This window comes from Amycolatopsis sp. NPDC058986, from assembly GCF_042741125.1.
Taxonomy (GTDB): Bacteria; Actinomycetota; Actinomycetes; order Mycobacteriales; family Pseudonocardiaceae; genus Amycolatopsis.
In genome coordinates this window covers 168,145-225,815 of sequence record NZ_JBHYJW010000006.1, presented here as the reverse complement: position 1 = coordinate 225,815, position 57,671 = coordinate 168,145, and the positions used below count along the sequence as shown (strand labels likewise).

Sequence of the window (57,671 nt, the reverse complement as noted above, 5' to 3'; positions counted from 1 at the left end):
CGGCGATCTTGCGCCCGGCCACGACGTCGCCGAGCCGCTCGGAGAGATCGGCGTAGTGGTCGAAGCCCAGTACGGCGTCGGCCTCGGGCAGGCTCTCGGCGAGTTCGTGGCCGTAACGCTCGGCCATGCAGCCGACGGCGACGACCTTCTTGCCGGTGTCGGACGCGGCGAGCAGTGTGTCGACCGAGTCCTTTTTGGCCGATTCGACGAACCCGCAGGTGTTGACCACCACGACGTCGGAGTCCTCGGGATCCGCGGTCAGCTCCCAGCCACCGGCGGCGAGACGGCCGGCGAGCTCCTCGGAGTCGACCTCGTTGCGGGCGCAGCCCAGGGTCAGCAAGGAGACGCGTCGGCCGCTGTCGGGCTCTGTGGTGGGAGAAGGCACGACGTTCAGGGTAGCTGGCGTGGCAGATCGCCCATCGTCAGCAGGGTCAGGTCGTCGTCGGCCAGTTGTTCGAGATCCACTTCGGGCCCGGCGAGCCGCATCGCCTGCGCGCTGATCGCCTGTTCGAGCAGCCCGCGCGCGGACCGGCCGTTCGCGAACCCGGCGCCCCGGTCGATCCCGGCCATCACCTGCGGCAACGCCGTCGCGAGGTCGGACGCGAGCCGGTAGCCCTGCTTGGCCGCCATCGCGGTGAAGATCCCCGCGAGCTCGTCGTCGGTGTAGTCGGCGAACTCGACGGTGCCCCCGAACCGCGAGCGCAGCCCGGCGTTGCTGTCGAGGAAGCGGTCCATGTCGGCCGGGTAGCCCGCCGCGATGACGATCAGGTCGTCGCGATGGTTCTCCATCTGCACCAGCAGCTCGGCGACGGCTTCCTTGCCGAAGTCGTTCCCGTAGTCCTGGACGAGGTTGTAGGCCTCGTCGATGAACAGCAGGCCGCCGACCGCGCGCTCGCACACCTCGCGGGTCTTCGGCGCGGTCCGTCCGATGTACTCGCCGATCATGTCCGGGCTGGTCACCTCGACCAGATGCCCGGACGGCAGCACGCCCAGCTCCCGGTAGATCTGCCCCATCAGCCGGGCCACTGTGGTCTTCGCGGTGCCGGGATTGCCGGTGAACACGAGGTGCCTGCTGCGTGGCGACACCGGCAGGCCCGCGGTGCGGCGCCGCGCGTCCAGCCGGGTTTCGGCGACCAGCGAACGCACCCGCTGCTTGACGCCGTCGAGGCCGATCATGCCGTCGAGCTCGGCCATCAGCTCCTGGAGGCCGCGCCGGGGCCCGGCGTCGTCGGCGACCGCGACCCCGGCCTCGCCCGAGCCCGGCAGGTCCGCGGCGACGAGCTGGTCCAGCTCCGCGCCGTCGGCGCCGCTGACCCGGCTCGACTGCTTGGCGATGGCGGCCTCCAGCAGCCCGCGGGCGGACCGGCCGTTCGCGAAGCCTCTCCCCCGCGGAATGCGGCGGACCGCTTCCGGCAACGCTGTGGTCATGTCCTCGGCGAGGCGGTAGCCCTGCTTGGCCGCCATGAGGCGGAAGATTCCTTCGAGTTCCTCGTTCGCATAGTCCGGGAATTCGACCCGCCCGGCGAACCGCGACCGCAGGCCCGGGTTGGTCTCCAGAAAGTTGTCCATCTCCTTCGGATACCCGGCCGTGATCACCACCAGGTCGTCACGGTGGTTTTCCATCTGCACCAGCAACTCCGCGACGGCCTCACCGCCGAAGTCGGAGTCAGTCCCCTTCGCGCCCGCGAGGTTGTACGCCTCGTCGATGAACAGGACACCACCGACCGCGCGCTCACACACCTCACGCGTCTTCGGAGACGTTTCGCCCACATACCGCCCGATCATGTCCGGGCTGGTGACCTCGACCAGGTGCCCGGACGGCAGCACGCCGAGTTCCCGGTAGATCTGGCCGATCAACCGCGCCACCGTCGTCTTCGCCGTGCCAGGGTTCCCGGTGAACACCAGGTGCCGGGTCCTGGTGGTGACGGCCATCCCGGCCTCGCGACGGCGTTTGTCCACCGCCATCTCGTCGACCAGCGAACGGACCCGGTGCTTCACCGGCGCCAGCCCGATCATTCCGTCCAATTCGGACAGCAGCTCGTCCAGACTCCGCCGCGGACCACCATCGTCCGCGACCCCGACGCCGGATTCGCCCGCCTCCGGCAGATCCGCGGCCACCAGGACGTCCAGTTCGGCGTCCGGCTGCGTCGCGAGACGGCCGGACTGCCGGGCGATCGCCGCCTCCAGCAGCACCCGCGCGGAGCGGCCGTTGGCGAAACCCTTCCCCCGAGGGATGCGCCGGACCGCCTCGGGCAACGCGTTCGCCATGTCCTCGGCGAGCCGGTACTTCTGGTTCCCCGCCATCAGACGGAAGATGGCGGCCAGTTCCTCGTTGGAGTAGTCCGGGAACTCCACCCGGCCCGCGAACCGCGACCGCAGGCCAGGGTTCGTCTCCAGGAAAGTATCCATCTCCTTCGGGTAACCGGCCGTGATCACCACCAGGTCGTCACGGTGATTTTCCATCTGTACCAACAACTCCGCGACGACGTCGTTGCCCGCGGCCTTTTCGGCGAGGTTGTACGCCTCGTCGATGAACAGCAGGCCGCCGACCGCACGCTCACACACGTCACGCGTCGTCTGCGCGGCGTCGTCGTAGTACTGGCCCAGCAGGTCCGGGCTGGTGACCTCCACCAGATGCCCGGACGGCAGCACGCCGAGTTCCCGGTAGATCTGCCCGATCAACCGCGCCACCGTCGTCTTCGCCGTCCCCGGGTTACCCGTGAACACCAAGTGGCGGCTGCGGGCCGATACCGGCAAACCCGCCTCGCGACGGCGTTTGTCGATCGCCATCTCGTCCACCAGCGAACGAACCCTGTGCTTCACCGGCGCCAGCCCGATCATTCCGTCCAATTCGGACAACAGCTCGTCCAGATTCCGCCGCGGGCCACCGTCGTCCGCCATACCGACACCGGACTCCCCCGCACCCGGAAGATCCGCGGCGACCAAGACGTCCAGCTCCGCGTCGGGTTGCCCCACCAAGCGGCTCGACTGCCGCGCGGTCGCCGCCTCCAGCAGGCCCCGCGCCGAGCGGCCGTTCGCGAAGCCCCGGCCCCGCGGAATCCGGCGGACCGCCTCGGAGAGCGCGCCTTCGAGGTCCTCACCCAGTCGATAGCCCTGTTTCTCCGCCATGACACGGAAAATGCCTTCGAGTTCCTCGTTGGAGTAATCCGGGAACTCCACGCGGTTCGCGAACCGGGACCGCAGGCCGGGGTTCGTCTCGAGGAAGTTGTCCATCTCCTTCGGGTAACCGGCCGCGATCACCACCAGATCGTCGCGGTGGTTTTCCATCTGCACCAGCAACTCCGCGACGGCCTCACCGCCGAAATCCGAGTCAGTCCCCTTCGCGCCCGCGAGGTTGTACGCCTCGTCGATGAACAACACCCCACCGACCGCGCGCTCACACACCTCACGCGTCTTCGGGGAGGTGGTGCCGACATACTGCCCGATCAAGTCCGGGCTGGTGACCTCGACCAGGTGACCCGAGGAGAGGACACCGAGTTCGCGGTAGATCTGCCCGATCAGCCGGGCCACCGTGGTCTTCGCGGTCCCCGGGTTTCCGGTGAACACGAGATGCCTGGTGCGGGCACCGACCCGCATCCCGGCCTCACGGCGGCGTTTGTCGATGGCCATCTCGTCGACCAGCGAACGGATCCGCTGCTTCACCGACGCGAGCCCGATCATTCCGTCCAATTCGGACAGCAGGTCGTCGAGGCTTCGCCGCGGGCCACCACCGTCGGTCATCGCGACGCCGGACTCGCCCGCCCCCGGCAGGTCGGCCGCGACCAGGACTTCCAGTTCGGCGGCATCGGTGTCCGGCGCGGCGGCCAGGCGCGAGGACTGCTTGGCGATCGCCGCCTCCAGCAGCACCCGTGCCGACCGGCCGTTCGCGAAACCCCGGCCGCGCGGGATCGTCCGGACGGCGTCCGGCAGCGCCGCCGCCGCGTCGTCGGCCAGCCGGTAGCCCTGGCTCTCGGCGATCACCCGGAAGATGCCGGCGAGTTCCTCGTTCGAGTAATCCGGGAACTCCACCCTGCCCGCGAACCGCGAGCGCAGGCCCGGGTTGCTCTCCAGGAAATCGTCCATCTCCTTCGGGTAACCCGCCGCGAACACGACGAAGCCGTCCCGGTTGTTCTCCATCTGCAGCAACAGCTCGGTGACCGCCTCGCGGCCGAACTCGTCGTCCTTGTCGCTGACGAGGTTGTACGCCTCGTCGAGGAACAGCACGCCGCCCATCGCCCGCTCGCACACCTCGCGGGTCTTCGGCGCGGTGTGGCCGAGGAACTCGCCGACGAGGTCGGTGCGAGCCACCTCGACGACGTGTCCCTTCGACAGCACGCCGAGCGCCTGGTAGATCTGGCCGACGAGCCGCGCCACCGTCGTCTTCGCGGTGCCCGGGTTACCGGTGAAGAGCAGATGACGGCTGCGAGTGGCCACCCGCAGTCCCGCCTCGCGACGCCGGGCGTCGATCGCCATCTCGTCGACCAAGGACCGCACCCGCTGCTTCACCGAAGCGAGCCCGATCATCCCGTCCAGCTCGGCGAGCAGCTCCTCGATCGTCTTGCCGCCCTTGGCCCGCACCGACTGCGCGAGCTGCTCGACGTCGGCCGGTTCGATGTGCACGGGGCCGCCCGGTGTCGCGCCCCGGCCGATGGCGTGCTGGCTGGCCGCCGCGAGCAACGCCTCGACGTCCCTCGCGTTCTCCGTCGTGCGGCCCGCCTGCGCGAGCCCGGCGAGCCGCTCCCGCACCGGGGGCGCCATGACGATCGACCGCTCCGCGGTGAAGATGTCGAGCAGCGCGGACACCGTCGCGGGCTGGGACAGGTCCGGCATCGGATGGACGAGCAGCCTCGGGATCAGCTCCGGCGCCTCGGCCTTGAGCAGCGACAGCATGGCCTCGGTCCCGGCGAACGCGACGACCCGGCAGCTGTTCTGGTCGTGCGCGAGATCGCGGAGGTAGCGGATGACACCACCGGGCGCGCCGTCGAAGAGCACGTCGGCTTCTTCCACCAGTACCGACGGGGGCACCTCGGCGTCGTCGTAGCGCTCGATCGTGCGCCGCAACTCCGCTTCCGCGGACGGATTCTCCTTGCCACCGAGCAGTTCCGGCCCGGTGACGTTGGCGGGCGCGCTGACGCTCACACCCGCGGCGTACAGCGCTTCGGACACAGCACGGAACAGCCGTCGCTGCCCGGTGTGTGGTTTGCCGACGAACAGGATCAGCGGGTTCGGCTGTTCCTGTCCCGCCGTGCGCAGCTCCGCCTCACGCTGCCGCCGCTCCCACTCCTGGTAGTCGAGCTGCCACTGCTGATACGCGCGCTCGTAGTCCTCCTGCTGCTTCCGCTGCTGACTCGACCGCCGGAAACGGTTTCCGGCGGCGAGCAGGTCGAGGGTCACGGATCGGCTGTGCGCGGCCATGTTGTCGAGCAGGCCGTACTGGCTGCCACCCTCCGGCGGCTCCGGTTCGGGCGGCGGCGGATCGGCCGGGCCCGACTGCTCCGCGTGCCGGGTCCCGTCCGCCCAGCCGATGATGCGGACGGCGCGGTCGATGAACGCGAGCGCCGACTCCGGCCCGGCCACGAAACGGGTCCCGCCGCGGAGGTTCTCCACCACGACGGCCGGGCGGGCGGGTGGCGCGGGTGGGGCGGCGGCCACGGGCGCGGGCAGCGGCGGCGGTGTGTTCGGCAGGGGCGGCGGGCCCACGGGCGCCGGGCCGGTGGGCAGCGGGGGCGGGACGGCCCTGGCCTGTGGTCCGGACGGCGGCCCCGGCGGCGCGACCGGCACCTGACCGGACGACGGCCCGTACGCGGGCGGAGGCACCGGCGGCGGAGCCGACGGCGCGGGTCCTGGCGGTGGCACCAGCCGGGTGGCGCCCCGGTATCCCGGATCGGCGGGCGGCTGCCCGAACTGCCACGCGCCCCCACGGGCGCTCCACTGCCACGGCCGTCCCGGGACGAGCAGCCACGACACCCCGTCCGGCGCGGCCAGCATCGTCGTCCTCCCGGCCGACGCCTGGGCCTCCGCGGCCTGGAACGGGTCCCATCCGGCGCGCGTCAAAGCTCCCCCTCTTTGTCGAATCCTCTGCGTGAGCAGCTGATCACCTGCGCCGAAGCAGCATACGGGGAACCGTCGAACACACGGAACCCACCGCAGCGGAGACCTCGCGCGCCGGATACGGTCGATCCGTGCCCCCAGATTCGCCCGGTGAGGCGGCGATCCGCCGCGCCCGCATCGCCGACGTCCGCAAGATCAAGACACTGGTCGATTCGGACGCCGGCCGCGTGCTGCTGGAAAAGGACCTGGTCACGCTGTACGAAGCCGTCCAGGAGTTCTGGGTCGCCGACGCGGCGGACGAGGTGCTCGGCTGCGCGGCGCTGCACGTGCTGTGGGAGGACATCGCCGAGCTGCGCACCGTGGCGGTCGACAAGGCCGCGCGTGGACGTGGGATCGGCCACGCGCTGGTCGACCGGCTCGTCGGGGAAGCACGGGAACTGGGCCTGAGACGGCTGTTCGTCCTGACCTTCGAGACCCATTTCTTCGCCGGGCACGGCTTCGTCGAGATCGACGGCGCGCCGGTGACGCAGGAGGTCTACGACGAGATGCGGCGGTCGCTCGACCCCGGTGTCGCGGAGTTCCTCGATCTGCCCTACGTCAAGCCGAACACCCTGGGCAACAGCAGGATGCTGCTGGAGCTGGAGTCCTGATCGGACGGTCGGCCCGAGGGGCTAGTGTCGGCTGTGGACGATCATGGAACACCGGGGAGGCCGGGGATGGACACCTCGATCACCGATCATTTGCTGAGCACGACCCGCTCGGTGCGGCGGAAACTCGACCTCGACCGGCCGGTCGAAGCCGACGTGCTCCGCGAGTGCCTGCAACTGGCACTTCAGGCGCCGACACCGGGCAACGCGCAAGCGTGGCGCTGGCTCGTCATTCGCGACCAGAACGTCAAGGACCGCCTGGCCACGTTGTTCCGGCGCGTCGGCACGGCGTACCTGGAAGCGGCGATCGAGTCCGCCGGTGACACGGTGAAGCAGCTGCCAGTGGCCCGCGCGATCGCTTCGGGCAAGCACCTGATCGACGTCATCGACCGCGTCCCGGTGTACGTGATCCCCTGTCTGCGAGGCCGTCCGCACGGGGACAACGCCCTGGATTCGGCGTTCTACGGCGGGATTTTCCCCGCGGTCTGGAACTTCCAGCTCGCGCTGCGTTCGCGAGGTCTCGGCTCGACGCTGACGACATACCACCTGCAGCACGAGGCCGAAGCCGCCGAGATCCTCGGCATTCCCGAGGGTTACACGCAGGTCGGGCTGCTGCCGGTGGCCTACACGACCGTGTCGGATTTCGCGCCCGCACGGCGGATCCCGCTGGACGAGGTCGCCTACCTCGACGGCTGGGGCCACGCGCTCGGAGACTGAGTGCCGGCCCGGTGGGCACACGGCCGGGTCGCCCTGTGCCCACCGAGTCCGCTGTCAGCACCCCTTGCCGGTTGCCTCCAGTGCGAAGTCCTGGACCTGGTTGAAGTTCACGACGAAGCTGTAGTTCGCCGCCGGGTTTCCGGGCGCGGACGCCCGGTAGATCCAGTCCATCTGGCTGTCCTGCGTGAGGTCCGGGTACGCCTCACGCAGGTCGTCAAGCGTCGAGCCGCGCCAGATCTCCTGCGGCGTGCGCATCTTCGACGTGCCGCCGATAACGGTGACTCCATCGGTCTTCGAGATGAACACACCACTGCTGCGCGGCATGCTGCCCTCGCTGGGCACGAAGTAGTAGGCGGCGCATTTCCCCGGCTCCCCCGCGGTGAGCAGCCCCGTGGCCACAGCGTCCGCCTCGGACATGCCCAGCTTCAGCTGCCCGTAGCCGAACGAGTCGAGTATCCGGGCCTGGGTCTGGCCTGCCGCCTGGGCCGGGCCCGCCATGAGCCCCGCCCCCACGACCGCCGCCACCAGCGCGAGCAGCAGTCTCGACACGACCTTGTGCATAGGTGTTCCCCCTCGAATTGAGATCCCCAACGCGACCGCCCTCCGCGGTCGCCACCCGGTAGACGTGCCGGGTGCGAGGGAGGTTGCCACGATGATCCACGAGATCTGCTGAGCGGGACTTTCCTTTTATGCCTTGGAGATTCGCAAGGTCACCGCGTCCCCGGCCTGGTTCACCGCGATCAGGTCGATCCGGCAGGCGGCGAACTCCGTCCGGCTCGCCCCGCCCTGCCCGGTGTGCAGCTCGGCCGTGGTGCGCTCACCCCGGCCCGGTTCGGCGATGCTGACCGCGACGACCGCCTCGCCCGCCCAGAAACACTGCATGCCGGGACGGCAGCGCGAATCGTCGACCAGGTCCGTGAACCGCACGACGAGGTCCTTGTCGTCCAGTGCCGCCGCCTGCCCGGTCCTGAGCGTGAACTGCTGATCGAGCTTGACCCCGACCGGTTCAGTCGAGGGTTGCTCCGTTCTCGGCTGGCCGGGCCCCGGCTGGCCGGCAGGCGCGACCGGCCGCGAGTGCTGCCCGGCCGCGAGCGAGCTGCCCGCCCCGAGGGCGACCCCGGCGAGCACGATGACTCCGATGACCAGCTGCTTCCCATCCACGCCCTTACGACGGAACGGGCGCCGTCCGGGGTTGCACGGCTTCACCGGATCTTCTCGACCAAAGCCCAGACCCCACTGGACGGGTTGTGGTTGTGCTCCTCGCCATGAGTAGCTCCGCGTGACTTGCCGCGTTCGACGGCATCCGCGACGCCGTCGGCGTAGTCCGTGAACTTGAGAGCTGTCTTGTCATAGCCGAGCACGTACTTGCGTAGCCGCTTATCGACCTCCGCGTAGCAGGTCAGCGGTGCGGAACAATCCTGGAAGTGCAGCAGCAGCCAGTACTCGAAACAGGGGTTCGAGATCGCCAGGTTGATGCGTGACCGCCGTGCAAGAGCCGCCGTTTTCGCCAGGTCGAACTCGTCGACGTCGACGACACACCAAACTTCGTCGTACACCCCGTCAGCCTGCCGACGCGCGGCCGCCGCGTACCTCACGACAGCCTCCGGGTCGGCTGCCTTCTTCTTGATGGTGACAGTGATCGCCGGATTGCGACGAGCACGCTTGAGGCCATCGAAATATGCGGGCTCGGTCACCTTTGCGCCACAGACAATCAGCGTGGACACACGAGGTTCTCTAAGCGGTGAGCGACGACGTCCGTTGTTCTCCCGCCGGATCATTTGCCCAGCACCGCGTCTGCGAACGAGGAGTCGGCCAGTACCGGCACCGCACCGTAGCTGCCCGCGAGGTAGCGACGCTCGGTGTTTTGCTCCTTACGTGGTTTGAAGTCGGTCAGCGGATAAAGCTGACTCGCTCCCTCGGCGCCCTTCTCGACAAACCAGACCTGATCCCGATCCAGTACCTGGTCACCCAGCATCGTGCCGAGCAAGCTGGTGTCGTGGGTGGTGAAGATCAACTGCGCCGCGTGGGGGTTCGTTTCCGGAGTCCGGAAAAGCCCGACCAATTTAGCAGTCAGCATCGGGTGCAAGCTGGTGTCGATCTCGTCGACGACGAAGGCCTGTCCACGGTCCAGCACTTCGAGAACCGTCGGCAGCAACTCGAGCCAGTTCAGGGTTCCGGCGGATTCAGCATAGAGGTCGAATGGTTCCGCACCAGGTCCGTGCCGGAGTTTGAGAACCCAGTGCGTTTGCCTCGGCGCGCCGCCTTGCGGCGAGGGTGGCCGAGACCAGCGACGAACCGGCAAGGGGCCTTCGACCTGTTCCACCAAGACATCGGTGATACCGACGTCGGCGGCAGCCAGCAACGACGACAGCTTCCGCGCATTGTCCGGGCTTCGCCGTATAAAGGCACCGACACGATCACCCACCTCCCGAACGGACCGAGAGGCGGTCCGGGTCCGTATCCGCAATCCGTGCTCGAACCAGCGATAAACGGGCATCAGGGGGCCGAGTTCCAGCCGGTCGCACACTCCGAGAAACAAGGTGTCCCGCCGGATCAACTCCTCCAAAGCAGCGAACTTACCCTTCAGGTCCGCGACGGTGCTTCCGAACCTGACTTCGCCATCCTGTCGTTCGAAAATCACCCGCTTGCGCTTCTCCGGGTAGGCGTACAGCCATTCCTCCAGCACCTGCTCGTCATCGACGCTGAAGCCGTATGTATAGCGGATTCCCTCGGCGATGATCTCCACGACATAGACCGACGGACGTGTCGCCCCGGCATCGTCCAACAGAAAAAAGTCGCGGTCCCCCGCACCCAGCACAAGGGGTCCGACGACCGCCCCGCGCATTTGCCACAAACCATCGAGCAGATTGGACTTACCGGAGGCATTGGCACCGTAGATCGCCGCCGCGGGTACGACGGCGCGGTCATCGCCGGGGAGTGCGGGCATCAGCAGAAGCTCGTGCTCGTCACGGAACGAGCTGTGGTTCGCCAGCCGAAAGCTTCGCAGCACCATGAACACCTCTCTGACGAAGTTTCGGGTCGTTCTGTACCAGTAAACCGCACAGAACGCCCCGAAGCATCGTCCGAGGCTACTCCTCGTCGTCCGCGGGCGGTGCGTCGCCGCCGCGGATCATGAACAGCACCGACTCCAGTTCTTCCGGCTTGATCAGCACGTCGCGGGCCTTCGAGCCCTCCGACGGGCCCACCACGCCCCGGCTCTCCAGCAGGTCCATCAGCCGGCCGGCCTTCGCGAACCCGACCCGCAGCTTCCGCTGCAGCATCGACGTCGAGCCGAACTGCGAGGTCACGATCAGCTCCGCGGCCTGCAGCAGGACGTCGAGGTCGTCGCCGATGTCCGGGTCGATCTCCTTCTTCTCTCCCGCCTTCGCCGAGGTCACGCCGTCGTTGTAGTCGGGCTGCGCCTGCTCCTTCGAGAAGTTCACGACGGCGGAGATCTCGTCGTCGCCGACGAACGCGCCCTGGATGCGGACCGGTTTGCCCGCGCCCATCGGCAGGTACAGCGCGTCGCCCATACCGATGAGCTTCTCGGCACCGGGCTGGTCGAGGATGACCCGCGAGTCGGTGAGCGACGAGGTCGCGAACGCCAGCCGCGAGGGTACGTTGGTCTTGATCAGGCCGGTCACGACGTCGACCGAGGGCCGCTGGGTGGCCAGCACCAGGTGGATCCCGGCGGCACGGGCCTTCTGCGTGATCCGGACGATCGCGTCCTCGACGTCGCGCGGCGCGGTCATCATCAGGTCGGCCAGCTCGTCGACGATCGCCATGATGTACGGATAGGGCCGGTACTCGCGCTCGCTGCCCGGCGGCGCGGTGATCTCCCCCGACTTCACCTTCTTGTTGAAGTCGTCGATGTGCCGGACCCGGTTGGCCTGCATGTCCTGGTAACGCTGCTCCATCTCCTCCACCAGCCAGGCCAGCGCCGCGGCGGCCTTCTTCGGCTGGGTGATGATGGGCGTGATCAGGTGCGGGATGCCCTCGTACGGCGTCAGCTCGACCATCTTCGGGTCGATGAGGATCATCCGGCACTCGTCCGGGGTCGCCCGCGCCAGCAGCGACACCAGCATCGAGTTGACGAAGCTCGACTTACCGGAACCGGTGGACCCCGCCACCAGCAGGTGCGGCATCTTCGTCAGGTTCGCGGTGACGAAGTGGCCCTCGATGTCCTTGCCCAGCCCGATCACCATCGGGTGGTTGTCCTTGACGGTCCCCGGGGCGCGCAGGACGTCGCCGAGGCGCACCATCTCGCGGTCGGAGTTCGGCACCTCGATGCCCACGGCGGACTTGCCGGGGATGGGCGCGAGCAGCCGGACATTGTCGGTGGCGACGGCGTAGGCGATGTTCTTGGTCAGCGCGGTGATCTTCTCGACCTTCACGCCGGGGCCCAGCTCGACCTCGTACCGGGTGACCGTCGGGCCACGGGTGAAGCCGGTGACCTGGGCGTCCACGTTGAACTGCTCCAGGACGCCGGTGATGGCCTCGATCATCGCGTCGTTGGCCTTGCTGCGGGACTTCGGCGCGTCGCCGAGCTGCAGCAGGTCCGGCGGCGGGAGCTCGTAGTCGCCTTCGACGGTCCGCGTGACGGCCATCGGCGGTTCGGCGGCCTTCTTCGGCTTCTTCTCCGGGACTTCCGCGGCGACGGCCTTCGCGGGCTTCGGCGGGCGCAACGGTGTCGGCGGCTCCGCCAGCGCGGCCTCGATGTCGAGCTGCTCGCCCTCGGCGCCGCTGGACTGCCTGCGCCGCGACGGCTTGCGCAGGCGCACCGACTTCGGGTCCGCCTCGGTGACGGCCTCGCGTTCGGCCGCGATCGCCTGGCGCTCGGCCTCGGCGTCGGCGAGTTCCTCCTCGTCCATGCCCCAGGTGCGCAGCCGGTGCGGGATCTCGCGGACCGGCGTGCCGGTGAACACGAGGATCCCGAACACCAGCACCAGGACGAGCAGCGGGACCGCGACCCAGGTCGTCACGCCCTTGGTGAGCAGCCCACCGGAGAACACGCCGATGATGCCGCCGGCGTACATCCGCCCGTCGTTCGTCTCCGGCAGCCCGGTGAAGATGTGCAGCATCCCCAGCACGGCCAGGATGACCAGCAGGGTGCCGATGACCATGCGCGGCCGGGTCTCCGGTCTGGGCTCGGAGCGCATGAGCGCGACGGCGATCACGACCAGCGCGAGCGGCAGCGTCACCGCGCCGGCGCCGAGGATCGCGCGGGTGCCGAACTCGACGCCCTCGCCGATCGGCCCCGCCGCACGCCACCAGACGCCGACCGCCGCGACCAGCGCGACGGCGATGAGGCCCAGCGCGAGCCCGTCCCGGCGGTGTTCCGGCTCCAGCTCCCTGGTCCGGCCGACCGTCCTCGCCACCGTCCCGAGGCCCTTGGCCAGCAGGTTCCAGGTGCCGCGGACGCCACGGGCGAACGAGCCCGAGGACCGGCTGGAGCGGCGAGGGGCGGGTTTGCGGGCAGGGGTCCTGCGTGCGGACGAGCCCCGCGCGGACGAACTACGCGTACCGGACGAACGCGGCTTCGCCTGGGTACGTGGCTTCCGCGCCGACCCCTTGCCGCCGCTTCCCGTGCTCCGCTTCCTCGTCGCCGACCCGCTAGCCATGCCCTCTACGGTAACCGGCGAGCACCGTTCGCCCCATGTGCCACTCGCGGCACGTCCACAACATTTTCCCCGTGACCTCGGACATGAGCGGCCGTTCGGGTGAAATCGGCGTCATGACATGCTCTCGGCATGTTCACCCTGCGCCAGGACGACGAATCGCCCCGCCGTGCCCCCGCCCTCTGGCGGACGATGCTGAACATCGACCGCGGCCTGGTCAACCTGGTCGGACGGCTCACGGTGTCCGGCAGCGTGCCCGCGCACCTGCGGCACCGGCCGCTGCTGATGGCCGCCAACCACATCGGGGTGTTCGACGCGTTCGTGCTGATGGCCGCGTGCAAGCGGATCGGCATCAACCCGCGGTTCATGCTGGCCGGGGGCATCCTGGACGCGCCGGTGATCGGGCCCGCGCTGCGGGTCAGCGGGCACCTGCGGGTCGACCGCAAGCAGGCCGCGACCGCGGTCGGGCAGTTCACCGAGGCCGTCGAGGCGCTGAAGACCACGCGCGAGCCGATCATCGTCTACCCCGAGGGCCGGATCAGCCACGACCCCGGGCTCTGGCCCGAACGCGGCAAGACGGGCGCGGCGCGGCTGGCGCTCGCCGCGGACGTCCCGGTGATCCCGATCAGCCAGTGGGGCGCGCACGAGGCCGTCTACTGGGGCACCGAGACCGTCAACGGCCCGGCCGACCTGGTCCCGCTGGCCCGCTCGGGCCTTTCCGCGCCGCTGCGGCGTCCGCGGTTCCGCGTCCATTTCGGCGCGCCGGTGGATCTCTCCGGTGTCGAGCCGGAGCGGCCCGGTGCCGGGGTGCGGGCGCACGCCAGGATCATGCAGGCCATCACCGACGGACTCGTCCCGCTGCGCCGCGGCGAACCGGACGTGCCACGCTTCCACGACCCGACGCGGCCCACCGACACGCGCAGCCCGTGGCGGCCGAATTCCGGATCATGAGACGGCGTCCGCGGTTCGCCTTACCAATCCGACCGAAAGCAGGCGGATACGGTCCGCGGCCGACCTGCTCGTAGGTACCTGTTTCCGCCGTGACTGCCGTCGGATTGGTAACAAACGGCACAGTAGAGTCGCGGGACGTGAGCACACGCATTCTCGTCGCCTACTACAGCGCCACCGGCAACACCGCGAAGCTGGCCACCGCGCTCGCCGACGGCGCGGCCGAGACCGGCGCCGACGTCCGGCTGCGGACCGTTCCCGAGACGGTGCCGCCGGACGCCATCGCGCGCAACCCCCGCTGGCAGGCGTGGGTCGATTCCGGCCCGCACCACGACCTCGCCACGCTGGACGACCTGGAGTGGGCGGACGGCCTCGCGGTCGGCAGCCCGACCCGCTTCGGCGGGCCCGCCGCGCAGCTCAAGTCCTATTTGGACAGCACGGGTGGCTTGTGGGCACAGGGAAAGCTCGCCGACAAGGTCGCGACGTCGTTCACCACCGCGTCCACTTCGCACGGTGGCCTGGAGTCGACCGTGCTGGCGATCAACAACGTCTTCTACCACTGGGGCGCGATCGTCCTGCCGCTCGGCTACACCGATCCGCACCTGCACGAGTCCGGGAACCCGTACGGCGGCTCGTTCGTCTCGCGGAAGTCCGCCGAGCCCGACGACCTGGCGCTCGGCGCTCTCCGGGTGCAGGGCCGCCGCCTCGCCACGGTCACCGGCAAGCTGAAGGGGACTTTCCTCTCGTAACACGCGCTGAAGGGGACTTTCCTCGCATCGCATGCGGGGAAAGTCCCCTTCAGCTCACGGCGCGAAAATGAGTTGATCGGTCCGTTTAGCCTCGCGACGTGACCACTGAACTCCCCGTCCTCGCCCCGCCCGGTGTCGCGCATCGCGGCCGGGGCACCGTCCTGATCCTGCTCGCCGCGTTGTGCTTCGGGATGTCGGGAGCGCTGGCCAAATCGGCCATGCACGCCGGGATGTCCCCCGAGCAGGTCGCCACCGCGCGCATCGGCCTCGCCGCGCTGGTGCTCCTCGCCGGGACCGCGCTCGTCCAGCCGAAACGTCTTCGGGTGCGCCGCGGGGACTGGCCGGTGCTCGTCGCATACGGCCTCCTCGGCGTCGCCGGTGTCCAGCTCATGTACTTCGTCTCCGCGGGACGTCTCCCGGTGGGCATCGCGATCCTGATGGAGTTCATCTCGCCGGTGCTGATCGCGCTGTGGGTGCGCTGCGTCCGCAAGGTCCGGCTGCCGCGGGCGATCTGGGGCGGGATCGCGCTCGCCATGCTCGGCCTCGCGCTGGTCGCGCAGGTGTGGCAGGGACTGCGCCTCGACGGGATCGGCCTGCTCGCCGGGTTCGGCGCCGCGCTCTGTTCGGCGAGCTACTTCCTGCTGGGCGAACGCGCGGTCGCCCAGCAGGACCCGCTCGGGCTGACCACCTGGGGCATGGTGATCGGCGCGATCGCGGTTTCGGTGGTCGCCCCGCCCTGGACGCTCCCGTGGCAGGTCATCACCGCCGAGGCACGGCTCGGCCCGTGGCAGCCGCCGGTGTGGCTGCTGCTGCTCGCGCTCGTGCTGATCTCGACGGTGTTCGCCTACCTCGCGGGGATCTCCGCACTGCGCTATCTGCCCGCGTCGGTCGCCAGCGTGCTGGGCCTGGCGGAACCGGTGTACACGACGGCCATCGCCTGGGCGCTGCTGGGCGAGACGCTGTCCTGGGTGCAGGGACTGGGCGCGGCCGTCCTGCTCGGCGGCGCGCTCGTCGTCCAGCTCAACTCCCGCACCATCACTCCCGGAACATCCACAAAGGACCCGCGAAGGAATGAACGGAAGCTTCAGGACACCCTGAAGCCCCCTTGCCATACATCCTAGGGGCGGGCCCCGACAGCCCGGGTTCCCCTCGGCGGACAAGCGCCGTCAAGGCCACCTTACGGGCACCGGACGCCCGCAAGGTGGCCTTGACGGCATCTCGCCGGGGCATCTCGGCCGTGTATGCGCAAAGTCTTGGCGGGATCTGCGCGCGGTGCGACAATCCCCCATCCTGAGGGGGTTCTGGGAGGTGGCATCGTGACGAGCACGAAGACCGAGGCCGAAGGACTGCGCCCGAACCTGCGGCAGCGGCACGTCCGGATGATCGCGCTCGGCGGGATCATCGGGGCCAGCCTGTTCATCGGCAGCGGCGCGGTGATCCACACGGTGGGACCGGCGGCCGTGCTGTCCTACGCGTTCGGCGGCCTGCTCGTCGTACTGGTCATGCGCATGCTCGGCGAGATGGCGACGGCGGCGCCGACGCTGGGCTCGTTCATGGAGTACGCCCGCGAATCGCTCGGCGGCTGGGCCGGGTTCACGATCGGCTGGCTGTACTGGTACTTCTGGGTCGGCGTGGTCGCGTTCGAGGCCGTCGCCGGCGCGAAGATCCTCGCGAGCTGGGTGCCCTCGGTCCCGCAGTGGGTGTTCTCGCTCGCGCTCATGCTGCTGCTCACCGCGACGAACCTGGCATCGGCGCGTTCGTTCGGCGAGACGGAGTTCTGGCTGGCCTCGATCAAGATCGCGACGATCGTGGTGTTCCTGGTGATCGGCGTACTGTTCGTCCTCGGGCTCTGGCCGCACGCGACGTTCTCGATCGGCAATATCGGCCGCGACGGGTTCGTCGCCAACGGCTGGTTCGCCGTGCTCCACGGCGTCGTGATCGTGATCTTCTCCTACTTCGGCACGGAAATCGTCACCATCGCCGCCGCCGAGTCCAGCGAACCCGCGACGGCGGTGCGCAAGGCGACCTCGACGATCGTCTGGCGGGTCATCATCTTCTTCGTCGGCTCGGTCGCGCTCCTGGTGATGATCACGCCGTGGCGCGACATCCCGAGCGAAACCAGCCCGTTCGCCGCGGCGTTCGGCCGCTTCGGGATACCGGCCGCGGAGACCATCGTGAGCGTCGTGGTGCTCACCGCGGCGCTGTCCGTGCTGAACTCCGGCCTCTACACCGCGTCCCGGATGCTCTTCGCGCTGCGCCGCCACGGCTGGGCACCCCGCTGGATCGCGGACACGAATTCCCGTGGTGTGCCGTGGAAAGCCATCCTGGTGTCCACTGTGGTCGGTTACGTCGCCGTCGCGATGAACTACGTCTCCCCGGACAAGATCTTCTACTTCATCATCAACTCCGCGGGCGCCGTGGCGATGTTCGTCTACGCCATCATCGCCGGTTCCCAGCTGCGGATGCGGCGACGGCTCGAAGCCGAAGCACCGGAGAAGCTCGGACTCCGGATGTGGGGCTACCCGTGGCTCAGCTGGTTCACCCTGGCCTGCACGCTCGCGGTCGTCGCCTCGATGCTCTTCGTCGACGCCGACGCCCGCGCACAGCTGTACCTGAGCCTGATCAGCCTCGCGGTGATCCTCGGCGTCTACTTCCTGCAGCGCCGCCGCGCCCCTGCCCCCTAGGGACAGGTTCATACCCGGGTGGGACCCACCTGGCACCTCGGCGGGATGTGCCACCCCCGGCAGATCGCCGACGATGGGGCGACACACCAAGGGGGTAACCGTGAACCGTCCCAGCCGAGCCGACCAGCGCCGTGCCCGGCGCGCACTCGCCCGTCAGCTGCTCACCGTGGCGTTCGCCCTGTCCGTGGCGGCCGCCCGGCGCTGAAACCCGCGTTCCCGAAATGCCGTGAAGGCCTCCTTCACAGCGTTGAACGCTGTGAAGGAGGCCTTCACGGCCTTGGAGTCTACAAAGGACAGACGACTCAGACCGGGATGACGGTCGGGACGATCATCGGGCGGCGCCGGTAGGTGTCGGCCACCCAGCGGCCGACGACCCGGCGCACCGCCTGCGCGATCCGGTGCGTGTCGGTGATGCCCTCGGCCTCCGTGCGCGCCAGTTCCATCTCCACCAGCGGGACGACGGCGTCGAGTGCCTTGGGATCGTCGGAGAACCCGCGACCGGACACCTTCGGGCTGCTCATCGCGCGGCCGGTGCTGGAGTCCACGGCGACGGTGATCGCGATGAACCCGCCCTCACCGAGCACGAGCCGGTCCGAAAGCGTCGACTCGCCGACGTCGCCGACCGAAAGCCCGTCGACGTAGACGTGCCCGACCTCGACGCGGCCGGTGCGCGAAGCCTTGCCGTCCACCAGGTCGACGACGACACCGTCCTCGGCGATGACGACGTTGTCGGGCGCCACGCCGGTGCGCACGGCCAGTTCCCCGTTGGCCCGCAGGTGTTTCCACTCGCCGTGCACCGGCATCACGTTGCTCGGCCGCACCGCGTTGTAGAGGTACAGCAGTTCCCCCGCCGACGCGTGTCCCGAGACGTGCACCTTCGCGTTGCCCTGGTGCACCACGTTCGCACCGAGCCGGGTGAGGCCGTTGACGACACCGAACACGGCGGTCTCGTTGCCCGGGATCATCGAGCTCGCCAGCACGACGGTGTCCCCGGCACGGATGGAGATCTGGCGGTGCTCGCCACGGGCCATCCGCGACAGCGCCGAGAGCGGCTCGCCCTGCGAACCGGTCGACACGAACAGCACCTTGCTCTCCGGCAGGGTGCTGGCCTGGTCCAGGTCGACGAGCAGGCCCTCGGGGACGTCGAGCAGGCCGAGCTCGGCCGCGATCCCCATGTTGCGGACCATCGACCGGCCGACGAACGCGATCTTGCGGCCGTGCCGCTGCGCGACCTCCAGCACCTGCTGCACGCGGTGCACGTGACTGGCGAAGCACGCCACGATCACCCGCTGCTGGGCCCGCCGGATGACGTCGTCGATGACCGGGCCGATGTCCCGCTCGGGCATGACGAACCCGGGCACCTCGGCGTTGGTGGAGTCGACGCAGAACAGGTCGACACCCTCGTCGCCGAGCCGGGAGAACCCGGCGAGGTCGGTCAGCCGCCCGTCCAGCGGCAGCTGGTCGAGCTTGATGTCCCCGGTGTGCAGCACGACCCCGGCCGGGGTGCGGATGGCGACCGCGAGCGCGTCCGGGATGGAGTGGTTGACCGCGAAGAACTCGAGGTTGAAGACGCCGACGTCGCGCCGCTCGCCCTCGCGGACCTCGATCAGGTTGGGCCGCTGGCGATGCTCCTTGGCCTTCGCCGCGAGCAGCGCGTTGGTGAACTTCGAGCCGTAGATCGGCAGATCGGGCCGCAGCCGGAGGAGGAACGGCACCGCGCCGATGTGGTCCTCGTGCCCGTGCGTGAGCACCAGGCCGTCGATGTCGTCGAGCCGGTCCTCGATCGCCCGGAAGTCGGGCAGGATGAGATCGACGCCGGGCTGGTCGTCCTCGGGGAAGAGCACCCCGCAGTCGACGATGAGCAGCCGCCCGCCGAACTCGAAAACGGTCATATTGCGGCCGACCTCGCCGATCCCGCCCAGCGCGACCACGCGCAAGGCGCCTTCGGGGAGAGCGGGCGGGGCGTTGGTCGGGCCGGGTCCGGTCGCGAGAGAAGTCACCGGGGCATGGTCCCAACGCTGGTGTGTGAAGTGGGCGCGACGTAGGCCGCCCGCGAGTCTGCTTGTGCCACCTGTGCACCATGCCAGTCCTGGGCCGCGCCCTCGTCGAGGGGCACGCCCGCCTGGGCGAGATCGGCGGCGATGAGCCTGTTCTGCTCCTCCGACACGCCCACGATCGGCAGCCGGGGGTCGCCGATGCCGAACCCGCGCAGGCGCAGCGCGGCCTTGACGAACATGACGCCGCCGACCCGCGACATCGCGCGCAGCACCGGGAGCATGCCGCGGTGGTTCGTGCGCGCGGTGGAGGTGTCGCCGTTCTCGTAGGCGTCGATCATCGCGCGGATCCGGCCCGCCACGACGTGCCCGATGACGCTGACCACGCCGACGCCGCCGACCGAGATCCACGGCAGGTTCAGGCCGTCGTCGCCGGAGTAGTAGGCGAGGTGGGTGTTCGCGATGACCTCGCTGCCCGCGATCAGATCGCCCTTGGCGTCCTTGACCGCGAGGATGCGCGGGTGCTCGGCGAGCCGCTGCAGCGTGTCGACCTCGATCGGCACGATGGACCGGGGCGGGATGTCGTAGAGCAGCACCGGCAGCCCGGTCGCGTCGGCGACCGTGGTGAAGTGCGCGTAGATCCCGGCCTGGCTGGGCCGCGAGTAGTACGGGGTGACGACGAGAAGCCCGTGCGCGCCCGCCTTTTCGGCCTCGCGCGCCTGCTCGATGCTGTGCGCGGTGTTGTTCGTGCCCGCCCCGGCGACGACGGTCGCCCGGTCGCCGACGGCCTCGACCACCGCGCGGATCAGCTCGGCCTTCTCCTTGTCCGTCGTGGTGGGGCTCTCGCCGGTGGTGCCGTTGACGACGAGGCCGTCGTTGCCCAGCTCCACGAGGTGCTCGGCGAGTTCCTGCGCCCGCTTCAGATCCAGCGCCCCATCGGCGTCGAACGGCGTGGCCATCGCGGTGAGCACGCGCCCGAACGGACGTCCTGGCGCTGCGGTCGGTGGGTTGGACATGACCATGACGGTACCCCCTCGGACCGGCCAACCCGGTCCCGACCTGGCCGGAGTGAAGATTTTGCGCGCCAGGCGGTCCGGCCGCGGAACTTCTACTTCACCTTGGTGTGAATCTGCGCGGACATCTGCCCGCCGTCGGTCCTGGCGAGCAGGCAGTAGAACCCGCGCGAGTACCGCTTCGTCTCGTCGGGCACCCGGTTCCACTCCGCCTCGCTCGGCACGAGCGCGCGATAGGTCAGGCCGTTCCGCTGTGCCTCGGGGACCACAGTGGAGTGGAACGCCAGCCCGCACCGGGCCTCGGCGACGCGGTTGACCGCCTCCGCTCCCGGATACTGCACGGCGACGGCGTCCTTGTCGGTGTAGTTGCTGCCGACCTCGATGAGCTCGCCGAGTTCGTAGACCTCCAGCGTGTGGCTGCGATCGCAGCTCACCTCGTTGTCGTTGCCGATGACCGAGCCCTGCTGCACGGTGACGTTGTAGCAGTCCCTCGACGACGAGCCGATCGCCTGCTTGACCGTGCCGTTGATGCCGTACGTCGCGGTCGGCTGCAGCGCCGGGTCGGCCTCGGGTGCCGTCACGGCGCGGCCGAGGAAGAATCCGCCCACCAGCGCGGCGACGACCAGCACCGCGGCGGCCGAAAGCCACCACGCGCGCCGGTTCGGCTTCGCGTCCGGTGTGGACTGTCCAGGTGCGACGCGGGTCGGCCCGCCGGGCGGCAGCATCGCGGTCCCGCCGTGCGGCGGGGTGTACGCGCCGCCCTGCGCGGCCGCGGTCGCGAACAGGTGACGGGCCTGCGCCGCGTTGAGCCGGGCCTCCGGCTTCGCGACCAGCAGCCCGTGGATGGCGGCGGCGAGCGGGCCGTGCCCCCTGGTCAGATAGGGCACCTCGGTCATGATCGCGTGCAGGGTCGCCGCGGTGGTCGGCCGTTCGAACGGGACGATCCCCTCGACCGCGAAGAACAGCGTGGCGCCGAGCGACCACAGATCGGACTCGGGAAGCGCTTCCCTGCCCTCGACGCGTTCCGGCGCCATGAACGCGGGCGAGCCGACGATCATGCCGCTGGTGGTGATGCGCGGATCGTCCACCGCGTGCGCGATGCCGAAGTCGGTGAGCTTCACCCGCCCGTCCGGGGCGACCATGATGTTCGCCGGTTTGACGTCGCGGTGCACGATCCCGGCGGCGTGCGCGGCCTGCAGCGCGGAGAGCACGCGCTCGCCGATCTGGGCGATCTGGACCTCGGGCAGCGGTCCGCGCCGGCGCACGAGATCGGCCAGCGTCGGCGCCTCGACCAGCTCCATCACGATGAACGTCGCGCCGCTGTCGGTGATCACGTCGAACACGGTGACCACGGCCGGATCGTTGAGCCGCCCGCCCGCGCGGACCTCGCGCAGCACGCGTTCGGAGAACACGGCGTGGCCCTCCGAATCCGGCAGCCGCACCTCCTTGATCGCGACCTGGCGGCCGATGACCTGGTCCTGCGCCCGCCAGACGACGCCCATGCCGCCCCGGCCGAGTTCGCCGAGCAGCGCGTAGCGGCCACCGAGAACTCTCCCGCCGGACGCGGCGTGGGCGGACTCGTGCGGGCGCGTGGGTTCTTCGATCACCGGGCAGTACTCCTTCTACGGTCGCGCCGATGCTAGTCGGACCGCTTTGCCCGGTGTGTGGTTCCGGTCAACCCGCGAAGGTGAGATAGATCAGCGCGATGTTGAGCGTGATGATCACCGCGGCGATCACCCAGCCGAGCACCGTGGTGATCCGGTGGTTCGCGTCCTCCCCCATCAGCGCGCGGTCGCCGGTCAGCCGGATCAGCGGCACCAGCGCGAACGGGATCCCGAACGACAGCACCACCTGCGAGACGACCAGCGCGGCGCTCGGATCGGCCCCCAGCGCGAGCACGACCACCGCCGGGACGAGCGTGATCAGCCGGCGCAGCACGATCGGGATTCGCTTGCGCAGCAAGCCTTGCATGATCATCGCGCCCGCGTACGCGCCCACCGACGTCGACGCCAGGCCGGAGGCGAGCAGCCCGATCGCCATCATCAGCGCGATCCCGGGGCCGAGCGCCTGCGCGACAGCGTGGTGCGCGCCCTCGATGCTGTCGACGCCGTCCCGGCCCTGGAGATTGGTGGCGGCGAGCAGCAGCATCCCGAGGTTGACCGCGCCCGCCAGCAGCATCGCGAGCCCGACGTCGGCGCGCGTGGCGCGCAGCAGACCACGCTTGCGCTCGCCCTCGGCCTTGCCGTGCCGGTCGCGGGCGAGGCCGGAGTGGAGGTAGACCGCGTGCGGCATGACCGTCGCGCCGAGCATCGCGGCGGCGATGAGGACGCTTTCCGTGCCGCTGAAGCGCGGCAGGAGCCCGCCGAGCGTCCCCGCGGCCGACGGCGGTTCGACGAAGAGGCTGGCCAGGAAGCCGATCGCGATGATCAGCAACAGACCGGTGATGACCCGCTCGAACGTCCGCTGGCCGCCGCGGTCCTGGACCATCAGCAACGTCAGCGACACGAGCCCGGTGATGAGGCCGCCCGCCAGCAGCGGAAGGTCGAAGAGCAGGTTGAGCGCGATGGCACCGCCGACGACCTCGGCGAGGTCGGTGGCGATCGCGACCACCTCGGCCTGCGCCCAGTACGCCAGCCGCGCGGACCGCGGGAGCCGTTCGCGCAGCGCCTCCGGCAGGGACAGGCCGGTGACGAGCCCCAGCTTGGCGGACAGGTACTGCACCAGCACGGCCATCAGGTTGGCCGCGACGATCACCCAGACCAGCAGGTAGCCGAACTTCGCGCCGGCACTGATGTTGGAGGCGACGTTGCCGGGGTCGACATAGGCGATGGCCGCCACGAACGCCGGGCCGAGCAGCGCCGAACCCGCCCGCAGCCGGGCGAGTCTCGGCCGGACGGCTTCCGCCTCCGCCACTGCCATGCGCCACCCCACCACGAGTTGTCGGACGTCCTAAATCGAAGTTTAGGCATGCCGAACTTTCCCTCGCAAGGGTGACGGTGCCCACGGACCCCGATGGCCCAGAGGTCACCTTCGCCCCCAGGCCAACACGGGCTCAGGAGGCGTAGGCGACCTCGTGGCCCGAATCGCGCAGTGCGGCGACCGCGCGGTCGAGTTCGGCGGCCCGCACCAGGATGTGGTCGGTGTCGAAAGTGGACAGTGAGAACAGCGCGACGCCGGCGGCGGCCAGTTCGCTCGCCAGCGCGGCGATGATGCCGGTGAGGGTGAACTCGAGCGGGCCGCGGACGGTCAGCAGCCGCCACCCGGCTTCCACCGTGCCGCCCTCGGGCGCCAGCCCGGCCGGGCAGATCACCGAAAGCTCGTCCGGCGTCCGGGTCACCGACACCAGCACCGGCTCACCCGGGTCCAGCAGGGACTCCGGCGCGGGCGCGTCGGCGGGCAGGCGTACGACGGCGTATTCGCCGGGGCGTACGTCGATAGCGAGTCGTTTCATCAGCCTTCCAGGACCTTCGGGCTCGACGCGACCTCGGTGCCGTCCGGCAGCGTCGAAATGGTGAAGTCGGCGAACACGTTCCCGGCCGCCTTTTGCAACTGCCGTAAGCATTCCACGGCCAGCTCGCGGAGCTCGACGTCGGCGTGTTCGGTGGCGCGCATCGCGACGAAGTGCCGCCAGGCGCGGTAGTTCCCGGTCACCACGATGCGGGTCTCGGTGGCGTTGGGCAGCACGGCGCGGGCGGCCTGACGGGCCTGCTTGCGGCGCAGCGTCGCGCTCGGCGCGTCGGCGAACTTCTCCTCGAGACCGGCCAGCAGCTCGGCGTAGGCGTCGACGCTCGCGCTCGTCGCGGCGAGGAACTTTTCGTGCAGCACCGGGTCGTTCGCGATGACGTCCGGCTCGACGAAGGCGGCGTCGCGCTCGGGACTGTAGCGCCGCGAAAGCTGGGAGTAGGAGAAGTGCCGGTGGCGGATCAGCTCGTGCGTGAGCGAGCGCGAGATCCCGCTGATGTAGAAGCTCACCGAACCGTGCTCCAGCACCGCAAGGTGCCCGACGTCGATGATGTGCTCCAGGTAGCCCGCGTTGGTCGCGGTCTTCGGGTTCGGCTTCTGCCAGGACTGGTAGCAGGCCCGGCCCGCGAACTCGGCGAGCGCCTCTCCCCCGTCGGCGTCGGTGGACCACGGGACGTCCTCCGGCGGGAAGAACTCCGTCTTCGCGATCAGCTGCACCCGGGGTGCCACGATCTCGGCCACGTCCGCGCTCCTTCTTCCGGCCCCGCCCACGACTCCACCGAAGACTAGCCGCCACCCCGGCGACATCAGTGTGACGCCGCATGATGTCACCACTTCCTTGACTGACATCACGAATGACATCATAGTGGTGTCATGGACCTGACGCCGTATATCGACAACCTCCGCGAGGACCTCGCGAGCACGGCCTCCGCCGGGGACGAGCAGACCCGGCGAACGGCCGCATTGCTGTCCTCGGCACTCGAACCGTCCGTCCGGCTGACCCTGATGAACGCGCTGGCCGACCTCGCCGCCGAAGTGACCGCCGCCCTGCCGGGCCAGGTCGTGGACGTCCGCCTCGACGGCCGGGACGTCCGGGTCGTCGTGACCGGGGCCGGGGACCCGGAATCCCGGGACGAGCCCCGGGCGAGCACGCCACCGCCGCCCCCGCCGCCGGTCGACGGCGGCGACATCGCCCGTATCACGCTGCGGCTGGTCGAGCAGATCAAGGGCCAGGCCGAGCAGGCGGCCGCGGCGCAGGGCGTCTCGCTCAACACGTTCGTGTCCCAAGCCGTCCAGGGCGCGCTGGGCCAGGGGCACCACTGGCAGGGGAAATCGCAGCACCACACAGGACACCGCTCCGACAGCCGGTTGCACGGCTGGGTACAGGGCTGAGGGGAACCGACATGAGCGAAGCTTGCGAGCGAATCGAGGACACCATGCGCCAAAAAGAATTGAACACAGTCTCGCGGAGCGAGGCGATCGCATGAGCGAAGAGAACGTCAACGAGCCGGCCGAGCAGCCCACCGAAACGAACACCGTGCCAACGGCGGACGAGCTGGTCCGGCGCCAGGAGTTCGACGCCGAAGGCCCGCTCGAACTCGACATCGGCGTGACGATCGGCCGCGTCGAACTCGTGCTGGAGGGCGAATCCGGGGCGAGCGTGGAGCTGCGGCACGATGCGGGCGACCAGCCGTTCTGGGTCGACGGCGTGTCGAGCCTGCTTTCGTGGGTCGGCGAACGCTTCGGCGACCAGCTCGGCGTCGACCCCGGCGCCTCGCCGGCGGAGGCCGTGCGCCAGGCCAGGATCGAGTCGGTCGGCAACCGCCTGACCGTGCAGGCGGCCAAGGCGTGGCAGCTGCGCAACGTCCCGCTCGCGGTGAAGGTGCACGCGCCGGCGGGCTCGCACGTCGAGGTCCGCGCGGGCGCGGCCGACGTCACGGTGACCGGTTCGGCGGGACGGACCGACGTGCTGACCGGCTCCGGCAAGGTGTCGCTGGACCGCGCCGACGGCTCGGTCACCGTGCGCACCGGGACCGGCGCCATCAAGCTCGGCCCGACGCTGGCCGGACTCCAGCTGCGCTCCGGCAGCGGCAGCGTCGAGGCGTCCTCGGTCGCGGGGTCGGCGACGCTGACCACCGGCACCGGCGACGTCTGGCTCGGCGCCGTCGCGGGCGATGTCATGGCCCGCACCGGCAGCGGCGATCTGTCCGTGGCCGAGGCCGCGTCCGGCTCGCTCGAACTCATCACCGGCTCGGGCGAGGTACGGGTCGGCATCCGCGGCGGTACCGCCGCCGAGGTCGACCTCACCTCCAGCGCCGGGAAGGTGTCGAGCGAACTCGACGTCGCCGACAGCGCGCCCGAAGGCGGCGTGCAGCTGCGGGTGCGTGCCCGCACGGGCTCCGGCAACGCGGTGGTGACCCGCGCGGCCCACTAAGGGGGAACAAGGGGAAGAAGGAGGGGACGGGCGGGCCTTCGATCCGGGGGTGGCATCGAAGGCCCGCCCGCGCACGCCAGGATCCCTCAGCGGACGAGGCGCTTGAGTGCGGGCGCGAGATCACCCCGCTTCCCCACCACGACGCCGTCGAGACCAAGCCATTCGGCCATGTGCGCGAGTTCCGCCGCCAGTTCGACGGTCACCCTGCCATGGTCCACAGTGGACTCCGCGAACGCGCCCTGCACCCGCAGGACCCCGGCGGCGCGGTCGGCCTTGAGATCGACGCGGCCGACGAGTTCGCCGTCGAGCAGGAACGGGAACACGTAGTAGCCGTGGACCCGTTTCGCCTCGGGGACGTAGATCTCGATGCGGTAGTGGAAGCCGAAAAGCCGTTCGGTGCGGGCCCGTTCCCAGATCAGCGGGTCGAACGGGCACAGCAGCGCCCGCCCGGCGACCGCCCGCGGGGTACGGGCTTCGACGTGCCGGTACGCGACGGCCTTCCAGCCGCGCACCTGCACCGGCTCCAGCCGCCCCGCTTCGACCAGTTCGGACACCGCCTGCCGGGCCACCGCCGGGCCCAGGCGGTAGTAGTCGCGCAGATCCGTCTCGGTCGCGACGCCCAGCGCGCGGGCCGAGCGGTCGATCAGCCGCCGCGCGCCCTCGTCGGCGCTCATCCGGCGGGCCAGGATCTCCGGCGGCACCACGCGTTCGGTCAGGTCGTACAGCCGCTCGAACGACTTCCGGGTGCCGGTGGTCAGCTGCGCGACACCGAACAGGTACTCGCACACCTTCTTCACCTCGGACCGCTCCCACCACGACCCCGGCGGCCGTGCCGCGGCTCCGGTTTCCAGCTCGCGCTCGATGCCCCCGGCGCCGATCGGGCCGAGCTCCTTGACCACCGCGAGGATGTCGTCCACCAGGCCGGGTGACCGCTCGATGATCGGGCCGTAGTGCTTCCACCAGCCGTCCCGTTTCGCGCCGGACCGCAGCAACGGCCAGTCCTCCACCGGCAGCAGGCTCGCCTCGTGGGCCCAGGTTTCGAGCAGCAGCCGAGGTTTGCGCGCGGAATGCGTCCACGCGGCCTCGTCCACCAACGCCGGCTCGTACGCGCCGAGCCGGGAGAACACCGGCATGTAGTGCGCCCGGACCGCGACGTTCACCGAGTCCAGCTGCAGCAGCTGGACCCGGGAGAGGACACGGTTGAGATGGCGCCGGGTCGGTGTGGTGTCCGGGCGCGGGTCGGCGAAGCCCTGTGCGGCCAGCGCGGTGCGCCGGGCCACCGGAATACTGATCGTCTGCATGGTGAGGCCATGGTGCCAGCCACCCCCGACAGTTTTCGCCGGGCGCGCTATCTTGCCGGGATGAGCGACGCCGCAGTCCGCCCCGCGACCGCCGGGGACGTCGGGGAGATCGCCCGGATCCAGCGCGAGACGTGGCGCGCCGCGTACACCGAGATCCTCGGCGAGCACGCGATCAGCACCCTCGTCGGCGCGGATCTCGAAGGGACGTGGCGAGAGACGATCGGCTACCCCGGCACCCGCGTCCACCTGGCCACGGAAGGGAATTTCACGGTCGGGTTCTGCGTCTCGGGCCTGGCCCCGGAAAGTGAAGTCGCCGCGGCCGACGGCACGCTGCCCGAGGACGCCGCCACCACCGGCCTCATCGCGACCCTGCTGGTCGAACCCCGCTGGGGACGTCGGGGGCACGCGGGCCGGCTGCTCGCGACGGCGGCGTCGGGCCTGCGTGAGGACGGTGCCGAGCGCGGCATCGCCTGGGTCGCGCAGTCCGATCACGCCTCGCTGGGGTTCTACCGCCGCGCCGGCTGGGCACCGGACGGCACGGTCCGCACGCTCGACACCGGCGAGACCATGGTGCGCGAGATCAGGCTGACCGGCACGCTGGACCTCCGGCTGAGCTGAGCGGCCCCCCGTCCGCTCCGAAGACGGCCCGAGATCCCGGTGGTCGAGCGCCCCAATGTGGCATTGGGTGGGTGGAATCAAGGCTGGACGCGCAGCGTCTCCGTTGAGGGCGGCGGCGGGGGCAAGGGCGGAGCACCGAACGCCACATTGGGTGCGTTGAACGCAGCGAACGCCACATTCGGGCGTATGTCCCCCGGCGTCCCGACCAGCTTCCGGCCACGAGGGTCAGGGGCGGGTGTCCGCGGCGGAGGCGGGTGACGGGGCGCGGGCCGGTACCGGCTCGGCGCGGTTCGCGAACACGACCCAGCGCATCACCGAGTACATGAAGACGCCTTCGCACGCGCCCGCGATGATCCGCGAAAGGTGGTACTGCACGCCGAGCGCCGCCAGTCCGGCACCGACGCCGAGCAGGAACGCGGCGTAGTTGACCCCGATGGCGATCACGTAGAGCACCACCTGACGGCCGACCGGCGCGTGCGAGCGGAAGTTGAAGGCCCGGTTGAGCACGAAGCTGAGCCCGAACGCGCCGAGGTAGCCCAGCGAGATCGACAGCCACAGCGGCCAGCCCAGCCAGCCGTGGAACGTCGTGAGCAGCAGCAGGTCCACCCCGAAGGTGAACCCGTTGATCAGCGCGAACCCCAGGAAACTCGGCGCAACCACCCGGGAAAGCCCGAACGGCAGACGGCGCACGACGGCCGCGCAGAAGGCGGCGAAACGGTCGGAGTGGTCATCGGCCACCCGGTCAGCCTCCCAGCGTCAGGTGTCCGGGAGCCGACCAGGAGGTGATCTTCTGGTGCGGTCCACCGCGGGAACCCGGGGGTTAACCCCAGTGTGCGCGCGAATTCTGCTGCTAACTTGGACTGACGTCCCATCCCCGGAGGCATGATGATCGGCTGGCTGCTCGTGACGCTCGGCGTCGCGTTCGGCTCGGCGATCGTCCCGCTGATCAACGTCGAGGTGTTCCTGCTCGGCCTGGTCGCGAGCCATCCGGACCTGCACTGGCTGGCGCTGGGCGCGGTCGTCGCGGTCGGCCAGATCGCCGGGAAGCTGCTGTACTTCCTCGCCGCGCGCGGTTCGATCAAATTGCCCCGGTTCCTGCACGACCGGCTGCACCGCGAACGCCCGCCCTCACCGCGGCGCGACCGCTGGCGGATGCGCACGAAGCGGATCCGCGGCTGGCTCGACGCGCTGCGCGAACGCTGTCACCGGCATCCGCACTGGATGGCCGGGACCTACGGGGTGAGTTCGATCGTCGGGCTGCCGCCGTTCATGGCGACGAGCGTGCTGGCCGGGCTGGTCCGGATGCGGCTGGCGACGTTCCTCACCGCCGGGATCGCCGGTCGCTGGATCCGGTTCAGCCTGCTGGCCGCCTCCCCCGCGCTGTTCACGGGAATCTTCCACTTCTGACGCCGGGCTACTCTTGTCGGCGCGGGAGCCGGTCCGCCGACCATCGGATGTTCGCGAGAACCCTTTCCCGCTCGGGATTACCGGCCTCGAGCGAGGTGACCGCGGCCGCGATGCTGTCCTCGTGCCTGCCGAGCCGGGCGAGGCAGACGCTCAGGTAGTCCCACGGCCGCCACCCGTAATCGGGCGGGGAGACAAAACCCGCGACAGGTGTTTCCGCGGTTGACGCGGCAGCGTAGAAGGGCAGCGCTTTCGCCCATTCCCCACGTTCGAAGTGCGGCAGCCCGAGCCGGAGGAATACCTCCGCCCGTGAGGGATCCAACCGCAACGCCGCGTGCAGATGCTCGGCAGCGTCGCCGGTGCGCCCAAGCTTTTCGGCGCATTCGGCGGCGCTGAGCAGGGCCGTGTACTCCTCCCACTCCTTGCCGGGGTTTCGGAGGTATGCCGCGTACGCGTCGAGAGCGTCGGCGTAGCGTCCGGCATCGCGAAGTTCGCAGGCGTGGTAATACCGCGTACGTGACGAGTGGTCGCCCTCGCGCACCATTCGCTCGATGATGCGGAGATTCCGGCCGCTCTTCGCGGCGCGCTTCGCCGGGTCCGGGCGGTGTTCGACGGCGAGATCCGCTCGGTGCAGCACGCGATTCCCCGGTATGTCGAGGAATTCGTGCACCGCGCCCGTCCACTGCAGACCCGCCACTCTGCGGGCGAGCCGCTCACGAGGGAAAGTGTGGAGACAAGCACCGGTGTCCGCGTCGAAAGCGTAGTGGTACGGCGTGGTGACGGCGTCCAGTTCCTCGGTCAGGATTTCCCGTTTCGCGGTACGCAGCGCCGCTTGCACATCGGGCGATACGACGTCGTCGGCGTCGAGCCACAGCACCCAATCGCCGGTGCAGGCATCGAGGGAAAAGTTCCGGGCGGCCGCGAAGTCGTCCTCCCAGCCGACGTCGAGGACCCGGGCGCCCGCTTCCCGCGCGACCCGGCGGGTCCGATCCCGCGAGCCGGTGTCCACGACAACCAGTTCGTCGCAGAACCCGGCCGCATCGCGCAGGACACGCCCGAGCAGGGGCTCCTCGTCCCGCACGATCATCGTGAGCGACAGACGCGCGGCCATCCGGGCTACCCGCCACCGCCGGATCCCCCCGGAGGACCAGGAGGACCGGAAGGTCCGGCCGGGCCGCGCGGTCCCGCGGGCCCCGGTGGCCCAGCGGGCCCCGGTGGCCCAGCGGGGCCCGGGGGTCCGGCCGGGCCCGTGGCGCCGGTCGCGCCGGGAGGTGCCGACGGCCCGGTCGCACCCGGAACACCCGAAGGCCCGGTGCGCCCGGACTGTCCGGTGGCACCGGCCGGACCGGACTGTCCGGTCGCTCCGGGCAACGCCGACGGCCCGGCCGGCCCAGGTGCCCCGCGTGACGCCGACGGTCCGGCCGGGCCGGCGGCCCCCGGTGCGCCCGAGGTTCCGGGAGGTCCGGCCGGTCCCTGCCGGTCGGCGGCCGGATCGTGCCGCCCGCGTTCGTAGCCGATGTTGCCGCCCAGCAGTCCTCCGGCGGCGCCGCCGACAGCGCCGCCGCCGAGTGCGATGACGGCAGCGGTGACCGCCGACAGGGGTATCACCCGCGGGCTGCCCATCGTCGCCCCGCCGTGGCGAACCGATTCCGTGCGGCGCTCGGCGGGCGGTGCGTTCGAGACGGCGCCGTCATCGTTGTCCCGCAAGGGAAGCGCAGGACGATAGGTGGCGTCGAACTCGGTCTCGCCGACCTGGCCGAGCAGATCGACGACCTTGAGCTTGACGGTGGCGAGCTTCAGGGACGTGGCCTGCTCGGTGCCGCCGGTGAGCAAGGCCTTTGCCGTGGTCACCGTCGCCGCCGGTCCGTGACCGTGCTTGAGCCTGGCGCCGTTGTCCGTCCGCCACACGTAGTCGTAGGGCGGTTCGGTCGAGTTCGCGAGCGTGGCGTCGAGGTGGACGGCGACGGGTGCGCCCGGCGCGGTCTGCTGGGGCACGATCGGCTGGACGATCCGGGGTTTCGGCTTCGCGTCGTCGATGGTGAGCAGGGAACGTTGATCGTCCAGCGGCGTGTCGTAGAGGGCGACGAGGTGCCTGTCCTTGACCGCGACGGCCACGACGGGCGCGTCGACGGCGATGTCCGTACCCGGGACCCGGAACCGTTGCCGGAGTTCTGGTGCGGGCCCCGCGAAGACGCGGCCGAGCAGCTCGGCCGTGGCCCCGGCGAGGAGTTCGGACTCCGCCGAGGACGCCGCCAGGGTGCGGAAGCGGACGGACAGCCGCTTGGCCGCGGTCAGCGAGCACACCGCCGTGGCGTCGACCGGGAGCGTCCGCCCGCCACACCGCACCTCGCCGGCGAGGTGCACGTGCTCGTGTGCGGTCAAGGCGACCTTGAGCCAGGTCCAGCGCCAGGAAACCAGGTCCTCGCCGAGGATTGTGGTGCCGCTCGCGAGCTCCCGCTCGCACAACCTGCTGAGCACGTCGTTCAGCCCTGCCTCGCTGTAGGCCACCGCGAGGTTCGCCGTCGGGTCGGACAGAAAACTCCCCCGCGGCGCGGGACCGGCGTCGCCCAGGGTGAGCGAAAGTGCTTCCGCGTGCGGATCGACCGCGACGGTCGCGGCCCCCTGCCGCGGCGGAACCGAGTCCGGCAGATAGGTCAGGGGCAGGCCGGCCAGGTGTTTCATCAGCTTCCTGCCGAGCACGGGACGCAGGAGCGTCCGCTCGATCCTGGCGTCGAGCCAGGACAGTGCTTCCTCGTCCCCGGGGTAGCTGAGCTTCAGGTCGGCCAGGCGGAGGGCGGACGCGGCCGGTGCCGTCAACCGCGCCACCGGCCTGCCGTCCTTCGCGAAGACGACTTCGGGGCGGCAGTCGGCGTTGACCGCGCCTTCCATGATCAGGTTGATGCCTTTCAGGGAATGCCGTGCGCCGCCGCGGACTTTCACGGACAGCCGCAGGCATTCGCCCGCGACGGCGAGCTCCGGACTCTCCCAGTGCGCTTTCGCCTGAAACGGCGGAATTCTGTGCGCGACGACGCGGGTCACCGGCGTGGCCAGCGCGAGGTTGTCCCGCAGCGACTCGTTCACGGCACGTTTCTGCACGTCACGAACGAGGTTGTGGCGAAATTGGACGATCAGGTCGTGATGATGCCGCACGGACTTCTCCGATCACCGTGAAGTCTCCACATCCGCCCTACCCCAACGCTTTCGCTGTAGCCCTCACCGAGCGGAGCGCTGCCGACTATGCCCGCGTCCCGACTGTGTGAAAACGCCTCGAAGCGGTTTTCACCCGGTCGGATCAGCAACTGTACTTTTACCTGACACCACGCTGATGATTAGCAATTTATCACGCGCAAACGGTGAGGTATTCACATTTCCAGCGATCGCATTATTCGTCGGCGAATCCCGTTTTCGGCAAGCCCCTGCCGCCGGTGACGCCGACGCGCTCGACCAGGGTCGCGCACACCCCGGCTCCCGTCCACCGGATTTTGCCGGTGCGGGGCGGTAGTGTTCCCGACTGCCGATGCGGCTCGCCTCCGACACGAAAGGGTTCCTCGTGGACTGGACACTCGAAGTGGTCATCCTGCCGGTCAGCGACATCGACCGCGCGGTCGCCTTCTACCGGGACCAGGTCGGTTTCGCGCTCGACCACGACGTGACGAACGAGCACATGCACATCGTGCAGCTGACGCCGGCGGGGTCCGGTTGTTCGATCGTGCTCGGCGACCTGCCCGCACACAAGGAAATGAAGCCCGGATCGCTTCGCGGCCTTCAACTGTGCGTCGCCGACGCCGAAGCCGCGCGGGCCGAGCTGATCTCACGGGGCGTCGAGGCCGGTGAAATCACGAGGCTCGACGAACGGGACGGCAGCACGTTCTTCGGGTTCAGCGATCCGGACGGCAACACGTGGACCGTGCAGGAACTGAAGGCACGCGGCGAGAACCCGCTCATCCCGCACGAGGCACGGGACCGCTCCGACGCCTGACCGGCCAGGTCGCCTACCCGAGCGGACGACACGCGTATTCGGAGGGACGACACGGAGGTTCGCAGCCCATTCGCCGTGTGAATTACCGGTGTATCTACCGTGTGACACCGGGGCTCGGGGTGCGAGGATGATGCGCGATGACGGACACTGGGAGTTCGAAGAAGCGCTTCGCGGGGCTGGCGGTGCTGGGCAGCCTGCCCGTGGTGGGTCTCGGCGTGTGGTGGGGCACGGTCGCCGAGGACCGGGTGCTCACCGTGGTGCTGAGCGTCTCCTATCTCGCACTCCTCGCCATGGGCGGGTTCTTCCGGGACGTGTGGCGCGAACTCCGGCAACGCTGGACGGGCCGGGTGGCCGACCGGACCGACCAGGCCGTCCGCATGCGGCTTTCGCGCTACGCCCGGCGGTACCGGCGAGTGCTGGCCGCCTCCCTGCGGTACGTCGATCTGCGCGGGCTCGCGGTCGTCGGGTTCTACACCCCCGAACTGGACGAGGTCTACGTCGACGTCAGCCTGATGTACCAGGCGCCGGACCGCGTTCCCGCCGGATTGCTCACGGACGACACCGGGACGGGACGGCTCAAGCTGGGCACGCTCATCGGCGAGCCCAAGCCGGTGGTGCTCGCGGTGCTCGGCGCGCCCGGCAGCGGCAAGACGACCCTGCTCCGGCACACCGCCCGGCACCTGTGCCGTTCCCGGCGGGGCAGGCGCCCGATCCCGGTTCTGCTCTTCCTGCGCGACCACGCCGCCGCGATCGTGGCGAACCCGCAGGTGGCCCTGTCCGAACTGATCGGGCGGCAAGTCAAGCAGTACGGCATCGACGGCGCCGCCGGATGGTTCGAGCTACAGCTGTCCTCCGGACGCTGCGTCGTGCAGCTGGACGGTTTCGACGAAGTCGCGGACCAGCGGGACCGCACCGAGGTGGCCCGCTGGGTCGAGCGGCAGTGCACCCGCTACGCGCGCAACGACTTCGTGATCACCTCCCGGCCGCAGGGCTATCGGTCCGCGCGGGTCGAGGGCGCCGTCGTGCTCCAGGTGCGCCCGTTCACCGACGAGCAGGTCGACGCGTTCGTCCGGGCCTGGTACCTGGCCGTGGAGAGCCGGGCCTCGGCGGGCGACGGCCGCGCGGCCGCGAAGGCCCGGTCGCTGGATCTGCTGGACCGGCTGAAGCGATCGCCGGAACTGTACGAACTCACGGTCAATCCCTTGCTGCTCACCATGATCGCCAACGTGCACCGGGAATCCGGCGCACTACCTGGCAGCCGGGCCGAGCTGTACGGCGAAATCTGCCGGGTCGTGCTGCGCACGCGTCAGGAGGCCAAGGACCTGCCGGTGCTCGGCGCCGACGTCAAGGAGTCCCTGCTCCAGCGACTGGCGTTCGACATGATGCAAAGACGCTCTCGGGACGTCTCACGCGACGGCCTGCTCTCGGCGCTGCGGCGTCGAGGCCCACAGCGCACCGAAGCCCTCACCGCCGAAGACCTGCTCGCCGATCTCACGTCCAACGGCCTGCTGATCGAGCGTGAGCCCGACGCGTACTCCTTCGCCCACCAGACTCTGCAGGAATACCTGGCGGCCGAGCACGTCCGCACCGAACGCCTGGAACGCGTTCTGGTGGAGAACGTCACGGAACCGTGGTGGCGTGAGACGACGCTGCTGTATGCGGCCCGCACGCCGGCTGACGCGATCGTCCGCGCGTGCCTGGAGTCGACCGACAGCGCTGCACTCCTGCTCGCCGTCGATTGCGCCGAGCAAGGCACAGGCCTGTCACAAGACTTACACGCGCAGGTGGAGCAATGGCTCGAAGCCGCTCACTCGTCAACGGCCCCGCCCGACCTTCGAAAACAGGTCGCCGGCTCGCTGGTCACCCGCGAACTGCGCGGCCGGATCCGGATCGGCGACACCGCGGCGGTCTGCCGCTCGCCGGTGAGTGTAAGCACGTACTCGCTGTACCGCGATTTTCCCGGTGGAGGCATCTCGACTACACAACCGGCTTCGGGGCTGGGCGCGAAGGACGCGACGGGGCTCGTCCGCTGGGTCAACAAGGCGACGACCGGTGGTCCGTCCTACCGGCTTCCGTCGTTCGACGAAGTGGAGACGCCGTCGGTGCGGGCGATGATCCGGGAAGCTGGGATCGGCAGTCTCTGGATCACGGGCGAGGACGGTCCCGAGCTGTGGACCTACCGGCGAGGCGGCGATCCGTACGAGATCGACGCGGAAACCGTGCGACGGCGAGTGGACGCCGACCTTCGCCGGCCGGAACTGCCGCAGACCCGGCTGATGCTGCTGTGGCTCGCCTTGGCGATCAGCAAGGCGGACGGCGGTTATGCCAGGAAACTCCTCGGGAGAATCCATTCCGGGAACGGTTTCGCAGCCCCGGTGACCCGGCTGGACGAAGCACTCGGGCTTCAGGTCTACCCCGGGAACCTGTTGCACGCAGGGAAAAGCGCTCTCGGCGAGTTCGACTGGGTCACCGACGACATCCAGGCCGTGCGCCGGGGCGGGGAGCCGATCGGTTACGACGAGGCCGTCCACCTCATGTCCACAGTGGAATCGCAGCTGGTCGGTGGTGGTGGTAGCTTCCACCCGCACTCGTGGACCGACTCAGCGCTCCGGAAGGATCCGGTCGGGATCTTGGAACGCCTGCGCGAGATGATCGGGACCGTGCTGGGGCAGGCCGTGGAGCAGGTGCGGCGTGAAGCACACCAAACGGTCGAAGCCGCCCCTGACTTCCCCACCGCGTTCCTGGCGCAGGTGCCGGAACAGACGGAGTTCCAGTACCTGATCCCGCCCGGTGTCCTCCGCGAGAAGATCGACGAGGTGTGCGCCGCGGCTTCATCGTCGGAGCCCGGTACCTGGCGGCACGAAGTGACCGGCACCGTCCGGGAGTTCGGCGAGGGGCTGCCCGCGCGCACCGAAGTCCCCCGGGAAACCTTCACGGCGACTCGCCTCGCCGCGCTGTGCCTGGCCGGGGAGCCGTCGCTCAGCGCCCATCAGGCGATGTTCTGGGAGATCGTCGCCGGGCTGACCGCGCTCGAGCAGAGCCAGGAGAACGGGCTGCTCAGCGGGGCGATCGTGCTCGCCGTCGGGTGAGCGTCAGCGGTCCGCCGATTCCAGCTGGACCGCCTTGCGCATGGTCGCCCGTGCGCGGCGCCGGTCGCCCGCGATGTCGTAGGCGTAGGCCAGCTTGTACCAGGCACGCCAGTCTTCCTGGTTCGCCTCGACCTCGGCGCGCCGCGCGTCGAACCACGCGTCGGCGGCGTCCCGGTCCACGCGTCCGGACGGGCGGCGCGGGAGGTCCGAGACGTCCGGCAACGCGTCCTCGGACTCCAGGCGCCGCGCGAGACGCTGGATCTGGACGCCGGAACGCCAGGTCACCACCGCGACCCAGATCCCGAGCAGCGGCAGCAGCAACACACCGGCGCCGAGCAGGATCCCGACCGGCTCCCCGGTCGCGAACAACGCGAACGCGCGTCCGGCCAGCAGCACCAGGTACACCACCAGCGCGGCGGTCATCACCAGCGCGAAATTGCGGGCTTTCACAGGTCGAGCACGTTCTCCAGGCCGACCGTCAGGCCGGGCTTGGCGACCACCGAACGCACGCCGAGCAGCACGCCGGGCATGAACGACGTCCGGTCCATCGAATCGTGCCGGATGGTCAGTGTCTCCCCCTGACCGCCGAACAGGATCTCCTCGTGCGCGACCAGGCCGGGCAGCCGGACCGAGTGCACTCGGACGTCGAAGATGACCGCACCACGCGCACCGTCCACTTCGGACGTCGTCGCGTCCTCGCCGGGGGTGATCCCCGCCTGGACGCGGGCCTTGCCGATCAGCTGCGCGGTGTGCGTCGCGGTGCCGGACGGCGCGTCGGCCTTGCGGTTGTGGTGCAGCTCGATGACTTCGGCGGAGTCGTAGTACTTCGCGGCCTGCTCGGCGAAGCGCATCGCCAGCACCGCGCCGAGGGCGAAGTTCGGCGCGATCAGCACGCCCAGCGACGGCTTGTCCTTCAGCCAGCTGCGCACCTGGGCGATCCGGCCGGACGAGAACCCGGTGGTGCCGACGACGGCGTGGATGTCGTGCTCCACAAGGAAACGCAGGTTGTCCATCACCGCGTCGGGATGGGTGAAGTCGACGACGACCTGTGCCCCGGTGAGCGCCGCCAGATCGTCCCCGGCGTCGACGGCCGCGACGACCTCCATGTCCGGCGCGGCTTCGGCGGCGCTGACCACCTCGGCACCCATCCGGCCACGGGCGCCGAGCACGCCCACGCGAATCGGAGTTCCGGTCATGATGCGATCACCTCGTGCAGATCGTCGGGCAGGTCGTCGGCGTGAGCGTACGGGCCGACGACCGCGGCCGCCGACACCCCGCCGGGGCGGCGCAGCAGAGTGCGAGCGAGCGCACACACGTCCTCGGTGGTGACGGCGTCGATCCGGGCGACCGTGTCGTCCACACCGAGGTACTGGCCGTAGTTCAGTTCGTTCTTGCCGATGCGGGACATCCGCGAGCTGGTGTCCTCCAGCCCGAGCACGATCCCGCCGCGCAGCTGTCCCTTGGCGCGCTTGACCTCGGCGTCGGACAGGCCGTTCAGCGCGACCTGGTCGAGCACCTCGCGGATCACCCCGGCGACCTCGCCGAGCCGCTCCGGCTGGCAACCGGCGTACACGGCCATGTGGCCGGTGTCGGCGTAGCTCGCGACCGAGGAGTACACCTGGTACGCCAGCCCGCGCTTCTCGCGGACCTCCTGGAACAGCCGCGAACTCATCCCGCCACCGAGCGCGGCGTTGAGCACCGACAGCGCGAAGCGGCGTTCGTCGTGCCTCGACAGCGAGTGCAGGCCGAGCATCACGTGGGCCTGCTCGGTGTCGTCGGTGTGCAGGGCGAGCTTCCGCGCGGTGCGGACGCGGGCCTTCCCGGCACGCGGCGCGACGGGCGTCCCGGCGCCGTTCAGCCTGTCGCGCAAAGCCTTGCGTACCAAGCGAAGCACCTGCGCGTGCTCGATGTTCCCGGCGACCGCGAGCACCATCCGCGGCAGGGTGTAGCGGCGCTTGTAGAACCCGCGCAGCGCCGACGCGGACATCTCGATGATGGATTTCTCGGTGCCGAGCACCGGACGTCCCAGCGGGTGATCGCCGAGGATCGCGCCGACGAACGTCTCGTGCAGCAGGTCCTCGGGATCGTCGTCGCGCATGGAGATCTCCTCCAGCACGACGCTGCGCTCGGTCTCGACGTCGCTGTCCGCGCACAGCGCCTCGAACACGACGTCGGTGACCAGGTCCATGGCGACCGGGAGGTCCGCGTCGAGCACCTGCGCGTAGTAGCAGGTGTGTTCCTTGGCGGTGAAGGCGTTGAACTCGCCGCCGACGGCGTCGATCTCCTCGGCTATCGCGGTGGCGTCGCGGTTCGCGGTTCCCTTGAACAGCAGGTGTTCCAGGTAGTGCGCGGCGCCCGCCACCGCGATCGGCTCGTCGCGGGAGCCGATGCCGACCCACAGCCCGACCGTGGCCGAGCGCGACGCCGGGACGTGCTCGGTGATGACCCGCAGGCCGCCGGGGAGCACGCTCCGCTTGACCACCGCACCGTCCGGAGTGGACTCCAGCGTACGGGTACTGCCGACGGGCTGCTCGTGCCCGGAAACCTGCCGTGCCATCGGATCCTTACTCAACGTGCCGTGAAGGCCTCCTTACGGCGTTGAGCGCCGGTAAGGAGGCCTTCACGGACCACTGCTCCTGCGAAACGGGACTGCTACGCGTCGGCCTTCTCGGCGTCGGCGGCGGGCGCGTCACCCTCGGCGGGCTTGGCGGCGTCCTCGTCCTTGACCACGATCAGGCTGATCTTGCCGCGGTTGTCGATGTCGGCGATCTCGACGCGGAGCTTGTCGCCCACGTTGACCACGTCCTCGACCTTGGCGATCCGCTTGCCGTTGCCCAGCTTCGAGATGTGCACCAGGCCGTCCTTGCCCGGCAGCAGCGAGACGAACGCGCCGAATGCGGCGGTCTTCACCACGGTGCCGAGGAAGCGCTCCCCGACCTTGGGCAGCTGCGGGTTGGCGATGGCGTTGATCTTGTCGATCGCCGCCTCCGCCGACGGGCCGTCGGCCGCGCCCACGTAGATCGTGCCGTCGTCCTCGATGGAGATGTCGGCGCCGGTCTCCTCGGTGATCGAGTTGATCATCTTGCCCTTCGGCCCGATGACCTCGCCGATCTTGTCGACCGGGATCTTCACGCTGGTGACGCGCGGGGCGTACGGGCTCATCTCGTCCGGGCCGTCGATCGCCTCGGCGATGACCTCCAGGATGGTGAGCCGCGCGTCCTTCGCCTGGTTCAGCGCGGCGGCGAGCACCTCGGACGGGATGCCGTCGAGCTTGGTGTCCAGCTGCAGCGCGGTGATCAGGTCCTTGGTGCCGGCGACCTTGAAGTCCATGTCGCCCATGGCGTCCTCGGCACCGAGGATGTCGGTCAGCGCGACGTAGCGGGTCTCGCCGTCGACCTCGTCGGAGATCAGGCCCATCGCGATGCCCGCGACCGGCGCCTTCAGCGGCACACCGGCGTTGAACAGGCCCATGGTGGACGCGCAGACCGAGCCCATCGAGGTGGAGCCGTTGGAGCCCAGTGCCTCGGAGACCTGGCGGATCGCGTACGGGAACTCGTCCCGCTTCGGCAGGACCGGGACCAGGGCGCGCTCGGCGAGCATGCCGTGGCCGATCTCGCGCCGCTTCGGCGAACCGACGCGGCCGGTCTCGCCGGTGGAGAACGGCGGGAAGTTGTAGTGGTGCAGGTAGCGCTTCGTCGTCTCCGGGGAGAGCGAGTCGATCTGCTGCTCCATGCGCAGCATGTTCAGCGTGGTGATGCCCAGGATCTGGGTCTCGCCGCGCTCGAACAGCGCCGAGCCGTGCGCCCGCGGGACCACGGCGACCTCGGCCGAGAGCGACCGGATGTCGGTGAGGCCGCGGCCGTCCATGCGGATCTTGTCGGTGAGGACCCGCTTGCGCATGATCTTCTTCGACAGCGCCTTGAACGCGCCGCCGACCTCCTTGTCACGGCCGTGGAAGGCTTCGCCCTCGCCGAGGCCGATCTTCTCCAGCACCGCGGCCTTGACCTCGTCGGTCGCGTGGTCGCGGTCCTGCTTGCCCGCGATCTGCAGCGCGGCGGCCAGGTCGTCGGTCGCGATCGCGGCGACCGCGTCGTAGACGTCCTGCTCGTAGGCCGGGTAGACCGGGAACTCGCCGGTCGGCTTCGCGGCGACCTCGGCGAGACGCTGCTGCGCCTCGCACAGCGCCTTGATGAACGGCTTCGCGGCCTCGAGGCCCTCGGCCACGGTGACCTCGTTCGGGCCCTTGGCGCCGGCGGCGACCAGGTCCAGCGTGTGCTCGGTGCCCTCGGCCTCGACCATCATGATCGCGACGTCGTCACCCACGATGCGGCCGGCGACGACCATGTTGAAGGTGGCCTTCTCCAGCTGCTGCCAGGTCGGGAACCCGACCCACTGGTCCTCGATCAGCGCGACGCGGACGCCGCCGATCGGGCCGGAGAACGGGAGCCCGGCGATCTGGGTCGACGCCGAGGCGGCGTTGATGGCCAGCACGTCGTACGGGTCGTCCGGGTTGAGGCTCTGGACGGTGATGACGACCTGGATCTCGTTGCGGAGGCCGTCGGTGAACGACGGGCGCAGCGGGCGGTCGATCAGGCGGGCGGTGAGGATCGCGTCGGTCGACGGGCGGCCCTCGCGGCGGAAGAACGCGCCGGGGATGCGGCCCGCGGCGTACATGCGCTCCTCGACGTCCACGGTCAGCGGGAAGAAGTCGAAGTGCTCCTTCGGGTGCTTCGACGCGGTGGTCGCCGAGAGCAGCATGGTCTCTTCGTCGAGGTACGCGACCACGGCACCGGCGGCCTGCTTGGCCAGGCGGCCGGTCTCGAAGCGGACGGTGCGGGTGCCGAAACGGCCGTTGTCGAGCACGGCTTCGGTTTCGTGCACGGTGACTCCGGTGGAGTCGGTCATAGGGTGTATCTCCTCTTTAGTTCCTCATGCAACGGCGCGAGTCTCCCATCCTGGGACCCGTTTCGCCTGAGGACGCTCGAGGAGTGAGGCCGGTCTTCGATCGAAGCCCCCGGGAACCGTTTCCCGGGAACCACTACCGAGGACCGGCGGACGGATTCCTCGTGCGCGCTCGCGCCGGTTCTCTTCTTACTGCTTATGCGACCGGGGGGAGCGGCCGTGGCCACTCCCCCCGGTTTCACGCTATCGGCGCAGGCCGAGACGCTGGATCAGCGCACGGTAACGCTCGACGTCCACCTTGTTGACGTAGTTCAGCAGCCGACGACGGCGGCCGACGAGCAGCAGGAGGCCACGACGCGAGTGGTGGTCGTGCTTGTGCTCCTTGAGGTGCTCGGTGAGGCCGATGATGCGCTTGGTCAGCAGCGCGACCTGGGCCTCGGGGGATCCGGTGTCCGAGTCGTGCACGCCGTACTCGGCCAGGATCGACTTCTTCTCTTCGGTGGACAGTGCCACTGGTGGTGCTCCTTGGTTGTGTCAGTGCCGTGCGGCCCGGACGTGATCGACGCCGGGTGAGACGGTCACGGCCGCCACGGACTGCAGCCGGACCCGATTGTCAAGGCTACCAGCAGCGTGATCGCGGCCCTCAGGCGCGCTCCAGCGGGAACCGGTCCGTCACTCGATAGCGTGACCCGTCCGGGGTCCGCTCGCTGCGCATCAGGGCCACCTCGGTGGCCGTCCAGGCGCGGCTCGAGAAGCGGGACAGCCGTGTCTTCCACAGCCGGGCGAGCTCCGGTTCCTCCCGGGGGAAGCGGGCCAGCGTCAGATGCGCCCGGTACGGCCGCGTCTCGGCGTCCGCCCCGGCCGCCAGCGCCAGCGCCGTCAGCCCCTCACCGGCGACAGTCAACCACAGGACGCCGGGGAACGTCCCGGCATTTTCCAGCCGGACGTCGATCGCGGGCCGTCCGGCGAGCCTTTCCCGGAGCCACCCGGCGCGTTCGGCCGCGTCGGCGTGGCCGTAGAAACCCAGTGTGACGTGCCAGTCCTCCTGCGAGGACCAGCGCAGCCGGTTGTCCCCGCGCTCCCCCAGCTCCGCCGCGAGCGCGTCGACGACGTCCGCGGGCGGCACCAGCGCGCTGAACACGTGCACGGGCTAGGTGTGCGCTCCGGCGCGGCGCAGCAGATCGGCCAGCGCGGGGAAGTCGTCGCCGAGCCGTTTGGCGGCCTCGCCGAGGTCCTCGTCCTCGGCGATGTCGCGCAGCGCGGCGAGCACGGCCCGGTCGTCGGCGGTGCCGACCGGCAGGTTGTCCCGGCCGACGGTCGGGCGGGCGTCGCGGACGTCCTCCAGCGCGGCGAGGATCGCCTCGCGGTTGCCCGCGGCGACGTCGGGCACCAGGGTCTTGCGTTCCAGCATGATCATCCGCGCGAGCACGACCGGGTTCCCGATCTTGGCGCGGCGGCCGCTCATCACCTGGCTGAGCATCGGGGCGCTGATACCGAGCACCTCGGCGAGGAAGGCCTGCGAGACGTCGAAGGCGACCACCAGGCGGCGTACCCGATCGCCGAGTGGTTCCCCGTACCACTCGCGCTGCAGCGCGATGTTCCGCTGGACGATCTTGTGGTCCTCCACCAGTTCCGCTCCCGTTAGCCCGCTATTTCGTCGCTCTCGCACCGCCGTGAGCATCTTGCCACCCCGGGGCCGCCGGTGAGGGCGAAACAGACGTTTCATCACCCCGGCTGGCCCGACCGGGGGACGATCAGCTTTCGGACCGCAGTGCTTCCCTGGTGCGGACCACGTCGTCGTCGATCTGCTTCACCAGATCCTCGGAGCGGGAGAACCGGACCTGGTCGCGAAGCCGGGTGACGAAGTCCAGCGCCACGTGCTGGCCGTAGAAGTCCTCTTCGAGGTCGAGCACGAAGGCCTCGACCGTGCGCTCCCGGCCGGAGAAGGTCGGGTTGGTGCCGACCGACACGGCGGCGGCCAGCTTCCGGTCCGGTTCGGACGATCGGGTGAACCAGGCACTGTAGACACCGTCGGCGGGAACGGCCGCGAAGCGCGGGGTGGACAGGTTCGCCGTCGGGTAGCCGAGATCGTGGCCCCGGCCGTCGCCGCGGACCACTATCCCTTCGAGACGGTGCGGCCTGCCCAGCGCCTCGGCGGCGGCGACCACGTCACCGGCGTCGATGCAGGACCGGACGTAGGTCGAGGAGAACGTGATCTGGCTGGCCGCTTTGTCCTTCTCGGACAGTGAGCGGCCCTGCAGTTCGGCGCCGTAGGCGACGAACCCGAACCGCTTGCCGAGCGTGCGCAGCAGGGCGATGTCCCCGGCGGCCTTGGCGCCGAAGGTGAAGTTCTCCCCCACGAACACCTCGGCCACGTGCAGCCGGTCGACCAGGATCTCGTGCACGAACTCGTGCGGCGGGAGCCGGGACAGCTCGAGGGTGAACGGCAGCACCGCGAACACGTCGACGCCGAGACCCTCGATGAGTTCCGCCTTGCGCCGCAACGAAGTCAGCTGCGCGGGATGGCTCCCGGGGCGCAGTACCTCGGACGGGTGCGGGTCGAAGGTCAGCACCACGCTCGGCACGTTCAGTTCGGCGGCCGCGCGCACCGTCCGCTTGATCAGCTCCTGGTGCCCGCGATGCACGCCGTCGAAGATGCCGATGGTGATCACGCACCGGCCCCAGCTGCCGGGAAGGTCCCCCAGACCACGCCAACGCTGCACTTTCGCCTTCTCTCCCACAGCCGTTGTCTTTCGCCGTGCCCCACCCTATGCGGGCAGCAGCACGACCACCGAACGGGCCACGCCCTCCTCGTCGGCGGCCAGCGCGAGCACCCGGCCGTCCGGGGCGAAGAGGCCGTAAGTGCCCTTGATCCCGGCGGCCGGGATGCGCTGCCCGTGCCGGATCGCGCGGGCGGTGGCGGCGTCGAGATCGCGGCGCGGGAAGGCCGCGGCGACGGCGGCGTCGAGATCGAGCGAGAGTTCGGGCTTGTCCTCCAGTTGATCGAGCGTCCGTGCTTTGGCCAGGGTGAACGGGCCGACCGTGGTGCGCCGCAGTGCCTGGAGGTGGCCGCCGGCGCCGAGCCCGGCGCCGAGGTCGCGGGCGAGCGCGCGGACGTAGGTGCCGGACGAGCATTCGACGACCGCGTCCAGTTCGATCCGGTCCTCTTCGCGGCGGGTGGCCAGGAGGTCGAAGCGGTAGACGGACACCGGACGCGGCGGCAGCACGACCTCCTCGCCCGCGCGGACCCTGGCGTAGGCGCGTTTGCCGTCGATCTTGACCGCGGAGACCGCGCTCGGGACCTGCTGGATGTCGCCGGTGAGCTTCGCGATCCCGGCGGCGATGTCCTCGTCGGTGATCTTCGCGAGGGCGGCGGGGTCGGCGTCGGCGAGGATCTCGCCCTCGGCGTCGTCGGTGGTGGTGGACCGGCCCAGCGAGAGCGTCGCGAGGTAGGTCTTGCGGTCCAGCGCGAGGTGGCCCAGCAGTTTGGTGGCCCGTTCGATGCCGAGGACGAGGACGCCGGTGGCCATCGGGTCGAGCGTGCCCGCGTGGCCGACCTTGCGAGTGCCCATGATGCGGCGGGCGCGGGCGACGACGTCGTGCGAGGTCATCCCGGCGGGCTTGTCGACGATGAGCAGACCGGGCGGCGGGGCGGGGCGGGACTGTTTGGGGCGTGACACGGGGCGAACCCTATCGAGCGGGGTTTCGCCGTCCGGAGGCGCCGGTGATCAACTTGCGGCCGCCACAGGGGTTTCGGCCGGTTCGGCGTCCCAGCGGCGCCTGCGGATGCGGACCGGCACGGTCTCGCCGCGGGCTTCGGCGGCGAACAGGTGCGCGCGGGTGCGGCGCCACCACACCAGCATGCGCGAGGTGCCGAGCATCAGGAACGCGACGACCGCCAGCAGCGCGACGCGGAAGTTCCCGCCGGTCCACTGCAGCAGGACGCCGATGGACAGCGCCGCGAGCGTGGTGGCGACGAAACCGCCGACGTTGACGACACCGGTCGCGGTGCCGACGCGTTCGAGCGGGTTGTAGTCACGGGCGAGGGCGAAGCCGATCATCGACGCCGGACCACCGAGCGCGAGGAAGGCGAACGCGGGCACCAGCACGGCCGTCGGGAGCGGGCCGCCCCAGCCGAGCAGCACCGCCCACACCAGCGTGGCGCCGCCGAGGTATCCGCCCACGAGCGGCATCCGCAGCGACGGGTGCCGCCCGATGATCCCGCCGACCAGCGGACCGCCGATCATCGAGCCGAAGACGAACACCGTCAGCAGCGCGCTCGCCGAGGACTTCGGCATGCCCTGTCCCTGGACCAAGAAGGGCATGCCCCACAACAACGTCAGTACGTTCGGCGCGAACATGGTGGTGAAGTGCACCCAGAAGCCGAGCCGCGTCCCCGGCACCTTCCACGCGCGGATCACCTGACGGCCCAATGCCTTGGGGTGCACCCGTTCGCGGACGGGTTCGGGCTCGCCGTGCGGAACGTCGCGCACCCGCAGGACGACCACCGCGGCGTAGGCGACGGTGACGAGCCCGACGGTGAGGAACGTCGGCACCCAGCCGGGTCCTTCGAGCAGGAGTGTCAGCGGGACGGTGGCGGCGAGGTTCCCGACGTAGCCGACCGCGCCGGTGAGCGAGGTCAGGACGGCGTACTGGCGACCGGGGAAGTGCGCCGCGACCAGCCGCAGCACGCTGACGAAGGTGAGCGCGTCGCCGAATCCGAGGATCCCGCGGGCCACGAGGCCGAGCGCGTAGGACTGGGCGATGCCGAGCAGGACCTGGCCGAGGCCGAGGAAGAGCAGGGCGGCGATGAGGATCCGGCGCGGGCCGTAGCGGTCGACGAGCACGCCGGTGGGGATCTGCATCGCCGCGTAGACGCCGACCTGGAGGACGGTGAAAGTGCCCAGCGCGGCCGCGCCGACGCCGAAGCGTTCGGCGGCCTGCAGCCCGGCCACGCCGAAGGAGGTGCGGTGGAAGACCGCGAGCAGGTAGACGGTGACGGCGGCCACCCAGATGAACCAGGCCCGGCTCGTGGCGGTGACTCGGCCGGTGGCGGGCGACACGGGTTCCTCCCAGGGTTCGGTACGGACAGGGCGTCCCCGTTGCCGCCGTATCAGTTGTATCGCCTAAGCAACGCCGAAACCTAGCCGTTACCCGGGTGTCTTTGCCCACACAGTGCGGTCAGTTGCGCTCTCCACAACGACTTCTCCGTCCAATCACGCGAGTTCTCCGTCTGATCACGCGAGTCCGCCGTTCAGGCACGCGAGTTCGCTCTCTCGCCACACCTGCCCGGTGGGTGCCGGGGCGGGGATTCGCGGGTGGCGGGGCTCGACACGTCGCGAACGACGCGTTGCCGACGTTGAACGTCCCGAACGGAGCGTTCGCGACGTGGGCGGCCCCGGGGCGGGCGGCCACGGCGCTGCCCGCGTCAGCGCGGAACCCGGGCGCGCGAACGTGGGACTCGCGGCGGGAACGGGGTCAGGCGGGGCGGGTGGCGCCGGTGACGGCCCAGTGGCCGGAGCGCCAGCGGTACAGCAGCGACACGAGCCGCAGCACCATGAACGCGGACAGGCCCGCCCAGATCCCGGTCAGCCCCCAGCCGAAGGCGAGCGACGCCCACACCATCGGGAGGAACCCGAGCGCCGCGCTGAGCAGCGTCGCGGTGCGCAGGAAGGCCGCGTCGCCGGCACCGAGCAGGACCCCGTCGAGGGCGAACACCACTCCGGCGATCGGTTGCAGCGCCACGAAGAACCACCACGCGTGCGGGATCTCGCCGAGCACACCCGGGTCCGTCGTGAAGGCGTGCGGCAGCAGGCCGGACAGCCCCGCGAACACCACGCCGAGCACGCAGCCGAACACCAGCCCGTACCCGGTGATCTGCCCGGCGACACCCCGGGCCTGACGCGCCACGCCCGCCCCGAGCGCGGCCCCGATCAGCGACTGCGCGGCGATGGCCAGCGAGTCGAGCACGAGGGAGAGGAACGTCCAGAGCTGGAGCACGACCTGGTGCGCGCCCACCGCCTCCGCCGACGTCCGCGCCGCGACGGCGGCCGCGGAGACGAAGCACGCCTGAAACGCGAGGCTGCGCAGCACGAGGTCCCGGCCGAGGCCCAGCTGAGCCCGCATGACCCCGAACTCCGGACGCAGCGAGACCCGCTCCCGCACCAGCGCGGCGACGAACAACCCGGCCGAGATCACCTGCGCGACGACGTTCGCGATCGCGGAACCCTCGAGGCCCCACCCCGCGACATACACCAGCACGGGGCACAGCACCGCCGAGATCCCGTTGCCCGCCAAGACGTAGCGCAGCGGTCTCGTCGCGTCCTGGACCCCACGCATCCAGCCGTTGCCCGCCATCGTGATGAGGATCAGCGGGGCGCCGAACAGGGCGATGCGCAGCCAGGACACCGCCGCGGCGGCGATCTCGTCGTTGCCGGTGAGCACTCGCGCCACCGGCCCGGCCAGCACTTGACCGGCGACCAGCAGGACCAGCCCGACGAGCACGGCGAGCCAGGTGGCCTGCACACCCTCGCGGACGGCGTCCGCGCGCCTGCCCGCGCCGTGCAGCCGCGCGGTGCGGGACGTCGTGCCGTACGACAGGAACGTGAGCTGCGTGGACACCTGTGCGAGGACGACCCCGGCGACGGCGAGCCCGGCCAGCGGCAGCGCGCCGAGGTGGCCGACGACCGCGGTGTCGACCAGTACGTACAGCGGCTCGGCGGCGAGCACCCCCAACGCGGGCACGGCGAGGCCCAGTACCCGCTTGGCGGGGATCCGCTCGGTTTCGGCCCCGGCCTCGGTGTCCAGTTCGGAATCGTTCGGCACGCGCCGAGCGTAACGACCGCCCCCGACAATTCCGCCCTGCGGGAAGCGGGAACTTCCCAGGCCGGATTCCGACGCGCGCACCGAGGGACGCCCCGGGTGCACTGACCGCACCGAGGGACGCCCCCGTCGCACTCAACGCACCAAGGGCGTCCCTCGGCGACCGCGCCACGCGCTTTCCGTCACCCCTACCCCGTAGGCTGTCTATTCGGGGGCGCTCAGAGCGTCCTGAATCTTCCGTTCATTCCTTCGGCGTTCCGTGAATGCCACATTGACGGACTCTGAGTCCCTCAATGTGGCATTCACGGAACGTCCGTCCACAGTGGAGCGGAACGGCTCAGCGCAGCAGTGGGGCGCGGGAGAGAGCGGCGCGGAGGCCGTCGATGACCTCCTCGGCCGCGCCTTCCACCGTGCAGCCCGCGGCCATCCGATGTCCGCCGCCGCCGAATTCGGCAGCCGCCGCGGAGACGTCCATGCCGCCGGTCGAGCGCAGCGAAACCTGCCAGCGGGAGCCGTGGTCCAGCGGCGCGGCCTCCTTGAGCACCGCGGCGACCCCGGCCTCGCTGGTGGCCCGCACGACGTCGATCACGGACTCGACCTCCTCGGGCCGCACGGTCTTCGCGGCGTCGAGACGCACCACGGCGTGCACGAACCCGAGCCCTTGCGCGGCTTCAGGTTCGAGCCGCGCGCCGGCAAGCACCGAGGACAGCATCGGCAGCCACGCGAACGGGTGATCGTCGACGATGCGCCGCGCCACCTGCTCGGGATTCACCCCGGCTTCGAGCAGCCGCGCGGCCATCCGGTGCGTGTCCGGGCGGGCGCGGCGGAAGCCGCTCGTGTCGGTGACCAGCCCGGCGTACAGGGCGCGAGCGGTCGGCTCGTCGAGTTCGAGGCCCATTTCGCAGAGGATCCGGAAGACGAGCACCGCGGTGGCTTCGGCCGTGTCGTCGACGACGTGCCGGGTGCCGTAGTAGGCATTCGTCGCGTGATGGTCGATCACCAGCACGTCGCCGCCGATCTGCCGGGTGGTCGCCACCCGCGAGGCAAGCGAACCGAGCCGCCCCAGCGTCGGCGTGTCCAGCGCCACCAGCAGCCGTTCGGACACGGGCAGCTCGCCGGGTGGGGTGAGCAGGCCGTCGACGTCCAGCCAGCGAAGGGTTTCCGGTGGCTCGGCCGGTTCTGCGAACGAGACGCGGACGCTCGCGCCGCGCTGGTGCAGTACGCGGCCGAGGGCCAGTGCGCTGCCGAGCGCGTCGGCGTCCGGGCGGACGTGCCCGAGCAGGGTCACGTCGGTGGCGGTGGCCAGCAGCGCGGCCGCTTCCTGGATGTCCTGCGCCAAAGTAGCTGTCACAGTGCGTCACGCTACGCTCTGCGGGATGTCCGAGTACGTGATTCTGGTCCACCCGTCGGCCAACCGGGTCTACGCCGCCTCCTCCCCCGCGCTGCTGCGCGCCGAGCTGGCGGTCTTCGGCGACGCGCTGAGCGTCGAGCTGTCCGGGATCGAGGAGGTCGAACTCGGCGGCGTCGGCTATGTGCGCTTCGCCACCTCGACCGCGTTGGGCGAGCGGGACCTGGCCCTGCTGTCGAACCTGTCCTCGCTCTACGCGCTGTTCGAGCTCGGCGACGGCGTGCTGCGCCCGGTCACCGTGCGCCCGCTCGCGACGACGGACTCGGATCTGCTGACGATCCAGAAGTACGCGGGCAAGACGAACGAGCAGTTCACGAAACTGCTGCTCAACGCCACGCTGCTGGCCACCGCGAAGCCGACGTCGTGGCTCGGCAAGCCGGTGCGCCTGCTCGACCCGCTGTGCGGGCGCGGCACGACGCTGAACCAGGCGATGATGTACGGCTTCGACGCGACCGGGCTCGACGTCGACGGCAAGGACTTCGAGGCCTACGAGCAGTTCATCAAGACGTGGCTGCGTACCAAGCGGGTCAAGCACAGCGCCGAATCGGGCCTGCTGCGGCGCAACAAAACACGGCTGGGACGCAGGCTCGACATCGAGTACGCGTTCAGCAAGGAGCAGTACAAGGCGGGCGAGACGCGACAGCTGACGTACTACAACGCCGACACGCTCACCACCGACGAACTGGTGAAGCCCGGCTCGGTCGACGTGATCGTCACCGACGCGCCGTACGGCGTCCAGCACGGTAGCCATCGCACGCAGGACGCGTCGCTCGCACGCAGCCCGCGTGATCTGCTCGCCGCCGCGATTCCCGTGTGGACTCGCGTGCTGCGGCCCGGCGGGGCGATCGGGATTTCCTGGAACACCATGGTTCTCCCGCGCGAGGACCTGGTCGCGGTGCTCGGCCGGGCCGGGCTGGACGTCCGCGAGGGCGGGCCGTACGACGAGTTCTCGCACCGGGTGGACCAGGCGATCGTGCGCGACCTCGTGGTCGCCGCGAAGCCGGTGTCCTAAGAGGACACTGGCGGGAAACCGACGTCACCCTCGCGCGCCACCGAGGTGTCGCGAATTCGCCAGACCGGGCACTCCCGCCGGTGCTGGACTTGCCGCCATGTCCGTACGCACAACGCCTTCCGCCGTCGTCGAAACCCGCGCACCGCTGACCGGCCGGCTCGCCGTGGTCGCGGTGACGCTCGGGATCTTTTCGATCGTCACCACCGAAATCCTGCCGATCGGCCTGCTGACCCCGATCGGTTCCACCTTCGGCCTCTCCGACGGCACCGCGGGGTTGATGATGACCACGCCCGGCATTCTTGCCGCGATCGCCGCCCCCGTCGTCACCGTCGCGACCGCGCGGCTCGACCGGCGGTTCATGCTCGGCGTGCTGATGCTGGTGCTGACGATCGCCGACTTCCTGGCCGCCGTCGCGCCGAACTATCCGGTGCTGATGGTGTCCCGGGTGCTGGTCGGGATCGTGATCGGTGCCTTCTGGTCGATCGCGGCGGGCCTCGCCGAACGCCTCGTGCCCCGGGCGCGGGTGGCGCGGGCGACCGCGGTGATCTTCTCGGCCGTACCGCTGGGGTCGGTGATCGGCGTCCCCGCGGGCACGTTCATCGGCGCGCAGTGGGGCTGGCGGGCCGCGTTCGCCGTCATGGGCGCGCTGACGCTCGGGGTGCTCGCCGCACTGGCGGTGTTCGTCCCGGCCCTTCCTTCCGAGCGGGCGACGCGGCTCGACGTGCTCGGCGGCATGCTGCGCAGCCGCGCGGTCCGCTGGGCGCTGCTGGTGACCGTCCTGATCGTGCTCGCCCACTTCGGCACCTACACCTACGTGACGCCGCTGCTCGAACAGGTCACGCACGCCGGTCCGGCACTGATCACCGTGCTGTTGTTCGGCTACGGGCTCGCCGGGATCACCGGCAACTTCGTCGCGGGCGCCGCGGTGGCCCGGCATCCCAAGGCCACGTTCGCGGTCAGTGCGGTGATGATCGCCTGCGCGACGACGGCTCTCCCGTTCGCCGGTGGCTCGGTGTTCGGCGCGGCGGCGTTGCTCGTCGTCTGGGGACTCGCGTACGGCGCGGTGCCGGTGTGTTCGCAGACGTGGTTCGCCCACGCCGCGCCGCGGAGCCCGGAGGCGGCGTCGGTACTGTTCACCTCCTCGTTCCAGGCGACGTTCTCGCTCGGCGCGCTCGCCGGCGGGATGGTCGTGGACGCGAGTTCGGTGCGTACGGTGATGATCACTGGTGGCGCGGCCGCGTTCGCGATGGCCGCTTGCGTGCCGTTGTCCAGCGAGCGAAGGCGTGCTTCCACGATCTGGAACCAGGGCGGCGAGCGTTGACCCCGGTCCACGCGGGTTCCTAAGGTCGAAACCGTCGGCGAGAAAGCGTTGTCCCGCCGTGGTTTTCCTGATGCCTCCCCATTCCAGACAGGTGCCGTCATGCCCATTTCCGGTCCCCCGCCCGAATCGGTGTGGGTACGGCAGACCGATCCGCGGGTCAAGCCGTTGCTCGCCGATCTCGCCCGTGAGTACTCGAGCCGCTATCACCGGGTGCTCGCGGACGTCCACCACGAGCTGCGGGAATACCCCGTCGAGCGGTTTTCCCCGCCCGACGGCGGTTTGCTGTTGCTGGTGCGGGCCGGGCACGCGGTCGCGGGCGGCGCGTTCCAGCGCTACGACCCCGAAACCGCCGAACTCAAGCGGATCTGGACACACCGGGCGCACCGGCGGTCGGGGCTGGCCCGGCGCGTCGTGGCGGAACTGGAGGCCGAGGCGGAACGTCGGGGCTATCGGCGGGTGTACCTGACCACCGGCCCGAACCAGCCGGAAGCCAGGGAACTCTATCTCGCGTCGGGCTACACCGCGCATTTCGACGTTTCCGCGCCACCAAGGGAAAAACCGTTGCCGTTCAGCAGAATCCTGCCGTCCGCGGTCCCGGCGAGAGCGGTCGGGGCATGACCAGCGACGTCGGCGCGCGGCCCGCCGACCTCGCCCGCCCGGAGCCCGCGCCGGAGGCGTCGCTGAAGATCGTCCCCGCCCGGCACCCGTGGACGTGGGTGGCCGCGGTCGTCGTGGCCGTCCTGGTGGCGATGGCCGGGCACGCCCTCGTCACCAACAAGGCGTGGGACTGGCCGACCTTCGCCTCCTACGTCTTCCAGAAATCCGTGCTCTCGGCTGTTCTGCTCACGTTGGAACTCACGTGCTTCGGTGTGGTCACGGGATTCCTGTTGGGCACCGTGCTGGCGCTCATGCGCGTCTCCGGCAACCCGCTGCTGCGCGCGGTCAGCTGGGCCTACACCTGGGTCTTCCGCTCGGTACCGCTGATCCTGCAGCTGCTGTTCTGGTACAACCTGGCGATCCTCTACAACAAGCTTTCCTTCGGTGTCCCTTTTGGACCATCATTCGTCTCGTTCGACACGATGAGCCTGATCCCGCCGTTCCTCGCCGCCGGATTGGGCCTCGCGCTGCACCAGGCCGCGTACGCCGGGGAGATCGTGCGCGCCGGGTTCCTCGCCGTGGACGCGGGACAGCGCGAAGCCGCGGCAGCACTGGGAATCCCGTCGGGGCGCCAGTTCCGCCGGATCGTTCTGCCCCAGGCGATGCGCTCGATCGTGCCGACCGCGGCGAACGAGATCATCGGCATGGTCAAGGGCACTTCGGTGGTATACGTGATGGCGCTGCCCGAGCTGTTCTACCAGGTCCAGGTCATCTACACCCGCAACGGCCGGGTGATCCCGCTGCTGCTCGTCGCGACCGCGTGGTATCTCGCGCTCACCACCGTGCTTTCGGTCGTGCAGTACTACGTGGAGCGCTACTACGCCCGGGGTACGCGACGATGAAACACATGGTGGACGTGCGTGGTGTGCACAAGAGCTACGGTACACACGAAGTCCTGACCGGCATCGACCTCCAGATCCGCCCCGGCGAGGTGACTGTCCTTCTTGGACCGTCCGGCTCCGGGAAGTCCACGCTGCTGCGGCTGATCAACCATCTCGAACGTGCCGACCGCGGGTTCATCAGCGTCGGCGGCGAACTGATGGGCTACCGGCGCGCGGGCGACCGGCTGTACGAGCTGAAGGAACGCGAAATCCTCAAGCAGCGCACGCGGATCGGGTTCGTGTTCCAGAACTTCAACCTGTTCGGGCATCTCACCGCGCTGGAGAACGTCGTCGAGGCCCCGATTTCCGCACAACGACGGCCCCGTGCGGAGGCTGAGGCGCTCGCACGGGAACTGCTCGCCAGGGTCGGGCTCGCCGGCAAGACGGACGAATACCCGCGGCGGCTGTCCGGCGGCCAGCAGCAGCGGGTCGCGATCGCCCGCGCGCTGGCGCTGCGACCGGACGTGCTGCTGTTCGACGAACCGACCTCCGCGCTCGACCCGGAACTCGTCGGCGAGGTGCTTGCCGTGATCAAGGACCTCGCCGGCACGGGGACCACGATGGTCGTCGTCACCCACGAACTCGGTTTCGCCCGCGAGGTCGCCGACACCGTCGTCTTCCTCGACGGCGGCCGGATCCTCGAACAGGGCCCGCCCGCGGTGGTACTCGACCAGCCGAGCCACGACCGCACCCGCGCCTTCGTCGACAAAGTCCTTTGAGGACACTTCACCGAGGAGTTCCGCGTGAGAAGCACCTTCCTGCGTCCCGTCCTGTTCGCGACGTTGCTGGGCCTGAGCCTGACGGCCTGCGACGCCGGTGACGCGACACCTCAGACCGCGTCGCAGCCCGCCGCGAACGGGATCAACATCACCGCGCAGCAGAACCGGGTCCGCGCGCGGAAGGTGGACGAGATCGCGAACCTCGTGCCCGCCGGCATCCGCGCGCGGGGCACGTTCGTCGTCGGCACGACCGGCAACGGCACACCGCCGCTGTCCTTCCGTGCCGACGACGACAAGACGATCATCGGTGTCGAGCCCGACATCGCCCAGCTCGTCGCCGACGTCCTCGGGCTGAAGCTCGATCTGCAGCCGACGTCGTGGGAGAACCTGTTCCTCTCGGTGGAGAACGGCCAGTACACCGCCGGATTCTCCAACGTCACGGTGACCGAGGAACGCAAGGACAAGTACGACTTCGCGACGTACCGGCGGGACACGCTCGCCTTCGAAGCCCGGTCCGACAAGGACCTGACCGTGCGTGAGCCGAAGGACATCGCCGGGCTCACCGTCGGCGTCAGCTCGGGGACGAACCAGGAGCAGATCCTGCTGCGCTGGGACGAGCAGAACAGGGCCGCCGGGCTGAAACCCGTGAAGTTCCAGTACTACCAGACCACTTCGGACTACTACCTGGCGCTGAAGTCCGGCCGGATCGACGTCTACGTCGGGCCGAACCCGACGGCCACCTACCACGTCGCGGTGGACAAGCAGGCCAAGATCGTCGGCACCGTCTCCGGCGGTGGGCAGATCCCCGCGGACATCGCGGCGATGACGAAGAAGGGCAACGGACTGGCCGACGCGTTGCAGAAGGCCCTGCAGCACGAGATCGCCAACGGCCAGTACGCGGAGGTCCTCAACCGCTGGAACCTCACGAACGAGGCGGTGGCGGCGTCGGAGGTGAACCCGAAAGGCTTGCCGCGCAAGTGAAAGGACTCACCACGGCCGGAGCTTCTCCGGGTTCCGGACCGCCCAGAAATGCGTGATCCGGCCGTCCGCGATGCCGAGCGCGATCACCGCCGAGGTGACGCCGTCCTGCTGGATCACCAGGCCGGGCTGGCCGTTGACCGTGCGTTCCAGGATCGTCCGCCCGGCGAACACGCCGCTGATCGTGACCAGATAACGCGCGAGCTGCTCGGCGCCCACGATCGGGTGAGGCGCGGCGTTGACCAGGCCGCCGCCGTCGGCGATACCGGTGGCGTCGGGGTCGAGCAGACCGATGAGCGCCGGGATGTCCTTGGCCTCCCATGCCTTCTTGAACTCCCTGACGATGTCGGCGCGCGAAGCCACCGATGCAGCGGGAGCCTGGGACGCACTGATGCGGCGACGGGCCGAGGAGGCCAGCTGACGGCACGCCGCCGGAGACCGGCCGACGATCTCGGCCACTTCGGCGAACGGGTACCGGAAGACGTCGTGCAGGACGAACGCCACCCGTTCGGCCGGGGTCATCGATTCGAGCACGACCAGGAACGCCATGGTGACCGACTCGTCGAGGGTGACCCGGTCGGCCGGGTCGGCGCGCCCCTCGCTCCACTCCCGATGATCGGGCAGTGGCTCCGGGATCCACTCGCCCACATAGCTTTCGCGCCGCGCGCGTGCCGAGCCGAGCACGTCCAGACAGATGCGCCCGGCGACCTTCATCAGCCAGGCACCGGGCGAGGCGATGGCCTCCTGCTGCTGCCGGGACAGGGCATACCAGCGGGTGTAGGCCTCCTGCACGACGTCCTCGGCGTCGGCCAGCGAGCCGAGGAGCCGGTACGCGAGATTGATCAGCTGCCGCCGCTCGCTCATGATCGCGCTCAGGCTCGGATCGAGCCGGGGGTCACCTGGTGTCTTCATGAGTTCGCTCCTTGGCCGCGTGCTGCCGTCACCAGTACGACGAGACAGCCCGCCGGAATGTGACCCTCACATCCTGGCGGGCTGTCTCGTCGGTGGGACGTAACGGCGGAACACGAAAGGAAGAACACCATGGACGCCCGACTCGACTTCCACGGTAATCCGGTCGCGGCCAAGTTCCTCAAGCACGTCGTCTCGGCGAGCAGGGCACTAGCGGACTCGGCACTGCCCCGCGCGACGGAGGAACTGGTGGCGCTGCGCGCGAGCCAGATCAACGGCTGCGCGGTCTGCGTCGACATACACACCAAGGAGGCGACGCGCGCCGGGGAGACCCCGACACGCCTGAACCTGGTCGCGACCTGGCGGGAGGCCACGGTGTTCACCGAGGCCGAACGCGCCGCCCTGGAGCTGGCGGAGCAGGGCACCCGCATCGCCGACGCGGCAGGCGGAGTCACCGGCGACGCGTGGGCGCACGCCGCCAAGCACTACGACGAGGATCAGCTGGCCGCACTGGTGGCGACCATCTCCCTCATCAACGCGTTCAACCGCGTGAACGTCATCACGCAGCAGCCCGCGGGCAACTACCAGCCCGGCCAGTTCGGCTGATCCGCGTCACGCAACCAGCTCCCCGACAGTGATCTCGGCACGCTCGCGCCGGGTGTACAGCTCCCAGTACCGTTCGGCCAGCTCCTCCGGCTCCACGCGTTCCGGGTCGAAACCGTGGCGCGCCTCGACACTGCGGTCGAACAACGCCTGCGCGTCGCTGCCCTGGACGAGTTTGCCGATGGTCAGCGCACCGGCGTAGACGCCTTCGGGAGCGAGCACGGTGTGCAGGTTGTGAATGTAGTTGCGCAGGCCCGCCTGCCCCGAGCCCGGAGCGGCGAGGGGCGGTGCGGGCGTCTTCGCGGACAGTCCGAGGCCGTAGAGCAGCGCGCCGTCACCCTTTTCCCGCAGGCCCGGCAAGATCAGCCGGGTCAGCGACATCGGCGCGAGCACCGTGCCACGCAGCACGTCCCGCATCGCCTCGACGTCCAGGTCGAGGATCGGCCGAATGGCTTCGTAGGGCAGAAAACCGTTGATCACCGCGACGTCGATGCCCCCGAACCGCTCGGTGACGGCGTCCACGACCCGGGTATGCGTGTCCAGATCGCCGAGGTCGGCGGTGAAGGCCTCGGCCTCGATCCCCTCCCCCGCCAGTTCCTTCGCGAACGCCGCCACCCGCTCGCCGCTGCGCGCGACCAGCGCGACACGGAACCCTTCACGACCGAACCGGCGTGCCGTCGCGAACCCCGCACCCGGCCCCGCCCCGAAAATCGCCACTGTCTTCACGATGCCTCCCGGCCACAGAACTTGA

50 protein-coding genes (1 of these 50 running past the window's edge) are annotated in these 57,671 nt (G+C 70.0%); 19 read left to right on the top strand and 31 right to left on the bottom strand.

Annotated elements, in window-relative coordinates; all coding sequences use genetic code 11:
• A protein-coding gene (gene rimO, locus ACFW0G_RS08615; protein WP_378324241.1) for a 30S ribosomal protein S12 methylthiotransferase RimO crosses the window boundary here: on the bottom strand, positions 1 to 385 show its beginning. Its footprint begins 1,058 nt before the window's first position; 385 of the gene's 1,443 nt are visible here — the first part of the coding sequence; its start codon is at positions 383 to 385; its stop codon lies off the left edge, out of view.
• A 5-nt stretch (positions 386 to 390) separates the two neighbouring features.
• Positions 391 to 6,054 (bottom strand): AAA family ATPase, encoded by a 5,664-nt coding sequence (locus ACFW0G_RS08610; RefSeq protein WP_378324240.1) that lies wholly within the window; start codon positions 6,052 to 6,054, stop codon positions 391 to 393.
• Between the two features lie 128 nt (positions 6,055 to 6,182).
• Between ACFW0G_RS08610 and ACFW0G_RS08605 the strand changes: the two genes are divergently transcribed.
• Together ACFW0G_RS08605 and ACFW0G_RS08600 are read left to right on the top strand one after the other, a co-directional pair.
• Entirely contained in the window at positions 6,183 to 6,701 is a 519-nt protein-coding gene (locus ACFW0G_RS08605; RefSeq protein WP_378324239.1) for an amino-acid N-acetyltransferase, read from the top strand.
• Between the two features lie 66 nt (positions 6,702 to 6,767).
• A complete protein-coding gene (locus tag ACFW0G_RS08600; RefSeq protein WP_378324238.1) occupies positions 6,768 to 7,415 on the top strand; it encodes a nitroreductase family protein in 648 nt (215 codons plus the stop codon).
• Positions 7,416 to 7,469: 54 nt separating this feature from the next.
• Here ACFW0G_RS08600 and ACFW0G_RS08595 read toward each other — a convergent pair whose 3' ends face one another.
• From ACFW0G_RS08595 to ACFW0G_RS08575, 5 genes are all read right to left on the bottom strand, one after another.
• Positions 7,470 to 7,976, bottom strand: coding sequence for a hypothetical protein (locus ACFW0G_RS08595; RefSeq protein ID WP_378324237.1), 507 nt, complete (start codon positions 7,974 to 7,976; stop codon positions 7,470 to 7,472).
• 126 nt (positions 7,977 to 8,102) lie between these two features.
• The gene (locus tag ACFW0G_RS08590; protein WP_378324236.1) at positions 8,103 to 8,576 is read right to left on the bottom strand and encodes a hypothetical protein; all 474 of its coding nucleotides are present in this window, start codon (positions 8,574 to 8,576) and stop codon (positions 8,103 to 8,105) included.
• A 41-nt stretch (positions 8,577 to 8,617) separates the two neighbouring features.
• Positions 8,618 to 9,139, bottom strand: coding sequence for an RloB family protein (locus tag ACFW0G_RS08585; RefSeq protein WP_378324235.1), 522 nt, complete (start codon positions 9,137 to 9,139; stop codon positions 8,618 to 8,620).
• Between the two features lie 50 nt (positions 9,140 to 9,189).
• Entirely contained in the window at positions 9,190 to 10,428 is a 1,239-nt protein-coding gene (locus ACFW0G_RS08580; RefSeq protein WP_378324234.1) for an ATP/GTP-binding protein, read from the bottom strand.
• A gap of 76 nt (positions 10,429 to 10,504) precedes the next feature.
• Positions 10,505 to 13,036 carry a DNA translocase FtsK 4TM domain-containing protein gene (locus tag ACFW0G_RS08575; RefSeq protein WP_378324233.1) on the bottom strand — a complete coding sequence of 844 codons (2,532 nt, stop codon included), beginning with the start codon at positions 13,034 to 13,036 and terminating at the stop codon, positions 10,505 to 10,507.
• A gap of 129 nt (positions 13,037 to 13,165) precedes the next feature.
• Between ACFW0G_RS08575 and ACFW0G_RS08570 the strand changes: the two genes are divergently transcribed.
• The 4 genes from ACFW0G_RS08570 to ACFW0G_RS08555 all read left to right on the top strand — a co-directional run bounded on the left by ACFW0G_RS08570 (position 13,166) and on the right by ACFW0G_RS08555 (position 17,414).
• Positions 13,166 to 13,984, top strand: coding sequence for a lysophospholipid acyltransferase family protein (locus ACFW0G_RS08570; RefSeq protein WP_378324232.1), 819 nt, complete (start codon positions 13,166 to 13,168; stop codon positions 13,982 to 13,984).
• Positions 13,985 to 14,121: 137 nt separating this feature from the next.
• Positions 14,122 to 14,730: an NAD(P)H:quinone oxidoreductase gene (wrbA, locus tag ACFW0G_RS08565; RefSeq protein ID WP_378324231.1), complete on the top strand. Its 609-nt coding sequence runs from the start codon at positions 14,122 to 14,124 to the stop codon at positions 14,728 to 14,730.
• 98 nt (positions 14,731 to 14,828) lie between these two features.
• Positions 14,829 to 15,851: a DMT family transporter gene (locus ACFW0G_RS08560; protein WP_378324230.1), complete on the top strand. Its 1,023-nt coding sequence runs from the start codon at positions 14,829 to 14,831 to the stop codon at positions 15,849 to 15,851.
• A 258-nt stretch (positions 15,852 to 16,109) separates the two neighbouring features.
• Positions 16,110 to 17,414, top strand: coding sequence for an amino acid permease (locus tag ACFW0G_RS08555; protein ID WP_378324278.1), 1,305 nt, complete (start codon positions 16,110 to 16,112; stop codon positions 17,412 to 17,414).
• 302 nt (positions 17,415 to 17,716) lie between these two features.
• Here ACFW0G_RS08555 and ACFW0G_RS08550 read toward each other — a convergent pair whose 3' ends face one another.
• From ACFW0G_RS08550 to thyX, 6 genes are all read right to left on the bottom strand, one after another.
• Positions 17,717 to 19,414 carry a ribonuclease J gene (locus ACFW0G_RS08550; protein WP_378324229.1) on the bottom strand — a complete coding sequence of 566 codons (1,698 nt, stop codon included), beginning with the start codon at positions 19,412 to 19,414 and terminating at the stop codon, positions 17,717 to 17,719.
• Positions 19,411 to 20,424, bottom strand: coding sequence for a 4-hydroxy-tetrahydrodipicolinate synthase (dapA, locus tag ACFW0G_RS08545; protein WP_378324228.1), 1,014 nt, complete (start codon positions 20,422 to 20,424; stop codon positions 19,411 to 19,413). Before dapA ends, ACFW0G_RS08550 begins: the two co-directional genes overlap by 4 nt.
• A 92-nt stretch (positions 20,425 to 20,516) precedes the next feature.
• Positions 20,517 to 22,028 carry a serine/threonine-protein kinase gene (locus ACFW0G_RS08540; RefSeq protein ID WP_378324227.1) on the bottom strand — a complete coding sequence of 504 codons (1,512 nt, stop codon included), beginning with the start codon at positions 22,026 to 22,028 and terminating at the stop codon, positions 20,517 to 20,519.
• 67 nt (positions 22,029 to 22,095) lie between these two features.
• Positions 22,096 to 23,340, bottom strand: a complete 1,245-nt coding sequence (locus ACFW0G_RS08535) for an Nramp family divalent metal transporter (RefSeq protein WP_378324226.1) — start codon at positions 23,338 to 23,340, stop codon at positions 22,096 to 22,098.
• A gap of 133 nt (positions 23,341 to 23,473) precedes the next feature.
• Positions 23,474 to 23,872 (bottom strand): ACT domain-containing protein, encoded by a 399-nt coding sequence (locus tag ACFW0G_RS08530; protein ID WP_378324225.1) that lies wholly within the window; start codon positions 23,870 to 23,872, stop codon positions 23,474 to 23,476.
• Complete coding sequence (thyX, locus tag ACFW0G_RS08525) at positions 23,872 to 24,624, bottom strand: FAD-dependent thymidylate synthase (protein WP_378324224.1); 753 nt, start codon at positions 24,622 to 24,624, stop codon at positions 23,872 to 23,874. The genes ACFW0G_RS08530 and thyX overlap by 1 nt, the downstream gene beginning before the upstream one ends.
• Positions 24,625 to 24,756: 132 nt before the next feature.
• On the opposite strand from thyX, the gene ACFW0G_RS08520 reads away from it, so the two are divergent.
• Both ACFW0G_RS08520 and ACFW0G_RS08515 read left to right on the top strand, forming a co-directional pair.
• Positions 24,757 to 25,275, top strand: a complete 519-nt coding sequence (locus tag ACFW0G_RS08520) for a toxin-antitoxin system HicB family antitoxin (protein WP_378324223.1) — start codon at positions 24,757 to 24,759, stop codon at positions 25,273 to 25,275.
• A 91-nt stretch (positions 25,276 to 25,366) separates the two neighbouring features.
• The gene (locus tag ACFW0G_RS08515; protein ID WP_378324222.1) at positions 25,367 to 26,317 is read left to right on the top strand and encodes a DUF4097 domain-containing protein; all 951 of its coding nucleotides are present in this window, start codon (positions 25,367 to 25,369) and stop codon (positions 26,315 to 26,317) included.
• A gap of 86 nt (positions 26,318 to 26,403) precedes the next feature.
• On the opposite strand, the gene ACFW0G_RS08510 is transcribed toward ACFW0G_RS08515, so the two are convergent.
• Positions 26,404 to 27,618 carry a winged helix-turn-helix domain-containing protein gene (locus ACFW0G_RS08510; RefSeq protein WP_378324221.1) on the bottom strand — a complete coding sequence of 405 codons (1,215 nt, stop codon included), beginning with the start codon at positions 27,616 to 27,618 and terminating at the stop codon, positions 26,404 to 26,406.
• A gap of 60 nt (positions 27,619 to 27,678) precedes the next feature.
• On the opposite strand from ACFW0G_RS08510, the gene ACFW0G_RS08505 reads away from it, so the two are divergent.
• A complete protein-coding gene (locus ACFW0G_RS08505) occupies positions 27,679 to 28,236 on the top strand; it encodes a GNAT family N-acetyltransferase (RefSeq protein ID WP_378324220.1) in 558 nt (185 codons plus the stop codon).
• Between the two features lie 225 nt (positions 28,237 to 28,461).
• Here the strand turns inward: ACFW0G_RS08505 and ACFW0G_RS08500 are convergent, their stop codons facing one another.
• Entirely contained in the window at positions 28,462 to 28,974 is a 513-nt protein-coding gene (locus ACFW0G_RS08500; RefSeq protein WP_378324219.1) for a GtrA family protein, read from the bottom strand.
• A gap of 147 nt (positions 28,975 to 29,121) precedes the next feature.
• Here ACFW0G_RS08500 and ACFW0G_RS08495 point away from each other — a divergent pair, with 147 nt between their 5' ends.
• A complete protein-coding gene (locus ACFW0G_RS08495) occupies positions 29,122 to 29,643 on the top strand; it encodes a hypothetical protein (RefSeq protein WP_378324276.1) in 522 nt (173 codons plus the stop codon).
• Between the two features lie 7 nt (positions 29,644 to 29,650).
• On the opposite strand, the gene ACFW0G_RS08490 is transcribed toward ACFW0G_RS08495, so the two are convergent.
• Positions 29,651 to 30,751: a glycosyltransferase gene (locus ACFW0G_RS08490; RefSeq protein ID WP_378324218.1), complete on the bottom strand. Its 1,101-nt coding sequence runs from the start codon at positions 30,749 to 30,751 to the stop codon at positions 29,651 to 29,653.
• Between the two features lie 5 nt (positions 30,752 to 30,756).
• Positions 30,757 to 32,721 carry a collagen-like protein gene (locus ACFW0G_RS08485; RefSeq protein ID WP_378324216.1) on the bottom strand — a complete coding sequence of 655 codons (1,965 nt, stop codon included), beginning with the start codon at positions 32,719 to 32,721 and terminating at the stop codon, positions 30,757 to 30,759.
• Between the two features lie 469 nt (positions 32,722 to 33,190).
• On the opposite strand from ACFW0G_RS08485, the gene ACFW0G_RS08480 reads away from it, so the two are divergent.
• Both ACFW0G_RS08480 and ACFW0G_RS08475 read left to right on the top strand, forming a co-directional pair.
• Entirely contained in the window at positions 33,191 to 33,619 is a 429-nt protein-coding gene (locus ACFW0G_RS08480; protein WP_378324215.1) for a VOC family protein, read from the top strand.
• A gap of 137 nt (positions 33,620 to 33,756) precedes the next feature.
• On the top strand, positions 33,757 to 36,708 hold the full coding sequence (locus ACFW0G_RS08475) for an NACHT domain-containing protein (protein ID WP_378324213.1): 2,952 nt from the start codon (positions 33,757 to 33,759) through the stop codon (positions 36,706 to 36,708).
• Positions 36,709 to 36,711: 3 nt separating this feature from the next.
• Here ACFW0G_RS08475 and ACFW0G_RS08470 read toward each other — a convergent pair whose 3' ends face one another.
• The 12 genes from ACFW0G_RS08470 to ACFW0G_RS08415 all read right to left on the bottom strand — a co-directional run bounded on the left by ACFW0G_RS08470 (position 36,712) and on the right by ACFW0G_RS08415 (position 49,783).
• Complete coding sequence (locus ACFW0G_RS08470; protein WP_378324212.1) at positions 36,712 to 37,158, bottom strand: tetratricopeptide repeat protein; 447 nt, start codon at positions 37,156 to 37,158, stop codon at positions 36,712 to 36,714.
• A complete protein-coding gene (dapB, locus tag ACFW0G_RS08465; protein WP_378324211.1) occupies positions 37,155 to 37,904 on the bottom strand; it encodes a 4-hydroxy-tetrahydrodipicolinate reductase in 750 nt (249 codons plus the stop codon). The genes ACFW0G_RS08470 and dapB overlap by 4 nt, the downstream gene beginning before the upstream one ends.
• Complete coding sequence (locus ACFW0G_RS08460; RefSeq protein ID WP_378324210.1) at positions 37,901 to 39,265, bottom strand: M16 family metallopeptidase; 1,365 nt, start codon at positions 39,263 to 39,265, stop codon at positions 37,901 to 37,903. Before ACFW0G_RS08460 ends, dapB begins: the two co-directional genes overlap by 4 nt.
• A 95-nt stretch (positions 39,266 to 39,360) precedes the next feature.
• On the bottom strand, positions 39,361 to 41,613 hold the full coding sequence (locus ACFW0G_RS08455) for a polyribonucleotide nucleotidyltransferase (protein ID WP_378324209.1): 2,253 nt from the start codon (positions 41,611 to 41,613) through the stop codon (positions 39,361 to 39,363).
• A gap of 240 nt (positions 41,614 to 41,853) precedes the next feature.
• On the bottom strand, positions 41,854 to 42,123 hold the full coding sequence (rpsO, locus tag ACFW0G_RS08450) for a 30S ribosomal protein S15 (protein ID WP_345408651.1): 270 nt from the start codon (positions 42,121 to 42,123) through the stop codon (positions 41,854 to 41,856).
• A 130-nt stretch (positions 42,124 to 42,253) separates the two neighbouring features.
• Entirely contained in the window at positions 42,254 to 42,757 is a 504-nt protein-coding gene (thpR, locus tag ACFW0G_RS08445) for an RNA 2',3'-cyclic phosphodiesterase (protein WP_378324207.1), read from the bottom strand.
• A 3-nt stretch (positions 42,758 to 42,760) separates the two neighbouring features.
• On the bottom strand, positions 42,761 to 43,237 hold the full coding sequence (locus tag ACFW0G_RS08440; RefSeq protein ID WP_378324206.1) for an XRE family transcriptional regulator: 477 nt from the start codon (positions 43,235 to 43,237) through the stop codon (positions 42,761 to 42,763).
• Positions 43,238 to 43,364: 127 nt separating this feature from the next.
• Entirely contained in the window at positions 43,365 to 44,333 is a 969-nt protein-coding gene (locus ACFW0G_RS08435) for a bifunctional riboflavin kinase/FAD synthetase (RefSeq protein ID WP_378324205.1), read from the bottom strand.
• A gap of 45 nt (positions 44,334 to 44,378) precedes the next feature.
• Positions 44,379 to 45,290, bottom strand: coding sequence for a tRNA pseudouridine(55) synthase TruB (gene truB / locus ACFW0G_RS08430; RefSeq protein WP_378324204.1), 912 nt, complete (start codon positions 45,288 to 45,290; stop codon positions 44,379 to 44,381).
• 48 nt (positions 45,291 to 45,338) lie between these two features.
• Positions 45,339 to 46,673 carry an MFS transporter gene (locus ACFW0G_RS08425; RefSeq protein ID WP_378324202.1) on the bottom strand — a complete coding sequence of 445 codons (1,335 nt, stop codon included), beginning with the start codon at positions 46,671 to 46,673 and terminating at the stop codon, positions 45,339 to 45,341.
• 415 nt (positions 46,674 to 47,088) lie between these two features.
• Entirely contained in the window at positions 47,089 to 48,435 is a 1,347-nt protein-coding gene (locus tag ACFW0G_RS08420) for an MATE family efflux transporter (protein WP_378324200.1), read from the bottom strand.
• Positions 48,436 to 48,769: 334 nt separating this feature from the next.
• On the bottom strand, positions 48,770 to 49,783 hold the full coding sequence (locus ACFW0G_RS08415) for a bifunctional oligoribonuclease/PAP phosphatase NrnA (protein ID WP_378324199.1): 1,014 nt from the start codon (positions 49,781 to 49,783) through the stop codon (positions 48,770 to 48,772).
• Between the two features lie 25 nt (positions 49,784 to 49,808).
• On the opposite strand from ACFW0G_RS08415, the gene ACFW0G_RS08410 reads away from it, so the two are divergent.
• From ACFW0G_RS08410 to ACFW0G_RS08385, 6 genes are all read left to right on the top strand, one after another.
• Entirely contained in the window at positions 49,809 to 50,852 is a 1,044-nt protein-coding gene (locus ACFW0G_RS08410; protein WP_378324197.1) for a TRM11 family SAM-dependent methyltransferase, read from the top strand.
• A 97-nt stretch (positions 50,853 to 50,949) separates the two neighbouring features.
• Positions 50,950 to 52,173, top strand: coding sequence for an MFS transporter (locus tag ACFW0G_RS08405; RefSeq protein ID WP_378324196.1), 1,224 nt, complete (start codon positions 50,950 to 50,952; stop codon positions 52,171 to 52,173).
• A 99-nt stretch (positions 52,174 to 52,272) separates the two neighbouring features.
• Positions 52,273 to 52,791 carry a GNAT family N-acetyltransferase gene (locus ACFW0G_RS08400; protein WP_378324194.1) on the top strand — a complete coding sequence of 173 codons (519 nt, stop codon included), beginning with the start codon at positions 52,273 to 52,275 and terminating at the stop codon, positions 52,789 to 52,791.
• Entirely contained in the window at positions 52,788 to 53,672 is an 885-nt protein-coding gene (locus ACFW0G_RS08395) for an amino acid ABC transporter permease (protein WP_378324193.1), read from the top strand. Before ACFW0G_RS08400 ends, ACFW0G_RS08395 begins: the two co-directional genes overlap by 4 nt.
• Positions 53,669 to 54,430 carry an amino acid ABC transporter ATP-binding protein gene (locus ACFW0G_RS08390; RefSeq protein ID WP_378324191.1) on the top strand — a complete coding sequence of 254 codons (762 nt, stop codon included), beginning with the start codon at positions 53,669 to 53,671 and terminating at the stop codon, positions 54,428 to 54,430. The genes ACFW0G_RS08395 and ACFW0G_RS08390 overlap by 4 nt, the downstream gene beginning before the upstream one ends.
• 24 nt (positions 54,431 to 54,454) lie before the next feature.
• Positions 54,455 to 55,411, top strand: coding sequence for an ABC transporter substrate-binding protein (locus ACFW0G_RS08385; protein WP_378324189.1), 957 nt, complete (start codon positions 54,455 to 54,457; stop codon positions 55,409 to 55,411).
• 6 nt (positions 55,412 to 55,417) lie between these two features.
• On the opposite strand, the gene sigJ is transcribed toward ACFW0G_RS08385, so the two are convergent.
• Complete coding sequence (gene sigJ, locus ACFW0G_RS08380) at positions 55,418 to 56,320, bottom strand: RNA polymerase sigma factor SigJ (protein WP_378324188.1); 903 nt, start codon at positions 56,318 to 56,320, stop codon at positions 55,418 to 55,420.
• Positions 56,321 to 56,449: 129 nt separating this feature from the next.
• On the opposite strand from sigJ, the gene ACFW0G_RS08375 reads away from it, so the two are divergent.
• Positions 56,450 to 56,923 (top strand): carboxymuconolactone decarboxylase family protein, encoded by a 474-nt coding sequence (locus ACFW0G_RS08375; RefSeq protein ID WP_378324187.1) that lies wholly within the window; start codon positions 56,450 to 56,452, stop codon positions 56,921 to 56,923.
• Between the two features lie 6 nt (positions 56,924 to 56,929).
• Here ACFW0G_RS08375 and ACFW0G_RS08370 read toward each other — a convergent pair whose 3' ends face one another.
• Positions 56,930 to 57,646, bottom strand: a complete 717-nt coding sequence (locus tag ACFW0G_RS08370) for an SDR family NAD(P)-dependent oxidoreductase (protein ID WP_378324186.1) — start codon at positions 57,644 to 57,646, stop codon at positions 56,930 to 56,932.
• Between the last annotated feature and the right edge of the window lie 25 nt (positions 57,647 to 57,671).

Coding starts and splice junctions, on each gene's coding strand:
- ACFW0G_RS08600 (WP_378324238.1), top strand. CDS start 6,768: ATGGACACCTCGATCACCGATCATTTGCTGAGCACGACCCGCTCGGTG.
- ACFW0G_RS08595 (WP_378324237.1), bottom strand. CDS start 7,976: ATGCACAAGGTCGTGTCGAGACTGCTGCTCGCGCTGGTGGCGGCGGTC.
- ACFW0G_RS08580 (WP_378324234.1), bottom strand. CDS start 10,428: ATGGTGCTGCGAAGCTTTCGGCTGGCGAACCACAGCTCGTTCCGTGAC.
- ACFW0G_RS08575 (WP_378324233.1), bottom strand. CDS start 13,036: ATGGCTAGCGGGTCGGCGACGAGGAAGCGGAGCACGGGAAGCGGCGGC.
- ACFW0G_RS08570 (WP_378324232.1), top strand. CDS start 13,166: ATGTTCACCCTGCGCCAGGACGACGAATCGCCCCGCCGTGCCCCCGCC.
- ACFW0G_RS08555 (WP_378324278.1), top strand. CDS start 16,110: ATGATCGCGCTCGGCGGGATCATCGGGGCCAGCCTGTTCATCGGCAGC.
- dapA (WP_378324228.1), bottom strand. CDS start 20,424: ATGTCCAACCCACCGACCGCAGCGCCAGGACGTCCGTTCGGGCGCGTG.
- ACFW0G_RS08535 (WP_378324226.1), bottom strand. CDS start 23,340: ATGGCAGTGGCGGAGGCGGAAGCCGTCCGGCCGAGACTCGCCCGGCTG.
- ACFW0G_RS08530 (WP_378324225.1), bottom strand. CDS start 23,872: ATGAAACGACTCGCTATCGACGTACGCCCCGGCGAATACGCCGTCGTA.
- ACFW0G_RS08520 (WP_378324223.1), top strand. CDS start 24,757: ATGGACCTGACGCCGTATATCGACAACCTCCGCGAGGACCTCGCGAGC.
- ACFW0G_RS08515 (WP_378324222.1), top strand. CDS start 25,367: ATGAGCGAAGAGAACGTCAACGAGCCGGCCGAGCAGCCCACCGAAACG.
- ACFW0G_RS08510 (WP_378324221.1), bottom strand. CDS start 27,618: ATGCAGACGATCAGTATTCCGGTGGCCCGGCGCACCGCGCTGGCCGCA.
- ACFW0G_RS08505 (WP_378324220.1), top strand. CDS start 27,679: ATGAGCGACGCCGCAGTCCGCCCCGCGACCGCCGGGGACGTCGGGGAG.
- ACFW0G_RS08495 (WP_378324276.1), top strand. CDS start 29,122: ATGATCGGCTGGCTGCTCGTGACGCTCGGCGTCGCGTTCGGCTCGGCG.
- ACFW0G_RS08490 (WP_378324218.1), bottom strand. CDS start 30,751: ATGGCCGCGCGTCTGTCGCTCACGATGATCGTGCGGGACGAGGAGCCC.
- ACFW0G_RS08475 (WP_378324213.1), top strand. CDS start 33,757: ATGACGGACACTGGGAGTTCGAAGAAGCGCTTCGCGGGGCTGGCGGTG.
- dapB (WP_378324211.1), bottom strand. CDS start 37,904: ATGACCGGAACTCCGATTCGCGTGGGCGTGCTCGGCGCCCGTGGCCGG.
- ACFW0G_RS08460 (WP_378324210.1), bottom strand. CDS start 39,265: ATGGCACGGCAGGTTTCCGGGCACGAGCAGCCCGTCGGCAGTACCCGT.
- ACFW0G_RS08455 (WP_378324209.1), bottom strand. CDS start 41,613: ATGACCGACTCCACCGGAGTCACCGTGCACGAAACCGAAGCCGTGCTC.
- ACFW0G_RS08410 (WP_378324197.1), top strand. CDS start 49,809: ATGTCCGAGTACGTGATTCTGGTCCACCCGTCGGCCAACCGGGTCTAC.
- ACFW0G_RS08405 (WP_378324196.1), top strand. CDS start 50,950: ATGTCCGTACGCACAACGCCTTCCGCCGTCGTCGAAACCCGCGCACCG.
- ACFW0G_RS08400 (WP_378324194.1), top strand. CDS start 52,273: ATGCCCATTTCCGGTCCCCCGCCCGAATCGGTGTGGGTACGGCAGACC.
- ACFW0G_RS08395 (WP_378324193.1), top strand. CDS start 52,788: ATGACCAGCGACGTCGGCGCGCGGCCCGCCGACCTCGCCCGCCCGGAG.
- ACFW0G_RS08390 (WP_378324191.1), top strand. CDS start 53,669: ATGAAACACATGGTGGACGTGCGTGGTGTGCACAAGAGCTACGGTACA.
- sigJ (WP_378324188.1), bottom strand. CDS start 56,320: ATGAAGACACCAGGTGACCCCCGGCTCGATCCGAGCCTGAGCGCGATC.
- ACFW0G_RS08375 (WP_378324187.1), top strand. CDS start 56,450: ATGGACGCCCGACTCGACTTCCACGGTAATCCGGTCGCGGCCAAGTTC.